The following is a 53623-nucleotide window of genomic DNA, read 5'->3' as shown; positions in this document are numbered from 1 at the left end:
CACGCCATAAAGGTTGGGGCCGGTCTTGCCGCCCTTCTGGATCTCGGTCCCGTCGGGCGCGATGATCGAATGGCAGGCCTTGCACTTCTTGAATTCGGCCTCGCCGGCGGCCGGATCGCCCGCCAGGGCGGGGGCCGCGGCAAGAGCGGCGAAGGTGGCGGCCAGGAAGGTGAACTTGGTCATGTCGTCCTCATCGTATGCGGTGCGGAACGCTCGGCACCTTGGCTGCAACATGGGGCAGGGGGCGGTTGATATGCAATAGCAAGCCCATAGCTTTGGCCTGTTATCTGGCGTCACATCCCGCAGGCGGGGGCGGAATCGAACGCGGCGGGGAAGGTTTTCAGCAAGGCGGCGTCCAGATCGGCCAGCGTCACGGGCAGGCCCAGATCGACCAGGCTGGTAACGCCATGGTCGCGGATTCCGCAGGGCACGATGCCCGAGAAATGCGACAGATCGGGTTCGACATTGATCGAAATGCCGTGGAAGCTGACCCAACGGCGGATCTTGATGCCGATGGCCGCGATCTTGTCTTCCGCCGGGCTGCAGTCGGGGTTGGCCGGGCGGTCGGGCCGCACCACCCAGACGCCGACACGGCCGGGGCGAATCTCGCCTGTCACATTGAACTCGGCCAGGGCGGCAATCACCCAGCGTTCCAGCGCCCGCACAAAGCAGCGCACATCGCCGCCACGGGCGCGCACGTCCAGCATTGTATAGACAATGCGCTGGCCCGGCCCGTGATAGGTGTACTGGCCGCCGCGTCCGGTGCGGATCACGGGAAACCGGCCCGGATCAACCAGATCGGCGTCGCGCGCCGAGGTGCCGGCGGTGTAAAGCGGCGGGTGTTCCAGCAGCCAGATCGCCTCATCCGCCTCGCCACGCGCGATGGCTTCGGCCCGCGCCTCCATGGCGGCAAGGGTGGGTTCATAGGGCGCCAGACCCGGAAGATGCGTCCATTCGACCAAAATCAGCGGTCCTTTTGCTGTGGCATCCGGGATTCCGGCCTTTTCAGATGCCCGCGTCATGCTAGCATCACAGGCAATTTCCCAGACCGCATTTGTTGGAGTGATGCAATGAAGACCAGGGCTTTTGCAACCAGTGCCGCAACCAGTTTTCTTGTCGCCTCATTGTCCTTCGCGCCGGTCTCGCCGCTGGTGGCGCCGGCGCGCGCCGATACCGGCGATGTTGTGGCCGGGCTGATCGTGGGCGGCATCATCGGCGCCGCCATCAATGAAGGGTCGAAGAAGAAGGCCGCGCCCGGCAGCAAGACCAAGGTGAAGGCGAAATCCACCAAGTCGGCCATTTCGCCGGAACAGAAGGCCGCCAATATCGAGGTGCAGCAGGCGCTGAACTTCTTTGGCTGGCCGGTCGGCACCGCCGACGGGGCGCTTGGCAAGAAAAGCCGCTCGGCCATCTCTGAATATCAGGCGTTTCTGGGCCACCCCGGCACAGGGGAGCTGACGCAAGAGGAACGCACGATCCTGGTGACCGCGCATGTGCGGGCCAATGCCGGCGGCGCGGCCATCACCGAGATCGTGTCGGGCAGCGTCTATGGGGTGCGCGGGGTGATTCTGGCGCAGCGCGACGACATGAAGGCCGCTGGCCCGGTTGTTGCCGCGATGCCAGGGGCAGGGGCTGCGGTTGGCGCGGCGGCGGCCGGGGCAATCGTGCCCGATGCGCCGGCCGTGGCGGCACCCGCGCCCGCAGCGCCGATCCAGGCCGCCGCTGAGCCGATACCCGCCGCGCCGGTTGAAGTAGCCCCGACCGCGCCGGCGCTGCCGTCGTTCATGGACCCGAATGGCGGCAAGGGCGCGTTGTCGGCTGTCTGCAATGCGGTCAGCCTCAGCACCGGGCAGAACGGCGGCTATGTCACCGCCGCCACCATGACCGATGCCCACGGCGCGCTGGCGGAACAGTTCTGCCTGACGCGCGCGGCGGCCATCAGCAATGGCGATGCGCTGGCCTCCAAAGTGGCGGGCTTCACGCCCGACCAGATTTCCCAGCAATGCGCCGGTTTCGGCCCGGTGCTGAAGGATCAGGTCGCCGCCCTGTCGCTGCGCCCGGCTGATGAGGTTCTGGCCGGGGTCGAGGCGTTCATCCTGAATTCCGGCATGTCGCCGGCGCAACTGTCGGGCACGGCCAAGGTCTGCCTTGGTGTGGGCTACAAGACCGACCAGATGGATGTGGCCATCGGCTCGGCGCTGATGCTGACCGCGATGGGCGAGACCGGCTATGCCGAATTGCTGGGCCACCATCTGGCGCAGGGGTTTGGCGCCACGCAGCGCCCCGATCTGGCGATGGGCTGGTATGAGGTGGCACTGGGCGCGATGGAGGGCGGGACGGATGTCTTTGCCCCCGGCATGGCCGGGCGCGAGGATCTGATCCGCAAGGCCTCTTACACGCTGGCCGGGCGCGCCTCGGATCTGGTCCCGCAGCCCAAGGTGGAAGAGGCCGCGCTTCCGGCATTTTCGGTAACGCCAGAGGTGGCGGAACCGGCGGCAACCGATGTGGCGGCCGAGGTTCCGCCTGCGGTGCCGGTGGCGGCCGCAGTTGCGGTGGCCCCGGTGGCCGACCCGGCCCCGGCTGCGGTGCCCGCGCCCGTGGCGGCGCCGGTGGTCGCGGAAGCTGCCCCCGTGCCCGCCGATCCGGCCGCGCCGGTGAACCCGAATCCGCAGGTGATGAAGGTTGGATCGGATGTGGTGATGGGCCTTGCCCGCGCGCCGATGATGATCTTCGCGGTGGGCTTCTGACCGGCGCGTGCTTGCCCGGAAGGGGCATGAAAATGCCCCTTTCCTTCCCGGGCAACTGCCGCTAAATACGCGCCACCTGTGCCAGGGCGGAGTGCGGATGTGGCGGAATTGGTAGACGCGCAGCGTTGAGGTCGCTGTTCCTTAACCGGAGTGAAAGTTCGAGTCTTTTCATCCGCACCACGCCCCGGCCAGGTGAACCCCCGAAGACCTGACGACAGGCAACCGGCCCGGACGGGCAACACCCTCCCAAATTGATGACAACCTGCAGGCCGCGCCGATTCGGCGCGAACGCCATTTTGCCGGCGCAACTTGCTGCGTCGCGGCATGTCCTGATCCGTGCAGCGTAAAGTTGTGTTTGGAATGGTTGTTTTGGGTGGCCGCCCCCGTTGCCGGCCTTGTCCAGAATACGACTGTTCTGCTTGCGGATTCGGCGTCGTTGCTGACCATTTGATCAACGATCAGGGCAGGGCCAGCCTAAGCGTTACTTCGGCGTTGCATATGGCCGGGCCATTTGCTTACGTTCAAAGCAACAAGAGCGCAGGGTCGCCTGCCGATGCATCAGGGAGACATGGGTGGCGGTAGAAACCCGGAGCGACGCCTATGTCGCATTCGAACACGTCCAGAAAAGCTATGACGGCGTGACGCTGGTCGTCAAAGACCTGAACCTGAATATCGCCAAGGGCGAGTTTCTGACAATGCTGGGGCCGTCGGGCAGTGGGAAAACCACCTGTCTGATGATGCTGGCCGGGTTCGAGACCGCAACGCATGGCGAGATCCGGCTGGACGGGGCGCCGATCAACTCGGTTCCGCCGCACAAGCGCGGGATCGGCATGGTGTTCCAGAACTATGCGCTGTTCCCGCATATGACGGTGGGGGAAAACCTTGCCTTCCCGCTTGAGGTGCGCGGGCTGGGCAAATCCGAGCGCGAGGCCAAGATCAAGCGGGCGCTGGACATGGTGCAGATGGGCGCCTTTGCCAACCGCCGTCCGGCGCAGCTTTCGGGCGGCCAGCAGCAGCGGATCGCACTGGCGCGCGCGCTGGTCTTCGACCCGGCGCTGGTGCTGATGGACGAACCGCTGGGGGCGCTGGACAAGCAGTTGCGCGAACACATGCAGTTCGAGATCAAGCACCTGCACGAAAGCCTTGGCATCACCGTGGTCTATGTCACCCACGACCAGGGCGAGGCGCTGACCATGTCGGACCGGGTGGCGGTGTTCAACGATGGCCGCATCCAGCAGCTTGCCCCGCCGGCCGATCTGTACGAACGCCCGGAAAACAGCTTCGTCGCCCAGTTCATCGGCGAAAACAACAAGCTGCCGGGCACCATCGAGGAACTGTCGGGCGACAAGGCGCTGGTGCGGCTGGCCACGGGTGAGCTGATCGACGCAACCCCCGTCAACATCAAGGAAAAGGGCCAGAAGACGCTGGTCTCGATCCGGCCCGAGCGGGTGGAGTTCAAGCCCGAGATGATGCCTGCCGGTGCCCATACGCTGGACGCCGAGGTGGTCGAGGTCATCTATATGGGCGACATCCTTCGCGCTGTCCTCAAGGTCGCCGGGACCGAGGATTTCGTGATGAAGATGCGCAACACGCTGGGGCAGACCCGACTGGTTCCCGGCCAGAAGATCAAGGTGGGCTGGCATCCGCAGGATGCCCGCGCCCTCGACCCTTGATGCCTGCCGCCGGTCATGGCGGCCAATACTGAACGAAAAATCGTTCCAAAACAGGGAGCTGACGCATGAAGAAAATCCTGATCCTGTCGACGGCACTGACCGGCCTGGCCTCTGCGGCCCATGCCGACCTGACGGTCATGTCCTGGGGCGGCGCCTATGGCGAAGCCCAGACCGAAGCCTTCGTGAAGCCGTTCATGGCCACGACCGGCATCAAGACCATCATGGTCGACAGCGACAACCCGGCCACCCCGGTCAAGGCCATGGTCGAATCGGGCAACGTCACGGTCGATGTCGCCAACATCGAATATGCCGACGCCATCCGCCTGTGCGACGAAGGCGTGCTGGAGCCGATCGACATTGCCACGCTGCCCGCCGGTGCCGATGGCACCCCTGCCGCCGACGACTTCCTGCCCGGCGCCGTGACCGAATGTGCCGTCTCGACCGACATCTGGTCGAACGTCTTTGCCTATGACACCACCAAGTTCGCGGAAGGCCCGACCAAGGTTGCCGATTTCTTTGATCTTGAGAAGTTCCCCGGCAAGCGCGGTCTGAAGAAGGGCGCCAAGGCGGTTCTGGAACTGGCGCTGATGGGCGACGGCGTTCCGGCTTCGGAAGTCTATGCCGTGCTCTCGACGCCGGAAGGCGTGGATCGCGCTTTCGCCAAGCTCGACACCATCAAGAAGGATGTCGTCTGGTGGGAAGCCGGGTCGCAGGCGCCGCAGCTTCTGGCCGATGGCGAAGTGGCGATGACCACCGCCTATAACGGGCGCATCTTCGCCGCGGCGATGAACGAAGGCAAACCGTTCCAGATCGTCTGGGATGGCCAGATCTATGAAAACGAAATGTTCGTCGTGCCGAAGGGGGCGCCGAACAAGGAAGACGCGATGAAGTTCATCGCCTTCTCCACCTCGACCGAAGGCCTGCGCGCCTCGGCTCAGCAGATCTCCTACGGTCCGGCGCGCAAATCGTCGATGGCCACCGAGATCATCTTCAAGGACGGCAAGACGGTGATGGCGCCGCACCTGCCGACCGCGCCGGAAAACATGACCAACGCGCTGGAAACCTCGTCCGAGTTCTGGGTCGACCATGACGCCGAACTGAACGAGCGCTTCCAGGCCTGGCTGTCGCAATAATCAGCGGCCGGGCGCGGGGTTTCCTGCGCCCGGCTTTCCTGCCACCGGACGACCCCGAGGATCGCATGGCCGAAGACGCCACGACGCTGCTGAAAACTGCCGACGGGCGTCCGCTCAAGGCCGCGCTGGCAACCGCGCAGGCCAGGTCGCGCCGCCGCGCCTTCCTGCTGGTGCTGCCGTTGCTGGCCTTCGTGCTGCTGACCTTCCTGATACCGATCGGCTATATGCTGAAACGGTCATTCGAACATGACGGCTTTTCCGCCAATGCGCCCGCGCTGGTGCAGTGGTTCGCCGAAAACCCCGGATTCGACCCCGCCAATCCGCCGGAGGCGGCCTTTGCCGCGCTGGTGCAGGATCTGGCGAAGATGCAGGCGGACAAGACCACCGGCATGGTGGGAACCCGCATCAACTATACCGTGCCCGGCACCATCAGCTTGTTCAAATCTGGCGCGCGGGCGGCCAAGGATCTGGCGCCCCCTTACAAGGAGGCGCTGCTGGCCGAGGATGCGAAATGGGGACAGCCGGCACTGTGGCGCGGGATGTATGACGCCTCCAGCACCTATACCGGCGATTTCTATCAGGTCGCGGTGGACCGCAAGCTGACCGATGACGGCTGGGCGCGCGGCGGCGACAAGGAACGGATCTACGTCTATCTTTTCGTCAAGACCTTCCTGGTCTCGGCGCTGATCACGGTGATCTGCCTGCTGCTGGCCTTTCCGGTGTCGCATCTGCTGGCCACGCTGCCGATGGCCAAATCCTCACTGCTGATGATCCTGGTGCTGCTGCCGTTCTGGACATCACTTCTGGTGCGGACGACAGCCTGGATCGCGCTTCTGCAAGAGCAGGGGGTTGTCAACAACATGCTGGTGGCGCTTGGCCTGGTCAGCGACGGCAACCGCCTGAGCATGATGTACAACATGACCGGCACCATCGTCGCCATGACACATGTGCTGCTGCCGTTCATGATCCTGCCGCTTTATTCCGTGATGCGGGTGATCCCGCCCAGCTATGCCCGTGCCGCCCGGTCTCTGGGCGCCACAAGCTGGACCACCTTCCGCCGGGTCTATCTGCCGCAGACGCTGCCCGGAATCGCCGCCGGCTCGCTGCTCGTCTTCATTCTGGCTGTGGGCTACTACATCACCCCCGCGCTGGTGGGTGGCGCTGATGGGCAACTGATTTCCAATCTGGTCAGCTTCCACATGACGAAATCAAACTGGTCGCTGGCGGCCGCGCTGGCGGCGCTGCTGCTGGTGGCGATCCTGGTCCTTTACTGGGTCTATGACCGGCTGGTCGGCATCGACCGGCTGAAGTTCGGCTGAGGAAAGGAACACACGCCATGGCCCTGCCAACCTATGCCTCGCCGCTGGAGCGCGTCTGGTACTACACCTACCTGACGATCTGCGTGCTGGTGTTCCTGTTCCTGATACTGCCGGTGCTGATCGTCATTCCGCTGTCGTTCAACCTCGAACCCTATTTCAGCTTCACCGAAAAGATGCTGGCGCTGGACCCGGACGGCTATTCGCTGCGCTGGTATGACACGCTGCTGACGCTGGGCCACCCCACGGCCGATGCGCCGCGCGACAATGCCTGGTGGTGGTCGGCCTGGGAAAACGCGACCTGGGTCAAGGCCGCGAAGAACTCGCTCTGGGTCGGGTTGTGGGCCACCGTGCTGGCCACCACGCTTGGCACCATCGCGGCCCTTGGCCTGTCACGCCCGGAAATGCCCTATCGCCGCCTGATCATGGCGATCCTGATCAGCCCGATGATCGTGCCGATCATCATCATCGCGGTCGGGATGAGCTTTTTCTACGCCAAGGCCTGCGTCGCCCCCGACAGCGCGGTTGGCATGATCACCGGCACCTTCCTGTCAACCAAGGGCTGCCTGGCAAATTCCTATCTGGGGGTGATCGTTGCCCATGCGGTGCTGGGGATTCCCTTCGTCATCATCACCGTGACGGCCACGCTGTCGGGCTTCGACCAGTCGCTGATCCGGGCAGCCCATTCGCTGGGGGCCAACCCGCGGGTGACCTTCTTCAAGGTGGTGGCGCCGCTGATCCTGCCCGGCGTGATTTCGGGGGCGCTGTTCGCCTTCGGCACCTCGTTCGACGAAGTGGTGGCGGTGCTGTTCATCGCCGGCCCCGAACAGCAGACGATTCCGCGCCAGATGTTCAACGGCATCCGCGAGGCGATCAGCCCGGCGATCCTGGCGGTGGCGACCATCCTCGTCATCTTCTCGGTGGCGCTGCTGACGGTGGTGGAACTGCTGCGGCGCCGGTCCGACCGACTGCGCGGGGTGACAGGGCGCTGATCTGCCACCCTAGGGCAGGATGTGCAGCCAGACCCAGATCGTCATGATCGAAGTGGCCGTGCCGATCAGCACCGCCGAGGCGTTCACGCGCCGCGCCCGGCCGTAAAGATCGGCAAAGAGATAGGCGTTGATGCCGGGCGCCATGGCCGCCGTCATCACGGCTGACCGAAGCTGGTTCACCGTAAGGTCGAAAACCTGCGTCCCCAGCAGCCAGACGATGCCCGGATGCACCAGCACCGACAGGCCGCAGACCATGGCGATGGTCTTCATGTCGCCCTCGGGGCGATAACGCAGCAGAACGCCCCCCAGACCGAACAGCGCCGCCGGCACCGCCGCACGCACCAGCATGTCCAGCGCATCGGCCAGAACGCCGGGCATCGGCAACCCGGTGACATTGACCACCAGCCCCGACAGCACGCCGATCACCAGCGGCTGGCGCAGCACCCCCTTGGCGATGTTCAGCAACAGCACGCCGAAATGCGCCGGCGGATGCCCGCGTGACCGGGCCAGCTCCATCGCGATCACGCCGAAGGTGTAGAACAGCGGTGAATGAAGCGCGATGATGGTGAAGTTGCCGGCCAGCGCCCCGGCGCCATAGGCGCGCTCGGTGATGGGCACGCCCAGCAGAAGCGAGTTCGAGAACAGGCAGGCAAAGCCGATGGCCACCGCGTCCTGCGCGTCGCGGCCAAAGATCAGCCGCGCCCCGGCGAAGCCCAGGAAAAAGCAGGTGAAGGCGCCGATGTAGAACGACAGGAACAGCCCCGGCGCCGCCTCGGTTCCCAGGTCGATCTGGCTGACCGCGCGGAACAACATGCAGGGCACGGCAAAACTTTGCGCAAAGCGCATCAGCCCGTCAACGGCGGCCGGGGCAAATCCCAGCCAGCGCGCGGCGGCATATCCGAACCCGATGACCAGAAAGACCGGCAGGATGACGTCAAGAAGGGCACTCACCCCGGCAACTCGTAGGTGACGGTCATGCCGTCATGCGCGGGCCTGATATGCGGCGGCAGTTCGTCCAGCAGTACGGCGTAGTCCATGTCGAGATGCATGTTGGTCAGCACGGCGCGGGCAGGCCGGGCGCGGGCGATCCAGTCCAGCGTCATCTCCAGATGGGCATGGGTCGGGTGGGGCTTGCGGCGCAGCGCATCAACCACCCAGCACTCCAGCCCTTCCAGCAGCAGCCAGCTTTCGTCGGGGATCGCCACCGCATCGGGCAGATAGGCCAGCGGCCCGATGCGGAAGCCAAGCGCATCCATGGCCCCATGCTCGGCGCGGAACGGATGCAGCGTCAGCGCACCACCGGCCCCTTCGATGGTGATCGGCCCGTCAATCGTGTTCAGTTCAAGGATCGGCGGGTAGGGGCTGTTTGCCGGTTGCACGAAGGCATAGCCAAAACGCGACAACAGCGCATCCTGGGTGGGGCCATCGGCCCAGACCGGCAGGCGACGACGGATGTTGAAGACGATCTGGCGCAGGTCGTCGATGCCATGGGTGTGGTCGGCATGGGAATGGGTGAACACCACCGCATCAAGCTCGCCCACACCGGCATCCAGCAACTGCTCGCGCATGTCGGGCGAGGTGTCGATCAGCACCCGTGTCACGCCCTGGGCAGTGATCCGTTCGACCAACATCGAGCAGCGGCGCCGGCGGTTCTTCGGGTTCGCCGGGTCGCAGGTGCCCCAGTCGCCCCCCAGCCGCGGCACCCCGCCGGACGAGCCGCAGCCCAGGATGGTGAAGCGCAACTCGCCCATGTCAGGCCGCATCGGCCAGGCGCGGGGCCTTGGCGAAGAGACGGTCGAAATTCGTCGTGGTGGCGGCGGCAAACTCGGCCTCGGTCAGACCGAAGACTGCGGCGCCGACACGGGCCGTATGCACGGTATAGGCCGGTTCGTTGCGCCGCCCGCGATGTGGCGGCGGGGCCAGATAGGGGCTGTCGGTTTCCACAAGGATGCGGTCCAGCGGCGCGCGGGCAAAGATGTCGCGGATGTCCTGGCTTTTCGGAAAGGCGGCGATGCCCGACATCGACAGGTAGAACCCCATCTCCAGCGCCGCCTCGGCCAGCCTTGGCCCCGAGGAAAAACAGTGCATCACGCAAGTATAGGGCGCACGGGCCAGCCCTTCGGCCAGGATCGCCTCCATATCCTCATCTGCCGCACGGGCGTGAATCACCAGCGGCAGGCCGGTTTCCTGTGCGGCCCGGATGTGCAGGCGCAGGCTGGCCTGCTGCAGGGCTGCGCTGTCGGGGGTATAGTGGTAATCCAGCCCCGTTTCGCCGATCGCCACCATCTTCGGGTGACGGGCGGCCTCAACCAGTTCCTTCACCGTGATCGGCGCTTCCTTTTCCACGCTCATCGGATGGATGCCGAAGGCGTAAGACAGGCCGTCATATTGCGCCACGATCTCCTGCACGCGGGACAGGCCGGCGCGGCGGGTGCAGATGGTCACCATGCGCCGCACCCCGGCCGCGCGGGCACGGGCGATGATGTCGTCAAGTTCGCCCTCGAAATCGGGGAAGTCGAGGTGGCAGTGGCTGTCCACGATGTCTGGAGGTTGCATCGCCTTACCTTGCGGCGAGCAGCCCCGCCGTTTCGTCGATCTTCAGGAGGGTATCCATGAGAAGCGCGGCAGGGTCAAGGTTCACCGCCTTGCCCCGGCGGGCGCGCAAGGACAGGGTTTGCGCCAGTTCAGCCCAGGGGCGGGCCGCGGCGGACTGCGGGGCAAGACGTGCGAAGAGCGCAGCTTCGCCGGGCGCGGCTTCGGGCGGGGTTTCGCGGGTGGCGGCGGCGCGGGCCAGCCGGGCAAGGAACAGGTCGATCAGGAACAGGATCAGATCGAAGGTCTCGCCTGCGCCCCGGGCGGCGGCGGTTTCGGCCAGCGCCAGCGCGCGCGCGCGGTCCAGCCGGGGCAGGGTGCCCAGCAGCGCCACAAGCCCGGCATAGGTTTCCAGCCCGTCCAGATTGGTCAGCCGGAACGCCTCGCCCACCGAGCCGCCGCCCAGTTCCGCCAGCGCGGCCTGCGCTTGCGGGTCCACCGCGCCGCCCGCCTGTGCCAGCGCTTGCGACAGCGCGTCTGGCGCCAGCGGGGCCAGCCGCAATTCGCGGCAGCGCGAGCGGATGGTGGGCAGCAGGCGCGCCGGCTGGTGCGAGATCAGCAGGAAGATGGCCCCGGCGGGCGGTTCCTCCAGCAGCTTCAGCAGGGCATTGGCGGCGGCCGTGTTCATTTCGTCCACCGAGTCGATGATCGCGACACGCGCCCCGCCATCGGCGGCTGACAGGGCGAAGAAGGATTTCATCTTCCGCACCTCATCAACCGTGATGAACTGCGACAGGGCGGTTTCCTTGTCGTTCGGGCCGCGGCGCAAAAGCCAGGCCCGTGGTTCGGCCAGCGCGCGCAGGCGGCGGGCGACCGGGTGGTCGTCGGGAATATCCAGCGTTTCGGGCGGGGGCGGGGCGCCGAACAGGCCGCCATCACCGGCCTCGGGCGTGGCCAGCACGAAACGCGCGATCCGCCAGGCCAGCGTGGCCTTGCCCACGCCGCGTGGTCCGGTCAGCATCCAGGCATGGTGCAGACGCCCCGTTGCATGGGCGTTCAGGAATTCCGCCTCGGCCGTCGCCTGTCCGAACAGGCGGGCGGTCTCGCGCGGGTGGGGGGCGCCGGGGATGCGGTCGGGTTCGGGAAGGTCTTCGGCCATACGCTACAGATTGCACGGCATGCGCGGCAAGGGAAAGGGGGCCTGACCTTGCGGCGCGCCCGCGAAGGTCGGGCGCATGGTCCTTGCCTCGTCGTCGCCGTTCCGGCTCCTCCTCAAAGACGGGGGCGCTGCCCCCGTGCCCCCGGGATATTTGAGGACAGAAAATGGAGGAGGTCCGACGGATTTTCCGTCCGCAATATCCCCGCCGGAGGCACCCCGAGCCGGTTGCGCGCTTGCGCGCAGAGGCGAGATGCAGGGCTTGCGGCCGCGTTTCGCGGCCGCTCCGCTCAGGTCAAGGCGTCAAGCACGGCGGCCCGCACGGCCCGGGCGACCGTTTCGGCATCCGGGGCGGCGTCGATGATGCGGAAGCGGTCCGGGTGTGCGCGGGCCAGATCCAGAAATCCGGCCCGGGCGCGGGTCTGGAACTCCAGGCCCATGTCCTCAAACCGCATCTCGTGGCCCCTGCGGGCGGTGGCCCGCGACAGGCCCTGTTCAGGGTCAAGATCGAACAGCAGCGTCAGGTCCGGCTCGACACCGATCATCAGCGCGTGCAGGCGGTTCACCGTCTCGCGCAGGTCACCGCGAGTGACGCCCTGAAAGATGCGGGTGCTGTCGGCAAAGCGGTCGCAGATCACCACCTCGCCCCGGGACAGGGCCGGGCGGATGGTCTTTTCCAGATGATCGCGCCGCGCGGCGGTGAACAACAGGATCTCGGTCTCGGCCGACCAGCGGTCGGGGTCGCCCTCCAGCACCAGCCGGCGGATTTCCTCGGCCCCCGCGCTGCCGCCGGGTTCGCGCGTCAGGGTTACTACATGGCCAAGGGCGCGCAGCGCCTCGGCCAGCAATCGGCCTTGCGTGCTTTTGCCCGACCCGTCGATACCTTCCAGCGAGAGGAACAGACCCGGCATCGGTTACGAGGCTGGCGCCCCGCCCTCCACATAAGTCTTCCACAGGAAGCCGGCGGCGGTGGTCAGCCGGCGGACAAAGCCGGCGCGGCCGACATCGGTTTCGGCCACGAGTTGCACGCGATGGTCGGGCAGGTCGGGAACATGGACAATAAGCTCGGCCACCGGGCTTCCGGCGGCAATCGGGGCGCTGAGCGGGCCCTTGTAGACGACCTCGGCCTCGACCTTGTCCTGCACCAGAGCAGGCACCAGAAGGCGCAGGTCTTCTGCCGGAACCAGACCGACGGTCGTGGCCTCGCCCATGTGGACCTCGGCTTCCGCGACGCGGACACCGGCCTTGGCCACGGTCTTTTCGGCGAACTGGCGGAAGGCCCAGGACACGATCCGCTCGGCCTCTTGCGCGCGGGCGCTGTCCGAGGGCAGGCCTGTGATGGCGAAGATCACCCGGCGGTCGCCCTGCTTGGCACTGCCGACCAGGCCATAGCCTGCCTCGGACGTATGGCCGGTCTTCAGCCCATCGGCGCCGATGCCCAGTTTCAGCAGCGGGTTGCGATTGAAGCGGTTGTCGGGCGAGCGGCCCTTGTAGCTGTATTCGGTCTCGGCAAAGATCGGGTAATACTCGGGGAATTCCTCGATCAGCCGCTGGGCAAGGATGCCCAGATCACGCATCGACATGCGGTGATCCGGCGACGGCCAGCCGCTGGCATTGGCAAAGGTCGAGGCGGTCATGCCAAGCGCCTGCGCGCGTTGCGTCATCTGCTGCGAGAAGGCCTCTTCCGTGCCGGCCAGACCCTCGGCCACAACCACGCAGGCATCGTTGCCCGAGTTGATGATCATGCCGTGGATCAGTTCCTCGACCGTCGGGCGGTCATCATGCTGAAGCATCATGGTCGAACCGCCGGCCTTGGTCATCTGCACGGCCTTGTCCGAGACGCCGAAGGTGGTGTCCATCTGCACCCGCCCGTCGCGCAGGGCTTCGAACAGCATGTTGATCGTCATCAGCTTCGACATCGAGGCCGGGGGGACCGGCTGGCTGGCATTCTTGTCCATCAGCACGGTATGGGTGGTCACGTCATAGACCCAGGCGGCAGTGGCCTGCGTGTCGAAGGCGTGGGCCGGCGCATGGCCCAAGACCAGGGCGAGACCGGCGAAGCGAAGCATCCGCAGCATGTGCTTCCTTTCTATTTGAGCAGGTAGGCGTCGGCGAAGCCGGCGGCCTTGATCTTTGCCAGAAGCGCCGCGTCGCCGCGGGCCACCACCGACCAATAGGGTTTGCCCTTGGTGCTTTCGGACCGCACCTCGGCGGCAATCCCGGCCTTGGCCAGCTTGTCCGCCGCCCGTTGGGCATTGGTTTCAACCGAGAAGAACCCGATCTGGATCGGCCGCCCGCCTGAGTAAGCGGCCGGCGCGGGCGCGGCAGGCTTGGCCGCAGTGGGTTTGGTTGCGGCTGCGTCCAGCGCGGCGGTCGCCACGGCGGCGGTTTCCGCTGCCTTCTTCGAGGCCTTTGTCTTGCCCTTCGTGGCAGGTTCGGCCCCGCCATCCAGCGGTTTCGTCTCGACCCCGCCAGCGTCGATTGCTCCGGCCGCGGCGGGGGCTGCCGCTGCTGTCGGGGCCTCGGCCACTTCCTTGCGGCGCAGGGCGGTGACCGAAATCTTGGCCGGTTGTCCCGCCAGAAGCCCCAGCGCATCGGCGGCATCGGACGAAATCTGCAACTTCGGCCCCGGGTTCTCGACCTCACGCTTGAACAGGGCGCCCACCACGAACTTGCCGTTCGCCGGGTTGCGCATGATCACCCGCTCGGGGTCTTTCGTATCGGGCGAGGCGACCCAGACACCGCCCAGCGAGGGCCGACCGTCCCAAAGCGCGGTATCGGTGATCTGGAACACCTCGGGTGCCTCAACATCGCCTCCGGCGCCCTTCGTGGCCCGTGCGGTGGAAGCGGCGGCCGCCTCGGTGCCTGCGGGGGGCTTGGCGGCAAAGGGGCCGGTGCCCGGTTCGCAGGCCTGCAGCGCCAACACCGCTGCGGATAGAACCAGAACCCGTGACACTGCCGCTGCTGCCATCTTGCCCTCATCCGCGCGGTCGTTGAAATGCCGCACTGTTTCTGTGTGCCGTGATCCGGCTTTCCTGCATCTTGGCACAAGCATACCGGGCGCAAGCCGGCATGGAAAGAGCAGAGGCCGGATGCCGTTTCACGATCTGTGGAAATCGCCGCTGCGGCGGTCTTTCAGAATCGCCCGTCACACCGTAAGTCGGCGGCACGGAAGTGTGGCCGAGTGGTTTAAGGCTCTAGTCTTGAAAACTAGCGTGGGGGGAACTCCACCGTGGGTTCGAATCCCACCGCTTCCGCCAATTCTCATTGTAACGCATTGTTATTGTTGGGTTATTTTCGAGAAGATCAGATCATTCCGCCATTGCTTCCCCCAATCAACGCCGGAACGGCGCGGCTGTCTGCGGAACATAGCCCCCGACCGTAGCCGGGGGCGAAGGCGATGTCCTAGCCGCGGCCTTCCCAGCGGAGCGCCTCGACCGGCCCAAGTAGCGGCACCAACAGAGAAACAGCAGCCAGTAGATGATCCGTTTTGCAATGGAAAAGGCCGAACATTGTTTGGCTGTCCACGTCAGAGTACGTTGCCATAATCTGGGTCTGAATGATGCTGATTGCGGCCGCAATGTTGTCGTGCGGGGTGCCAAGGTGCAGTTCGGTGAACTTGAATTTGTCGTCGCTCATGCTGCGCCCTCCGGAAGCGATACACAGTCGAGATTGATGCTGATGTTGCGCGCCAAGGTCAGCGCCTCGCCAATCAGGCGAGATACGGCGTCTGGTGCGATCTGCACGTCGTCAAGAAGGGAGGCGGCATGAAGCACGTTTGCGAGCTTGCAGGCGGTGTCTTGCTGCGCCTGAATGTGGTTCAGAAGCGCGCTCATGCTGCCTTCTCCTGATCAGTGGCTTCGCTGACCGCGTTCCATGCTTCGTCCAGCTTCTTGCCCATTGCTTCAAGCTCACCCTCGATTGCGTTGCAAAGAGTGGCGATAGCGTTGCCGTCGGGGTGGCTGTGATCCACCGCTTTGCCGAGCATCACTAGAGTGTAGAGGGCGGTCATGTAACCCTGCGCCTTGCCGAGGGCATAGCCAGCGTCTTGGTGCGCTTCGCGGTACTTGCTCGGGATCATGCCGCACCCCCTTTCCGCCGGGGCGTATAGCGTCTCAGTAGAGGTTCGCGCCGTTTCCATGAGGTCACCGGATCGAAGATCCAGTTCAGGTTGAGGTGCAGGCGCACCGCGATACGGACGATGTAAAAGATCATGCCGCCCCCCCGATCTGTTGCATGGCCTTGTGGGTGATCTTGATCGCGAGCCGCTGGTGCAGCACCGCGTTGTGCAGAAAGTCGGGGGTGAAGTCCTGCGGTCTCTCGCCCAGGGCATCCAGCGCCAGCGAGAGGAAGTCGTGCAACTCGTTCCACGTCTCTGCCGGCAGGACAGGGCGGCGGATTTGATCAGGCAAGCGGGGAGTGTTATGGCAATGTATAGCCATTCACTGATCCTCCATAGATCAGGGTTTCGGTTAGGGCCGGGCGAGAGCTCTCACCTTCTTGCTCGGCCTGTCCGATGTGGTATCATAAACCACATGAGCACTCAACAAGAAAATGATACCAAAAACCGTGGTGGCCGACCGGCTACCGGACAGGGCACACCAGTGATGGTCCGCTTGCAACCCGACCTTCTGGCGTGGGTTGATCAGGAACGGGCGAAGCTCGATCCGGAGCCGACGCGGCCAGAGTTCATCCGAGGACTGATCGAAGAGGGGAGAATCAGGAACAGCGCTATGGACAGGTAGCGGCTTGATGGCTATTTTTTGGGCCAACTTACAACTGGAAACTGCTTATGGCTTTCGTTCTCGCCGACATTGCTTCTGGGAAGCCACTTCGGTTTGATATTTTATCTAATGATAGAGAGCACTTAGCGCGACTTTTTATTGGATCAGACAAGGAGCGTGGGGCTGTCTACAGTGTCTTGGCTTCTTTGATGTCTCAGCCACACCTTCAGCCTGGTGTTATGGAATTCACGTTTGGAATAGTTGAGTCATTACAAAGTGTTGGCGAGCCGCAGATGATCTTGGATGGAGCGCAGACAAAGAGCTTTCTGACCGGCGACGCGAGGAAGGCTGTGCTGGATTGTGTTTGCACAGCGGCCGTTGAACTTGCTGAGCAGGTACGTCCCTCAGCAATCGTGTTTGTTACAGCAGTCGCATACCTGCCTGACAAGGCGTTGACGAAGTATGGGCACATATGCAAGGCATTAAGGACCGCAGGATATCATGGCTCGAGGACAGACCCATACCATGGTAGTAACATGTGGATGCTTAAGCGTAGAAATTCTGCCCCTTAACGCTTAGGTAAAGGTTATGGCCTATGCAGGCCGTATCAGGAGAACGTACATGACGATGCCACCCCTGACTCGCGATCAGCAAATTGAGCTGATGGTGAATGCTGCTGAGCGCCATGCCGCGCACGCTGCGCGGTGGATGAGCGACCGTCAGGTGCAAACGGTTGTCGCTGCTGTGCCTGAAGATAGGCAGTACACCCAAGACGAAAGCACCAGAGCGCTGGCAAAGTGTGCTTAGTATTGCTGAGCATTACGCGACCCCTGAAGCCCCGCAGAAGTGCGGGGCTTCTATGTTTTCCAGGTATTAGGTAGTCGGGTCGCCCCGGCTGATCCTCACTGCGCGAAAACGCAGTGACACCCGCGCTTCACCCGCCTGGCCTGCACTATCTGCAAACCGTTTGCAGATGCGCCGCCAACCCTGCTACCCGTCCAGCCTGATAAACGCCCTGTCGAACAGGGCCGGGGTGAGGTGAGCGCGCCACCGCCCCCTGATGCGCCTCTTGGCAGTCTCCGCCAACCTGCTTTTGGCCACACATGATCGGCCGCAATGCTTCGCTGTCCGGCTTGCGGTCGTGAACTCTGAGCCGCACTGGACACAGGTTCTCCTGTTTGTCGCCTTGCGACCAGCGTAATACCCCTTTTGCGTACATTCGATGCAGCAATATTTCGCATGTCCTCGCGTGGCCGGTTTCAGTGGCTTCCCGCACCAGGCGCAGATGCGGCCTTCCCGTTGCCTTGTGTAGCGCCGTTCAAGTGACGCCCGCCGCACTATCGCCGCGCCTGCCTTCGCACATTTCTCGCCGCAGAACTTTAGACGCCCCCGCTCAAGGATCGGGCCACCGCACCACTCGCACTCGGCGGCTACGTCATCACTCGAACCGCTATCCGCACCACCGCCGTTTCCGCGCCATCCTTCAAGCGGCTCAGTCGGCTGTGATACACGTTTGCGCAAGTTGTTCTGCAGAACTTGTGATGCCCCTCGGGCAATGGCTTCCCGCAATGAGCGCAGCGGGTCCGTTCGATCAGCGTTCCGGCCTCTACTGTCCATTCTCTTTGCCCCTCGTTCCAGCTTGGGCGGGTCGCGCGAACCGCCTTGAATGCCTCGTCCATCAACTCACGGGCCATCTGGTCGGCGTCGTGCCAGTGCCAGCCCTGCAAGCACAGATCGGCCCGGATGCCATGCCGCAGCGGCCCCTCAAGCCCGAACAGAGATCCTGTTGCCCCGGCCTCGAAAGCAAGCCGAATGACGCCCGCAAGTTCCCTCACAAGCTGATCAAAGCGACCGCGACCAAGCCGGCCGCGCCGCGCGTCCCGCTCGCGCCGTTCCAGCCGTCGCCGCTCTGCCAGGTTCGCCAAAATATCGCGATGCACCTTCATGGGAACATCGCATCAATGAGTTGCGGTGTGATGGCATGCCGTGACACGCGCGGCAGCACCTTTTCACCCCGCGTTGTCGTGGTGTCTGCCAGCGTGGCCGACAACCAGACCTGATCCATTCGGCGGATCGTCTCAACGTGGTGCGGTTCAAGGGGCAGGCCACGCATGGCACCCGCCTTGATCAGCGCCCGGACCTCGCGGGCGCGCTCCACGTCTTCCACCAGAAGCCGGCCTTTCACGGCCAAGCCTTCGGTGGTTTCGGTGATCTCTTCCCAAACACCCACGGCCTTCGCCTGGTCGTGCGTGTCCAGCATGGGCAGGGGCGGCAGGGCCTTGAACGCGCCGCGTTCGATCACGTCGCCAACCCGATCCGGCCCAAAGAAGGGCCAGGCAATGCCGGTGATCGCGCCCGCATCGTCAACGGAAAGCTGAGCCTTGAACTCAATCCGGTCCATCACGCTGCCCCCTTGGCAAAGGCGCGACGCGAACCGGCGAAGTCGTCAACCTGTTCCTGAACCCAGCGGCCAGCCCGAAGCAGTCGAAGCGCCCCCTCGAAGCTGAAAGGCACGGCCTTGCCGTCTTCGGTCGCGTCCCATGCCAGCACACAGCGGGCAAGGTTGCGCAGCCGGGCAGTCTCGCGATTTTCGGCGGAAACCCGGCCCTCATCATCCGCCATGTCGGCAAGTTCGTCTGCCAGCTTCAGGCGCGCGCGCGCCTGCACCATTGAATCCGGACCGGCGATCAGAAGCCGGATACCCACCGGCTTGCCGTCATAGGGGCTAAGAAGATCGAGCCAGCGGCCCCGATCCTGATCCTCAGCGATGTTGGAAACCTCAGACAGGTTCACGGGGCACCTCGTTTGCAGGCGGCTCGGCAGAAGGCGCCGCGCCGCTCGTGATGTTCGGATTCTCGAAGCTGTCGCCGCCGTCGCGGGGCGGCATGCCAAGCCAGCCACGCCCTTCGTTGGGGTTGATGGTCTTGGATGCGATCAGGCTGTTTATGACGGTCGCACGGGTTGCGAGATCGGCGCGGGTCAGGTCGTCGCGGTCGAAGCGAATTAAATAGCTAGGCCGCTCGTCGTCGCTAAAAAGCGCCCGTCGCAGCGCGCCTTCCAGTGCCCGAAGCCATGGTTCAAGCGTGTAAGACAGGAACTCACGGCCCTTCTGTTCGCTGTTCGACCAGGTTGCGCGTTCCAGATCGCCAATCATCGGCGCCGGAATGTTGAAGGCGCGGGCGATTTCGAGGATCTGGAAACGCCGGTTTTCGAGGAATTGCGCGTCGGTGCTGTTGAACGTGAACGGTTGGAACTCGGCACCGTCTGCCAAGATCGCCGTTCTTCCGGTGGCGTTTTCGCCCTCATGGGTTGCCCGCCAAACCGCAGCGATCTTCTTCACGGCGTCTTCGCTAAGACCCTTCGGAAATTTCAGGGCACCAACTGGGCGGGCACCACGGGAGAACAGCCGGGCAGCGTGACGCTCAAGGTCCACCGCAACCCCGATGGCTTCGCGGGCAAGGGTGAGCGGGGCCACGCCCAGCGGCGGAAGAAGGTGGATCACGTCTGACGCCGGCACAGGGCGCGCGTTGATCCTGTAGCGCCGTTCCCCCGTGGTCTGGTCAACATCAAAGGACAACACGCCCGGCTGGTACCTGATGATTTCAGCCACCCGCTCGTTCACGCGGTTTACCCAGGCCAAGCCGCCCGCATCCGAAGTAAGGGCATCGAAAACGATCTGGCGGAAGAACTCGAAGGCGCTTGTCCAGCCGTTCACCTCGTCCCGCAACAGCGGCAGAAGGCGGTGGCCCTCATCGTCAGCTTCTGTGCCGCCCTCAATCCGCTTAAGCTGAATGTCGAGGGTTGCGACCGCTTCGCTGATGATCTGCACCGCGTTGGAAACGGCGGGAACCTTGAGCGCATCGGCGGCGGTGACATAGATACCGGAGCTTGTCGGCGCGGTGCCCGTAATCAACTCCACCCACGAACCAGCCGTGGTGAGCGATTTCTGTTCAGGCTGCGAAGCCTTGCGGGTGAAGGGCCATCTGATCATTGGCCCATTGTGTCGGCTTCCGGGTCACGCCGTCAGATAGCAAAACCTTGCAAAACATAGGTTTACCTTGCACGGAGCCATGCCAGAAGCGCCCGCCGTTGCGCAAAATACCGGCCACCCGGCTTCGTGATCGGCGCGTCTGTGTGCCGATGCCAGCGACGCGCGGTGTCCTCACTCACCCCGGCAGCCCTTGCAATGGCTGGTAGCCCCCAGAGCATTCGGTCAGGTTCAAGCACCTCGTCAAGGCGCCAAGGATCAAGCGGCGGCCTGGTCGGCATCGTCATGCGAAAACTCCAATTTGCTCGTGTCTTGCGCGACAGTCCCCGCGCCAGTCCCCGATAGAGGTCCGAAGTTCGGAACCACCCCCGGTGACATGTCGGTCGATGCGGTGCCGATCTATCTGCGTTCCGTGCGCAGATACCCAGGTTATCGCGCGCCTGTGGTGCCGAGGCATCCCAAGCGGCAAATTTGCCGCTTGATCCGAAACGCTATCTTTGTGCTGCCTTGGTGCAGGGGCACATGTCATGCGGGGGTCAGTCACCACGCCCACCCGTGACCAAGCGCACCACAGGCGAGGCCCTGCCAGATGGTATATCTTTATATGTCCCGGTGGTGAGGACAGGCGAGGCATCGAAAGCGCCTGAAACGTCCTTGTTTTGAGGACAGGGGCGGGCGATCCTGTCCCGTGTGTTGACTGACTGTCCCTGTTTTGAGGACAGGGCCGTCCGTGTGGTGAGGACAGGCTTCTGTTTCTTGGCGACGGGGAAGTCGCGACCATCTGACCATTTTAGGAAATCCCTGTCAGCGCGGAAATGCGTTAGACGCCACGTTGTGGCCTTGCCTTGCCCCTCAATGCCAAGGTGCCCGATGCGTTCAGGCAATATGAATCCCTTTGCCTGCAAGTCATCGAAGGCACGGTTGGCCCTATCCTTACCAACCCCATGATCTTCAGCAGCGTTCCGCACCGAATAGAACACCTCGCCATTCTTCTCGCCCGCTACCCCGGCAAGGCGGTGCAGGTGCCAGTAGATGCACCGGGCGAGTGGTGGCAGTGCCTTATAGGCTGGGCAGTCGAGAATGTAGTGTGGCATAGCCGTGAACCGCCCTGAGAGGACTTTTGCCGCCTTGCGCTTTCGGCTCATGATGCCTTCCCAACAATGGGAATCGGAATGGCGCTATCTCGGGAATTCCCAAGATGATCTGGGCGCGATTGCACCACCGTGGTGTGTTCATTGTCATTAGATGACAGTGAACGGCGGGCGGCATAGGTCCGCGCCTCACTTGTGATCTGATCACATGTGACCGGCGCCCTTATGCTGGCCTCACTGGTAACGTTACCAGTGAGACTTGCCCGCAACTTGCCGACCATTTCCATATAGACGGCATGGAGGCGGTTTCTCTGGCTGAGTGTATAGACCACGATCAGACTCCCCGCGCGTGATGCTGGCGATGGTGACGGCGGCACAGCCATTGCACATCGCCGGGTCGGTCATAGTCAGGGTGGTGCGCCTCTGCCTTTTCGCCCCCACATACCTCGCAAGGCTGTGGTGTGATGAAGCCGAGGCGCTTGCCGGCCTGCACATAGAGGTGCGCAAGGTAGCGCCGGGGATTGTTCTGACGCCATCGCTGCTGCCGTGTCAGGGGCCGGGTCATTGGCCGGCCCCCTTAATCACTACATCACTCCATCCGGTTGATGCTCCTGCGATCAGATCAGGATCAAGCCGGATGCCATCGGGGCAGTAGTGCTTCACCATCCTGCGCATCAGGTCCAGTTGCAGCGGCGATGGCTCCCAGCCGGGGCGCTGCGCTTGCTGCATGATCCGGTCTGCAAAGTCCTGATCCTGGCCTGTTTCGCCAGACCGGATCAGGACTGTCGGCCAAAGCCACAGGCATTCTTCTGCTGTCCGCTCAGGGGCGAAGAGGGGGCGGGGTGCCATGTGCCCACCTCACGCAGCGACTTGCCGCGAGGCCAGCCATGCCTCCACTTCGTCTTCGAACCAGCCCACCGCTTTGCCGGTAAGCTTAACCTTGCGGGGAAAATCCCCACTGTTCATCAGATCGTAAAGCTTCGTCTTCTTGAGGCCCGTCATCTCTTCGAGCCGGGTAAGGCGGGCGATTTTCCGTGACATTTTGCATCCTTTCATCACTGGCCGTTACGGTTCGTGATGGAGGGTAGCGGCATCCTTCTGTGACAGATCAGGGGTTTGTCACATGTTTCTTCTTGTGGCGCTGCCAAATTGCACGGTTGGCACCGAGACTTGTCCCGATACCATTCTTTGCTGCCGTCCTCGCCGCCGCGGTGGCTGTCAACCCGCTCTCAGTAATCAGGCGGTTCATTTCTGACAATACACGTGGTGTATGATCTGCGACGGACCCACGGCGAGCTGCCGCGCCGACCTCCGACGCTCTCTGATATTTCTGCCCACTAAGAGCACTAGGCTCCCACTGCCATTTCATCAGCGCCGTTCTCCACAAATCCCCTGCCTTGAAAGCAAATTTAGCCGCTAATGCTGCATCCCCCTCCTGAACCGCCTTGTCTACAATATCCAAGAGAATTGTGATTTCCTGAGCAAACTGCTCTGGGGAGTCGATCTCAGAGCTATCTTCGGACTTGCCACCTATAATTTCACTACACACCGCCCGCGCGACCAAGCTGCTAGCCGGCCAAATTCCCATTTCTTTGATAGCATCCCCCATTGCACGGAGCGTCTGCATTGCCGCGCGCTGGTCACCAGGGGTCTTTCCAGTCATATCATAGGTAATGCGCTTCCGTTCGGTGATACCATTTCCGATGATTTCCTCCTTTGGCATCACCCAATCCTCCCCACAACCTTGGCCGGCTTCTCGGCCAGAAACGCCGCCCAGGCGCCCATCATCTTCCGCCGTTTCTCGAACAGATCAGACCGGGCATAGGCCCGCTCCACAGCATCCCCTGACAGGTGTGCCAGCGCCGCTTCTGCAACCTCTCGCGGGAAGTTCGTTCTTTCCTGTGCCAATGTGCGGAAGCTCGTCCGAAAGCCGTGAATGTCCACCTCAAAGCCGTTCTCGCGGATCAGCTTCAACAGCGTGGCATCTGACAGCGGCTTGCCCTTGATTGCGCCGGGGAACACCAGAATTTCATCCAGCCCTTCGGCCCGCCTCAACACCGCCAGCGCACGATCAGAAAGGGGAATGCGGTGCGGCCGGTCCATCTTTATCCGTTCTGCGGGGATGTCCCATACCTTGGCCTTGAGGTCGATTTCCGACCATCGCGCTTCCCGTGCCTCATTTGACCTGACACAGGTCAACACAAGAAACTCAAGACAGAGCTTCGTTGAAAGCCCGGCCTGAGAAGCGGCCATCGTGCGCAGGCATGTGGCAACCTGATCGTAGGGCAGGGACTTGCGATGCTCTACCTTGTCAGTCTGCCGGGGAAGCCCCTTGTCCACCGCATCAACGGGATTGTCGCGCCGCCACCCCTTGGCGATGGTCCACTTCATGACAGTGCTGATCCTCTGCTTCACCCGCCGTGCGGTTTCGGCTTTGGTGAGCCAGATCGGTTGCAGCGCCGTCAGCACATCGCTTGTCGTCACATCAGACACCCGCTTCGTTCCCAAAGTGGGGAAGGCATAGGTCGTCAGCGTGTTGATGAACTGTTCGCCGTGCTTGGGGTTCTTCCATGTCGGCATGTGGATTCGGTGAACCTCACGGGCGGCTTCCTCGAAATTCAGGATTGTCTTCTCCTGCCTTCGAGCGGCAAGGGGATCGCCGCCCTCGCGCGCCAGCTTGCGATTGCCGAAGGCGGCAAGGCGAGCATCGGCCAGCGTCACGAAGTCGAAGCTGCCAAGCCCCAACTCGCGCCGCTTTCCGTTGATGACGATACGCTGCACCCAGAACTTGCCGCCGGTCTTGTCCACCCGAAGGTAAAGCCCGTGGCCGTCAAAGTACTTGCCCGGTTCCGTGACGGTCTGCACCATGCGGGCATTCAGCGTTTTTTCCGGCTTTCGCAAAACAGGGATCCCAACCTTTCATTCCGCCATGCCTTCCCCCACTCGGCGCGGGATTGACGTGAACAATAGCGGAACACTGCGGAACATTGCAAGGGCATAAATCCTAATAAAATAAGGGAAAAAGTACTGTTACGGAACGTCTAGGAAGTGGCGGAGGAAGTCACCGCTTCCGCCAGATCTGCCTGTGCCATCTTTCCCGCATCTGTGTTCGGATCAGTTCGGTTCGGGCGGTCAAGATAGGCCTGCGGGGCGCAGCCGAACTGCTGGCGGAAAGCCGCGACGAAGGCGCTGACGCTGCGGTAGCCAAGGCCATAGGCGATCCGGGTCGAGGTTTCGCCCCGTTCCAGCTGCGCAACGGCCTGAAGCAGCCGCGCCCGGGACCGCCAGTCGCGAAAGCCAAGGCCGGTTTCGGCGCGAAACAGCCGTTCCAATGTGCGGGGGCTGGTCGCCGCTTCCGCGGCAAGCGCGGGCAGGGGACGCGGGTCACCCGGGTTGCGCGCAAGGCTGGTCGTGACGCGCCGCAGCCGCGCGTCCTGCCCGACAGGCAGGTTCAGCGGCGCGGGTTCAGCCGCCGAGATTTCATCGCAGGCCACCGCCCCCAGCCGGTTCAGCCGGTCAGGGTGGGTTTCGTCCAGCATTCGCTGGATCAGCAGGCGCAGAAGCGGGGAGACCGGCACCACTTCGCAGGTCTGCCCGGGTCGGACGGTGATGCTGGGATCGACATAGATATTCGCGGTGCGCGCGGCGGTCTCGATGGTGACCTCATGCACTGCACCGCCCGGAATCCAGACCCCGAACCCCGGCGGCACCAGCCAGATCGCACCGCCTGTCTTGATCCGCAACAACCCCTGCACCGCCTGCAGAAGCTGCGCGCGCGGATGGGCGTGGCGGGTGATGACCGATCCGGCGGCAAGGGCGCGGGAATGAACCAGAACGGGGCGCGACGGATCAAGCACATAGGCCGGCCCGGCCGGCGACAGGCGCAGCGCATCGAGGCCGGCGTCTGGAAATGGGATTGGCGGATTGGCGATATATGTTGTCATCCTGTCGATCTTCCGCATCTGCCATCCGGCACCTAATGTCGGGGTGCGCTGGCCGCAAGATGCGGTGCGCCCTGCAACAGCGCTTCGTTTACCAGACATGAGTCCCCCGATGCTCGCCAACATCCTTCGCACAACCGTCCTATCCGCTGCCGCGCTGCTGGCGCTGTGGCTGGCCGTTGGGCCACTCCCGCAACCGATGGGCGCCAGCGCCGGTGTGGTTCTGCTGACACTTGTCCTTTGGGCCACCGGGGCATTGCCGCCCTTTGTGACCGGGTTGATCTTCTTTGCCGCGGTGCTGATCCCCGGTCTTGCGAGGCCGGACCTGATCTTTGCGGGTTTCGGTTCGGCGGCGGTCTGGCTGATCGTTTCGGGGTTCGTGATCGGGGCGGCGATCCGTCGAACGGGCTTGGTCGCGCGTCTTGCAGCGGCGCTGGCGCCGCTGGCTGCCGGCAGTTACGCACGCCTTGTAACGGTGATGACCATTACCGCCATGGCGCTTGGCTTCGTGATGCCGTCATCGGTCGGGCGCGCGGTGGTGCTGGTGCCGGTGGGCATGGCCTTGGCCGACCATCTGGGGCTGGTTGCCGGCACGAAGGGGCGGGCAGGGCTGGCCGTTGCACTGGCGCTGGCCTGCAACATGCCAAGTTTCGCGATCCTGCCGTCGAATATCCCGAACATGATCCTAGCCGGCGCGGCCGAGACGCAATATGGCGTCGGGTTTTCCTACATGTCCTATCTGGCGCTGCATTACCCCTTGCTGGGCGTTGCAAAATCGGCGGTGGCCGTGCTGCTGGTGATCTGGCTGTTCCCTGACCGTGCCCGTGAAACGGCCGTGGCGCCAACCAACCCGCCGGACGCGGTGCCCGGCACGGCGGCGGAAGCCCGGGTTGCAGTCATCCTGGGGCTGACGCTGCTTTTGTGGATGACCGACGCCTGGCACGGCGTGAACCCGGCCTGGATCGGCATCGCCTCTGCCGTTTTGTTGCTGCTGCCCGGCATCGGTGCGGTTCCGGCCAAGGAGTTCAACGCCGCCGTCGATTTCGGCATGATCGTCTTCGTCGCGGCCGCGCTTGGTCTGGGGGCGCTGGTCAATGCCTCGGGCATCGGGGCAGCTGTGGGCGGCGCGGTGCTGTCCGTGCTGCCGCTTGAGGCCGGGCAGAGCTTCGTCAACTTCCTGTCGCTTTCGCTGCTGTCGGCGGTGACCGGGTTGGTGACCACCATTCCGGGTGTGCCGGCCGTGCTGACGCCCATGGCGCAGGATATGGCGCAAACCACGGGCCTGTCGTTGCAGACCGTGCTGATGACGCAGGTGATCGGGTTCTCGACGGTGGTCTTCCCCTATCAGGTTGGCCCGCTGATCCTGGCGATGCAACTGTCCGGCGAAAGGCTGGGGCACCTGGTCCGCGTGACCCTGCCGCTTACGGCGGTGACGCTTGTTCTGCTTCTGCCGCTGGACTGGTTGTGGTGGCGCTTGCTGGGCTGGCTGTAACGTTTCGCAATGGCCGAAATGAAAGCGGCGCCCGAAAGAACCGGGCGCCGCTTGGTCAGTGGTCAGGATCGGGCGATCAGAAGCCCGACTTGATCAGTTCGAACTCTTCCACCAGCTTGTCGCGCAGGGCCGGGTCCATCGGGGTTTGCAGGAACAGCGTGGTGTCGATCTTGTCGACGAAAGACGCCTTCTGCTGCTCTTCCGGGATCGTTGCCATGGCATCGGGGTTGACGTTGGCGTAACCGATTGCCTCAACGATGGGGGCCGCGCTGGACGGCGCATACATCGAATTCACCCAGTCATAGACCTTGTCTTCCTTGCCGGGGCCGTCCTTCATGTTGACGAAGCCACAGAAGAACGAGGTCGAGCCTTCCTTGGGCGCGCGGTTGAAGCCGACCGGGAAGCCTTCCGACATCAGGATGGCGACGGGATCGTTCCACGACCAGGCGACCAGGATTTCGCCCGAGGCCATCATCTGCGCCAGTTCCGACGGATCGGACCAGTAAGAGCGGACGTTCGGATGGATCTTGCGCAGCCAGGCGGCGGCAGCAGCGACCTGTTCATCCGTCACGTTTTCCCACGAGGTGACGCCGGTCGCCAGAAATGCCAGTGCCCAGACATCGTCCGAGTTGTCCGAGATCGAGATGCGGCCAGCGTATTTCGGATCGGCGAACACTTCGAGCGACTGAACGTCGGCCTCGGGCACTTCCTTGGTGTTGTAGGCGATGGCGGTGTAGGCAAAGTCGAAGGGCAGGAACCAGACGCCGCCATCATCCTTGATGAAATGCGAGTCGAAGAGCTTGGGGTCAATCTTCGAGAAGGCTTCGACCTTGGATGTATCCCAGGGTTCGATCAGACCGGCATCGCGGTAGCGCGGCACGGCGCCGGGGCAGGGGTGCACCACATCGGCCTTGAAGCCCGACGAGACCTTCTGGAACGCTTCGTCATCGTCGGCGAAGAAGGCATAGGTCGGCTTGTCGCCGTGCTTTGCAACATAGGGCGCAAGCGCGCCGTCGATTTCCCAACCGGCCCAGTCAAGAATGGTCAGATCGGGGTCGGCGGCCTGGGCTGCGGTGGAAAGCGCAAGTGCCGTGGCAGCGGTGGCCAAAAGGCGGATGGATTGTTTCATGGTGCTCCTCTGTCGTTGGCGGCCGTCTTCCCCTTGCGGCCATTCCGGGTGGCTTTCGGACGCTATGACAGCCCCCATGGCATCACAAGCGTGAATATGAAGTCGACATCGGTTGGCTGTCACGCAAGGGGGAAAGCGCCGGAAATCACGTCAGGACGACAGGATAGCAGACGATTGCCTGCCGTGCGGGCAGAGGGCAGTCTGTGCCTTCATGGATTCGGCAGGGAGAGGCGGATGTTTCGGGCAGTGCTGGTGGAGAAGGGCGAAGACGGGGCCGCGGTCGCACGTCTGGCCGATCTGGACGAGACGGCGCTGCCGCCCGGCGAGGTGACGGTGGCGGTCGAATATTCGACCGTGAACTACAAGGACGGGCTGTGCCTGTCGGCCAGCGGTGGTGGCCTGGTGCGCACCTGGCCGCATGTGCCCGGCATTGATTTCGCCGGCGTGGTCGAGGCTTCGGACGATCCGCGCTGGCGCCCCGGCGACCGGGTGATCCTGACCGGCTGGCGCGTGGGCGAGGCGCAGTGGGGCGGATACGCCCAGAAGGCGCGCGTCCGCGCCGACTGGCTGGTGGCCGTGCCGCAGGGGCTGACCACGCGCACGGCGATGGCAGTGGGCACGGCGGGCTTCACGGCGATGCAGGCGCTGATGGCGCTGGAAGACCACGGCCTGACGCCCGATCAGGGCGAGGTGCTGGTGACCGGTGCTGCGGGTGGTGTCGGTTCGGTCGCGGTCGCGCTGATGGCGCGGCTGGGTTACCAAGTGGCGGCTGTGACCGGGCGGCCCGAGACCGCCGACTATCTGCGTCATCTGGGCGCGGCGCGGATCGTGCCGCGCGATGATCTGGCCGAGACGGTGAAGAAACCGCTCGAGGCCGAGACCTGGGCCGGCTGCATCGACGCCGTGGGCGGCACCATGCTGGCGCGGCTTCTGGGGCAGATGAAATCTGGCGCCAGCGTCGCGGCGGTGGGCAATGCGGGCGGGCTGACGGTGCCGGCCAACATCATTCCCTTCCTGCTGCGGGGGGTGAACCTGCTGGGCATCAATTCGGTGACAGTGCCGCAGGCGCGGCGAGTGGCGATCTGGGATCGCATCGCCCGTGATCTGGACCTTGGGCTGTTGGAAGGCATGATCCGGCCCGCGCGGCTGGACGAGGTGCCGGCGCTGGGTGCCGCAATCCTGAAAGGCGCGGTGCAGGGGCGTGTGGTGGTGGATGTGAACGCCTGACGGGCGCAGGCTTGCGGTGATCCGGCAGGTAGCGGGGGCCAGCCCCCGCACCCCCGGGATATTTTCGGACAGATGAGTGGCCGGCGGGGTTGCCCGGGGTTTGCGGGGGCATTACTGTTTTTGCCGACGCCGGGGATTTTCCGGCGTCTGGCCTGAGGGAGAGACATCCTTCGGGTCTGGCTGGAAGACCTGCCGCGGACCGGGGTTTCCCGCCTCTGCGGGCGGCCCGGCCCCGCGGCCCAGATGCAAAAGGAGCCGCCTCGTGGCGCTTGATCTTGATTTCGTTCGTTCGCAGTTCCCGGCGTTTTCCTCGCCCGTGCTGTCCAGCCATGCGTTCTTCGAAAATGCCGGGGGAAGCTATCCCTGTGCGCAGGTGGTGAACCGGCTGACCCGGTTCTACACCGACCGCAAGGTGCAGCCCTATGCGCCCTATCCCGGCGCGCAGGCCGGTGGCGCCGAGATGGACGAGGCGCGGACCAGGCTGGCGGCCATGATGGGCGTGAAGCGCGAGGAAGTGTCCTTCGGCCCGTCGACCAGCGCCAATACCTATGTGCTGGCGCAGGCGGTGCGGCAATGGCTGCGCGGCACGGATGGCGCCATCGTTGTCACCAATCAGGACCATGAGGCGAATTCCGGCGTGTGGCGGCGGCTGGCCGACGAGGGGATCGAGGTCCGCGAATGGGCACTTGACCCGGCCACCGGGTCGCTGGACCCGGCCGCGCTTTCGAAGCTGCTGGCCGATGGCAAGGTGCGGCTGGTGTGCTTCCCGCATTGCTCGAACGTCATCGCGGAAGTGAATGATGTGGCAGCGATTTCCGCGCTTGCGGCGGCGGCTGGCGCGCGCACGGTGGTGGATGGCGTCAGCTATGCGCCGCACGGCTTCCCCGACATTCCGGCGCTGGGCTGCGACGTCTATCTGTTTTCGGCCTACAAGACCTTCGGCCCGCATCAGGGCATCATGGTGCTGCGTGAAGCCTTTGGTTTCGAACTGCCGGGGCAGGCGCATTTCTTCAACCATGGCACGCTGTACAAGCGGCACACGCCCGCCGGGCCGGACCATGCGCAGGTGGCAGCCTGTGCCGGCATGGCCGATTACATCGACGCGCTGGCGGCGCATCATGGCGTGTCGGGCGATCCGGCGGCGCGGAATCGCGGCGTGCATGATCTGATGCGCGCGCAAGAGGCGGCGGTGATCCAGCCGCTGCTGGACTATCTCTCGGCGCGCAATGACCTGCGCCTGATCGGGCCGCGCGATGCGGCGCTGCGCGCGCCGACAGTGGCGGTGGAACTGGCCGGCGCGGCCGAGCCGGTGTCGGAAGAACTGGGCCGTCGGGGCATTGCCTGCTGGGCCGGCGACTTTTACGCCGTGCGCCCGTTGCAGGCCTTGGGCATTGACCTGGACAAGGGCGTGCTGCGGATGTCGGCGGTGCATTACACCAGCCCCGATGATGTGGCGCGGCTGATCACGGCGCTGGACGCGGTGCTGTAGCCAAACGCATCTGTTCGCGCGATATTTCTGCGTCCGCAGGGCCCGTGGCGGTGATCCGCCCGCGGCGCTGCGGCGTAGGATAAGGCGTGACAGTGCAGGCAGGGCATGACCGAAACACCGTTGATCCTTTGGTTCCGCCGCGACCTGCGGCTGGGCGACCAGCCAATGTTGGCGGCGGCGGTGGCTACCGGCCGACCGCTGTTGCCGGTTTTCGTGCTGGACCCCGAGACCGAAGCTCTGGGCGCGGCCCCGAAATGGCGGCTGGGTCTGGGCATTGACCATTTCGCGGACCGGCTGGCCGGGGTCGGGTCGCGGTTGACCCTGCGGCGCGGCCCGGCGCTGGCGGTCTTGCGGGCGCTGGTGGCGGAAACCGGCGCGGGCGGCGTGTGGTGGTCGCGGCTTTACGACCCCGTGTCGGTGGCGCGGGACAGCGCAGTGAAGGCCGCGCTCAAGGCCGAGGGGCTTGAGGCGCGATCCTTTGCCGGGCATCTGCTGCATGAACCGTGGGAGATTGAAACCGGGCAGGGCGGTTTCTACCGCGTGTTCACCCCGTTCTGGACGGCGCTGCGCGGCCGGCCGGTGCCGGCGCCGCAGCCTGCTCCGGTGGCGCTGCGCGGCCCTTCGGCCTGGCCTGCATCGGACCGGCTGGCGGATTGGCGGCTGGGCGCGGCGATGAACCGGGGGGCGGCGGTTGTTGGCGCGCATGTCCGGGTGGGCGAAGACCGCGCCCGCGCCCGGCTGGGCGATTTTCTGGACCGGATCGCCCCGGATTATGCCGAGACGCGCGATTTCCCGGCCATCGACGGCACATCGCGCCTGTCCGAACCCCTGACCTATGGCGAGATCGGCATCCGCGAGGTCTGGCACGCCGGGTTTCGGGCCATGGAGATGGGCGCGCGGGGCGCGGGGGCCTTCCTCCGCGAACTGGCCTGGCGCGAGTTCAGCTATCACCTGCTGCACCACACGCCCCAGATCACCTCGGCCAACTGGCGGCCCGAGTGGGACCGTTTCCCCTGGGCTGGCGACAGCCCCGAGGTTGACCGCTGGCGGCGCGGCCAGACTGGCGAGCCTTTCGTCGATGCCGCCATGCGCGAGATGTATGTGACCGGCACCATGCACAACCGCGCCCGGATGATCGTGGCCAGCTACCTGACCAAGCACCTGCTGACGCATTGGCGCCTGGGGCAGGACTGGTTCGCCGACTGCCTGACCGACTGGGATCCCGCCGCCAATGCGATGGGCTGGCAATGGGTGGCCGGTTCCGGCCCGGATGCCGCCCCCTATTTCCGCATCTTCAACCCCGCCACGCAGGCCCAGAAGTTTGACCCCGAGGGGCGCTATCGCCGCCGCTATCTTGACAAGGCATCGCCCGAGGCGCGGTCGTTCTTTGATGCGGTGCCGCGATCCTGGGGCTTGCGGCCCGATCAGCCCGCACCGCCGCCGCTGGTCGATCTGGCCCGGGGCCGGGCGCTTGCCCTTGCGGCCTATGCCGATGCAAGGGCCTGACCTGGTGCGACAATCCTGAAACCATGATATCAACAGCAAGATCCGCAGGGAGCGACATGGAGATCCTGACTTCGGCCGAGGGCCAGCCCGGACTGCCGCGCTATTTCAAACAGGTGTTCCGCCTTGCCAGCCGTCTGGGCGAGGGGCGGCTGGATTTTGCCCTGCCGGACGGGCGGCGCTTTCGCATCGAAGGGGCAAAGCCCGGCCCGGTGGCCGAGATCGACATCCAGTCGCCCGACCTGTTCGCCCGGCTGATCCGTGAGGGCGAGTTGGGCTTTTGCGATGCCTATCTGGATGGCGACTGGACGACGCCCGACCTTCAGGCCTTTCTGGACCTGATCCAGTCGCCGGCCAACAATGTGGTGAACGATGCCTTTCCCGGCATGGGTTTGGTGCGCGCCTTTGAAAAGCTGCGTTTCTGGCTGCAATCGAACAGCCGCCGGCAGGCGAAGCGCAACATCGCGGCGCATTACGATCTGGGCAATGATTTCTACCGGCTGTGGCTGGATGACAGCATGACCTATTCCAGCGCGCTGTTCCGTACCGGGCAGGAAAGCCTGGAGCGCGCGCAAGAGGCGAAATACGAAAGCATGGTCGATCTGATCGGGGCGAAGCCCGGCGATCACGTGCTGGAAATCGGCTGCGGCTGGGGCGGTTTTGCCGAATATGCCGCCGCCCGCCGCGGCCTGCGGGTGACCGGGCTGACCATCAGCCAGGCCCAGCATGACTATGCGGTGGACCGCATCCGCAAGGCGGGCCTTTCCGACCGGGTCGAGATCAAGTTGCAGGACTATCGCGACGAGCGCGGCGCCTATGACGGCATCGCCTCGATCGAGATGTTCGAGGCGGTGGGCGAGAAATACTGGCCGGTCTATTTCCGCACGCTTTATGACCGGCTGAAACCCGGGCGCAACGCCACGCTGCAGATCATCACCGTGCCCGATGCCCGCTGGCACAGCTACCGCCGGGGGGTGGACTTTATCCAGAAATACATCTTCCCCGGCGGCATGTTGCCCTGCCCCTCGGCCTTGCGGGCCGAAGCCGGACGCGCGGGCCTGACGGTGGCCGGGTCGATGGAGTTCGGCTCCAGCTATGACCAGACGCTGCGGCGCTGGCACGAGACCTTCGACGCCCGCTGGTCCGAGGTTCGGAAGCTGGGGTTTGACGAGCGGTTCAAGCGGATGTGGGACTTCTACCTCACCTCTTGCGCTGGCGCTTTCCGCGGTGGAAACTGCGATGTGACGCAGATCACGCTCAGGCGACCGGATACCCCCTGACCATGCCAACCGCTGCCAAGCTTGTCGCCGCCTTGTGGTTTGCCCTTGTGGGCTGGCTGGCAGCAAATGCACATGTGCCCACGCTTGGCCAAGGCGCTTCGGTCGGGCTGTTCCGGGAACTGACCGCGCTTCTGGGGCTGGTGATCGGCTGGCGGGTGATGGGGCGGCTGGTCGGGCAGGGCTATGCCCAAGGCGTGGGGTCGGGCTTGCGCACCTCGGTCACGCTGGCGTTCTTTGCGCTGTTGCTGTTCAGCATCTACCTGATGATCAAAAGCTCTTTCGTGGTGAACGGCTATGACGGCCCGATGGATGCCGTGTTGGGCGCGTTCGAGATCATGCTGGAACAGGGGCGCAAGATGCTGACCATCGGCGTTCTGGGGGTGCTGATCCTGGGCGGCATGATCGGTGGCCTGGTTGCCGAGGCCGCAGCGAGGCGCTGGCGGTGACATCCGAACCGGGCGAAGGGGACGACGCGCGCCTGTCGGACGCGCAGCTTCGGGCGCTGATTTTGGGCAGGGATGGTCAGGGGGCCGCGCGGTTGGCGTTCTGGCAGGCCGCGACAGGTGGGCTGGCCGCGCCGGATGCCGCGCTGGAACGGCAGCTTGCCACGGACATTCTGGCCACGATGGGGCAGGTTCCCCCCGAGCGGTTGCGCGCGCGGCGCGGGCCTATGCTGGCGCGGGCGGCCTCAGCCCTGCGGGCATCGGCGGCCTTGTCTCCGGCCGGCCTGCGCCATGCGGCGGCCCCCGGCGATGTGGCGATCAGCCACCTGTCCCATGATTTCAACGGTTTCTTCGCCGTCGAAAGCCTGACACTGGACCACCGGCGCTTTGACGGTGCCACCTTGGGCCCGGTCCGCCGCGAGGTGTTTGTCGCCTGCGATGCGGTCACCGTGCTGCCCTGGGATCCGGTCCGCGACCGGGTGTTGCTGGTTGAACAGATGCGCGTCGGGCCGCTGGCGCGCGGTGCGGCCAATCCCTGGCAGCTTGAGGCGGTGGCAGGCCGTGTCGATGCCGGCGAAACGCCCGAACAGGCCGCCCGCCGCGAGGCGCGGGAAGAGGCGGGGCTGACGCTGGGCCGACTGGTTCAGGTGGCAGCCTATTATCCATCGCCCGGTGCGGTGTCGGAATTCCTCTGGTCCTATGTTGCGCCGGTTGACCTGCCGGATGGCCGCGCCGGCATTCATGGTCTGGCCGAGGAAGCCGAGGACATTCGCGGCCATCTGCTGCCCTTTGACAAGGCGCTGGAACTGGTTGCCAGCGGCGAGATCGCCAATGCCCCGCTGATCCTGACGCTGTTCTGGCTGGCGGGGCAGCGCGACACGCTGCGCGCCGCCCTGATTTGATCACATCTTGATTGTGCCGCCCGCCGCGCCATAAAGGGCACGAAGCGCGAGGAGACTGCATGGACGACGCCGACCGCAAGATCCCGACCCATGAAATCACCTACGCCCGGCTGCGTGACATGATCCTTTATGGCCATCTTGCGCCCGGCCAGCCCGTGACCATTCAGGGCCTGATCGCCGGTCTGGGCGCCGGGATGACCCCGGTGCGCGAGGCGATTCGCCGGCTGACGGCGGAAGGGGCGCTCTTGCCGCAGGGCAACCGCCGCGTCGCTGTGCCGCCGATGACGGCGGACATGCTGGATCAGGTGGCCTTCGTCCGCCTCGCGGTCGAACCGGAACTTGCCCGCCGCGCCGCTGCCCATGTGACCCCGGCGCTGATCGCCCGGCTGGCCGCCATCGACGACCGGGTGACCGATGCCGTCGAGGCCGGACAGTTGCCCGATTACCTGGCCGCGAACCACGCCTTCCATTTCACGCTTTACCAAGCCGCCAATGCGCCTGTCCTGCTGGATCTTGCCCGCTCGCTTTGGTTGCGGGCCGGGCCCAGCCTGCGGGCGGTGATTGGCCGCTATGGCCGCTCGGCGCTGCCCGACCGCCACCACGAGGCGCTGGCCGCAATGCGCGCCGGGGATGCAGAGGCCCTGGCCGCCGCCATCGCCCGCGACATCCAGCAGGGCATCGACCATGTCCGTCAGGCCCTGACCGAAGGCGGTCTCTGATCGCGACCTAAGCGGAGCGCCCGCGCAAGCGCGGACGCACACCTTTTGTCTCGCCTCTGGTCCGCGCGGGGCGCGCGAACCAACCGGCTCGGGCGTGCCTCCGGCGGGGATATTTTCGGACAGATGAAATGCAGGGCCTGCTCCTGCCCATTCATCTGTCCCCATATATTCCAGTGTGCAGGGGAAGCGCCCCCGCTCTTTCTTAATTTGATCAAATTTCTTGAAGCCCCTCCGGTTTGACCTTAAGCTGGTCCAAAGCGGGGCATTCGGCCCCGGACGATTCCGTCAGGAGGCCCCGATGAACATGATCACCAACCATCTGCCCACGGCCGAGCTGCAGAAGCTGGACGCGGCGCACCACTTCCATCCCTTCACCGACAAGGCCGGGCTGGCCGCCAAGGGCGCGCGGGTGATCCTGCGGGGCGAGGGGGTCTGGCTGACCGACAGCGAAGGCCATCGCATCATCGACGGCATGGCCGGCCTGTGGTGCGTGAACATCGGCTATGGCCGCAAGGAACTGGCGCAGGTCGCCGCGCGTCAGATGGACGAGCTGCCCTATTACAACACCTTCTTCCAGACCACCCATGTGCCCGCCATCGCACTGGCCGCCAAGATCGCCGAACTGGCGCCGGGCGATCTTAATCACGTCTTCTTTGCGTCTTCCGGGTCGGAAGCGAATGATACCAACATCCGCCTTGTCCGCCGCTACTGGGACGTGAAGGGGATGCCCTGGCGCAAGACCATCATCGCGCGCTGGAACGGCTATCACGGCTCCACCATGGGCGGGGGCAGCCTTGGCGGGATGAAGCCGATCCACGCCCATGGCGGCAAGATCGACGGCATCGAGCACATCGACCAACCCTACTGGTGGGCCGAGGGCGGCGACATGAGCGAGGACGAGTTCGGCCTGGCCCGGGCACGTCAGCTTGAAGAGAAGATCCTGCAGGTCGGGCCGGACAATGTGGCGGCCTTCATCGGCGAGCCGGTGCAGGGCGCGGGCGGCGTGATCATTCCGCCCCGGACCTATTGGCCGGAAATCCAGCGCATCTGCCAGAAATACGGTATCCTGCTGATCGCGGACGAGGTGATCACCGGGTTCGGCCGCACTGGGCAATGGTTCGGCAGCCAGACCTTCGGCATCAAGCCGCATATCATGACCATCGCCAAGGGCCTGTCCTCGGGCTACCAGCCGATCGGCGGCAGCATCGTCTGTGATGAGGTGGCCGAGGTTGTGGGCGGCGCGGGCGAGTTCTTCCATGGCTACACCTACAGCGGCCATCCGGTGGCGGCGGCGGTGGCGCTGGAAAACCTGCGCATCATGCAGGACGAGAAGGTGGTCGAGCATGTCCGCGACGTGGCGCACCCCTACCTCAAGGAGCGCTGGGACGCGCTGGCCGAGCATCCGCTGGTGGGGGAGGCCAAGCTGGTGGGGCTGATGGGGTCGATCGCGCTGACGCCGGACAAGGCCAAGCGCGCCAAGTTCGCCGGGGAAGAGGGGACGGTGGGCTATCGCTGCCGCGAGCGCTGCTTTGCCAATGACCTGATCATGCGCGCCGTGGGCGACCGGATGATCATCGCGCCGCCGCTGGTCATCACCCCGTCCGAGATCGACATCCTGGTTGATCGTGCGAAGAAGAGCCTGGACGAATGCTATGCCGGTCTGAAGAAAGACGGGCTGCTGGTCGCCCGGGAAGGCTGACCGGACGCGCGCGCCCCGGCTTTGGGGCGCGCATCGTCTGACATCGGAATGCGCCACTGCCATTGCTCCGGTGCCCGAAAGGGCCCGGGGCCTTTGTGCAAAAGGCGGCATCCGCCCCCTTGTGCCGGATGGAGGCGTGGTTCTCAGGCCGCCAGAAGCGCTGCGGCCTGATAGCCGCGCAGGCACAGCCGTGCTGCGCGGGGGCTGTTGGCCGCGCGATAGGGGCCAGGGCGCGGCATGGCTTCGGCACCATCGACCTGGATCAGCTCGTCCTCGATGCCGGGCAGGTAGCTTTCGGTCGGCGCCCCTTCCGAGAACAGGATTTCGTGCCGGTCCAGCAGCAGATGGAAATAGGTCACTTCCGGTTGCGGGATCTGCACGGCCAGGCCCGACCTGACAAGGTGAATGGCCGACACAAGAACCTCAGCTTCGCCGAACAGCAGTTCAGCCCGTGGACCACGGATCAGAACGCGGTGCTGCGGCGACAGCCACAGGTCGCGGCGGTTGCCGAACCTGCCGGCGGGCACCTTCACCGGGGCATGATACCCGTCTGCGGCAACCGTCGTTTGCAACAGGCGCCGCAACGGTTGCAGGCCGTTGTCCAGCGTGACCAGCATCTGCCCCGCCTTCAGCGTTTCCACGGCAACTTCGCCCTGATCGGTCAGGATGCGGGTGCCTTCGGCAAAACAGGCAAGGTTAGCGTAGTTGATCGGCGCCGAGTTCGACGTGACCGATCTGTTGAAGGTATAGGGTTGGCCCGGCACAAGCGGTTCGGTGGAAACAAGCCCGTGAACGGGGCCGGAAAAATAACCGTCGCCGCCGAAATGCACCGTGATCACCCGCAGGGAACTGCTGGTGCTGTAAAGATCATAAGCCGAGTTGATGGTGGTTCCGGCCGGGCGGGTGATGCCGTTTATCGTGACCGCTTCAGCCAGTTTCTGACTTGGGTCCACTTCCTGAAACTGGTCGTTGCTGTCGTTGACCAGAACCCGTGTCGGTTTTGCCCCGGGCTTGAGCGTCAGCGTGTAGGGAAGGGTTCCGCTGAAATTTCCGCTTCCGTTCTCGGCCGGGATCGCGGTGGTGAAGTCAGACGGACTGTACACATAAATATAGTGACTGGGCATGATCGGCTTTCACTGGGCACGGTCAAAAGAAGTGCGAGGATTGGCAATGTCAACCTTCTGAAATGACGCTGCGACGTTTCGCGTGGGGGCTGAAGGTGGCGTGATGGCGCTGCCTGTCTGGCAACAGCCGCCCCCGCGCCATGAGGTTTCCCGGACCCTTGCCTTCCGCGCAGGCGCATCCCTTGGCCATGATGGGCGGCCTTTGTGGCGGCCGATCCCGCCCGGTTGAAGTGCGCAAGACAGGCGGGAAGAACCTGCACCCGGGCGATGTCTCCGGGCGGGCCCGGCGATGAAGACCCGCCGCGACAGTCAGGCCTTCTCTTGCCGGGGGCAAAAAGGGAAGGGCGTTGCTGGTCCGGGTGGGTCCGCGTGACTTGAGTTTGCCGCGAGGCTTGCCTACACGTTTAGGAAAGCAGGAAGGACACCGCCCGTATGCGTATTCACAGCGATCTGGCCGACACCATCGGCAACACGCCGCTTCTGAAACTGCGGCGCGCCAGCGAGATGACCGGCTGCACGATCCTGGGCAAGTGCGAGTTCATGAACCCCGGGCAGTCGGTCAAGGACCGCGCCGCGCTTTACATCATCCGCGATGCCATCGCGAAGGGGCAGCTCAAGCCCGGCGGCACGATTGTCGAGGGCACGGCGGGCAACACCGGGATCGGGCTGGCGCTGGTCGGGGCCAGCATGGGCTTCCGCACCGTGATCGTGATCCCCGAGACGCAGAGCCAGGAAAAGAAGGACATGCTGCGGCTTGCTGGGGCCGAGCTGGTGCAGGTGCCGGCTGCCCCCTACAAGAACCCCAACAACTATGTCCGCTATTCCGGCCGTCTGGCCGAGGCGCTGGCCCGGACCGAGCCGAACGGCGCCATCTGGGCCAACCAGTTTGACAACGTGGCCAACCGTCAGGCGCATATCGAGACCACCGGGCCGGAAATCTGGGAACAGACCGGCGGCAAGGTGGATGGCTTCGTGGCGGCGGTGGGCTCGGGCGGCACGCTGGCCGGCGTTGGTCTGGCCTTGCAGCCCAAGGGGGTGAAGATCGGTCTGGCAGACCCGGAAGGGGCGGCGCTGCACGCCTTCTATTCGACCGGCAAGCTGGAATCGCCCGGAAGCTCGATCACCGAAGGGATCGGGCAGGGGCGCATCACCGCGAACCTGGAAGGGTTCACCCCCGATTTCAGTTGGCGCATCCCCGATGCCGAGGCACTGCCGCTGATCTTCGATCTGCTCACGGACGAAGGTCTGTGCATGGGCGGCTCGACCGGGATCAATATCGCCGGCGCCATCCGCATGGCGCGCGAGATGGGGCCGGGCCATACCATCGTGACCATTCTTTGCGACTATGGCAGCCGCTACCAATCTAAGATCTACAATCCTGTTTTCCTGCGGGAAAAGGGTCTGCCGGTTCCCGAATGGCTGGCCCGCGGGGCGCGTCCGCTGCCGTCGGTCTATGAAGACGTGTGACCGCCTGCGCGGCCTGCGCGCGCTGATCCCGGCCGTTCTGGTGCTGGTTGTCGGGCTGGGTCTTGTGGCCGGGCCGGTCGCAGCGCCTGCATGGGCGGACGAAGCGGCCGCGCCCGCCGAACCGACCGTAGACTATGCCGAGTGGGAAAAGGCGGCGAGTGCCGCCGAAGACCAGCTTGAGAACCGCAACATCAGCGACGAGCGGCTGGATGAACTGCGCGACCAGTTGGCCAAGTGGCGGGCAACGCTGCTGAATGCGCAGAACGTGAACTCGACCCGGATCGCCACGGTCAAGGAACAGATCGCGGCGCTGGGGCCCGCCCCCGAGGAAGGCAAGACCGAGGCGCCCGAGATCGCCAGCCGCCGGTCGGATCTGGCGGATCTGCTGGGCAAGTTGCAGGCGCCGGGGATCACGGCGGAAGAGGCCTATCGCCGGGCCGACGGGCTGATCCGCGAGATCGACCGCACCCAGCGGGAACGTCAGGCCAATGAGCTGTTGCAGCTTTGGCCGGCGCCGGTGAACCCGGCCAACTGGCCCGAGGCGGCGGTCGGCATCTCGGACACGCTGATGCGGATTGTGGATGAGGCGCGCGAGGGCTGGCAGAACAAGGATGCCCGGGGGGTATTCCTCAGCAATCTGCCATTGATCCTTGGGCTTCTGGTGCTGTGGGCCGGGCTGACCTTCTATGCCCGGCGCTGGATCGAGAACTTTGTCGACCGGATGCAGGCCGGCGGGTCCGAGGCGCGGCGGCGTGTGCTGTCGGTTCTGGCCTCGCTGGGGCAGGTGGTGGTGCCGACGGCCGGCACCGTTGCGCTGACTGTTGCGCTGCTGAACAGCGGTTTGCTGGGCGAGGTCACGCGCCGGATCGCGGTGTCGCTGCCGTTCCTGGGCTTTACGGTCTTTGTCGCGGCCTGGCTGGGCGGGCGTGCCTTCCCGCGCCAGCAGGGCGAGGATGCGGCTTTGCCGCTGCCGCCCGAGAGCCGCATCGAAGGCCGCTTCATGGCGCAGATGATGGGCCTGGTGATCGCGGCAGAGTTCCTGCGCAGCATCACCATGGACCCGCAGTCCTATTCCGAAGCGGTGACGGCCGTGGCCTCGTTCCCGATCCTGGTTGCGGGCGGGCTGGTGCTGATCCGCATCGGCCGGGTGTTGCGCCTTGCGCGCGAGGCCGGCTCGCAAAGCTATGTGCTGCGGCTGCTGTCGATCCTGGCCAAGGTGGTGACGGTGATCGGCTTTGTCGGCCCGGCGCTGGCTGCCTTCGGCTATGTGGCGGCGGCGCGGGCGATGATCTTCCCGGCCATCGTCACGCTGGGGCTCATCACGCTGCTTCTGGTGTTGCAGCGCCTGCTGGCGGACATCTGGGCGATGGTCTCGCCCAGCGACGATGCCGCTTCGGATCGCGACGGTCTTGTGCCGGTGCTGATCGGCTTTGCCCTGACCCTGCTGGCGGTGCCGGTCTTCGTGCTGATCTGGGGCGCGCGTCTGGCAGACCTGACCGAAATCTGGACCCGGTTCCGCGAAGGGTTCCAGATGGGCGAGACGCGGATCTCGCCCACCGACTTCCTGCTGTTCGCGGTGATCTTCGCCATCGGCTACATGCTGACGCGGATGTTCCAGGGGGCGCTGAAGACCTCGATCCTGCCCCGCACACGCATGGATCGCGGCGGGCAGACGGCGCTGGTCTCGGGCACGGGCTACGTTGGCATCTTCCTGTCGGCGCTGGTGGCCATCAATGCCACTGGAATCGACCTGTCCGGTCTGGCCATCGTGGCCGGGGCACTGTCCGTGGGCATCGGTTTCGGCCTGCAGAACATCGTGTCGAACTTCGTCTCGGGGATCATCCTGCTGATCGAGCGCCCGGTGTCCGAAGGTGACTGGATCGAGGTTGGCGGGGTGCAGGGGATCGTCAAGTCGATCTCGGTGCGGTCAACCCGGGTGCAGACCTTCGACCGAACCATGGTGATCGTGCCGAACGCCGATCTGGTCAGCCAGCAGGTGAAGAACTGGACGCGCTTCGGCCTTGCGGGCCGGTTGATCGTGCCGGTGGGCGTGGCCTTCGGGTCTGACACCCGCAAGGTCGAGGCCGTCCTGCGCGAGATTGCCGAGGCGCAGCCGCTTGTGGTGCTGAACCCGCCGCCGGTGGTGGTGCTACAGGGCTTTGGCGCCGATGCGATGATGTTCGAGATCCGGGTGATCCTGCGCGACGTGAACTTCAGCCTGTCGGTGAAGAACGAGATCAATCACCAGATCGTCAAACGGTTCGAGGAAGAGGGGATCGAGATTCCCTTCGCCCAGTCGGATGTCACCCTGCGCAATGCCGACGAGATCGTCGCCGCGCTGGCGGCGCTGCGGATGCCTGCGCCCGAAACGCCGATCCCGCCCGTCGCGCCCGTTGTGGCCGAGGAACCGAAAGGAGGGCGCGCAGGCGCTGCCGACCCCGCATGACGACCGAACCGCTGTTCCGCGCCGACCCGTATCTGCAAGAAGCCACCGCCCACGTCCTGGCCCATACCGCCGAAGGCGGAATCGTGATGGACGCTTCGGTCTTTTACCCGACGGGCGGCGGCCAGCCCGGCGACAGTGGCTGGCTGGTCTGGGACGGCGGTCGCCTGCCCGTCGCCACCACGGTCAAGGGCGAGGGCGGGGCCATTGTGCTGGTGCCCGCCGCGCCTATGCAGATGTCCCCCGTGGGGGCCGAGGTCCGGCAGGTGCTGGACTGGTCCCGCCGCCACCGCCACATGCGGGTGCATACCGCGCTGCATCTCTTGTCGGTTGTGATCCCGCTGCCGGTGACCGGCGGCCAGATCGGCGCCGACCGGGGCCGGCTGGATTTCGACATGCCAGACCCGCCCGCGGACACGGCCGCGCTGGAGGCCGCCCTGAACGCGCTGATCGAGCGTGACCTGAAGGTGACCGAAACCTGGATCACCGATGCCGAACTGGAGGCAAATCCCGGCCTGGTGAAAACCATGTCCGTCCGGCCGCCAGCAGGGCAGGGCAGGGTGCGGCTGGTCCGCATCGGCGAAGGGGCTGGGCAAGTCGATCTGCAACCCTGCGGAGGCACCCATGTCGCCCGCACCGGCGAAATCGGCCATGTGACCATCGACAAGGTGGAAAAGAAGGGCCGGATGAACCGCCGCGTCTCGATCACCCTGGCGGAGTGATCTGCGGGTTCTGCGCGAAAGCCCCCGCCACACCCCTTGCCGCCCCGCGCCCGAACCGCTAAGACCGCCGCCACGGACAGTTGGCCGAGTGGTCGAAGGCGCACGCCTGGAAAGTGTGTAGGCGGGGAACCGTCTCGAGGGTTCGAATCCCTCACTGTCCGCCATACCTATATGATAACATATTTATTTTCTGGACAATTTGACCGAAAGGCCAAGTCGTCCACATATTATACACAGTTTGGTTTCTTAGGTTTCCTCTGCGATGAGACCGGAAATCAGTTTGTAAAGTTCGGCCGCAGCCAGTTCGGCGCTCTCGACCGTGAGTCCTCGCATGGCCATGACCTTGGCGGAGATGTGGTAGGTTGCCCCTTTGGTCTTGTGCCGATGAAAAATCTCCATCGCTCTATCCATTATCTCCCTCTCCCGTTGCTCAAAAATGCGATCAAGGGATTTGTCGAAGGAAATGAAATCGAACTCGACATCGGCTTTCGTGCGGCGGCGGCGGCACAGCACATACGGCTGTTGGCTCTTTTTGCAGGCATCAAAGTGCGCGTCGATCAGGTCACGGCGATCTGCTTTCACGGACAGGTAAGACACGATCCCTCGCTTGAAATTTGAGCCTAAGAAAAGCTTACCCCGAAGTGTATGTGCGGCGTATGGGTTCCTGTCCATAGCGTTCCACCGCCAATGCCGCAGGAGGCCCCTACAGGCCCTTTGTGGCGCGGGCCTATGGGGCATGACATTCGCGGCTGCTGGGCGGTGTCTGATGTATCTGCCGGGGCCTTCCAGTTGCCTGCGGGAGGGGGGCTTGAAGGCGCCACAGCGCGCGGCAAGTCTGGTCGGAATGGCAGGGCCGGGGTCTGTCTTGGCCTGCCGCCGCTGTTGAGGGACATGAATATCTGCAGGAAGCCGGAAGACGGTGGGTGATGCCGGAAGAGGGCGGAAAAGCCTTGTAAACAAGGCCGAAATGGCCTTGCGGGCGCGGGGAAGCCGCGCGAGGGCGATGTCTTGCAGACGGGCTTGAAAGGGCCTTCAACGGGGCGGTGAAGGGCCGAGGGCGGCGCCTGGGACAACCCCGCAGCGCGAGCGCTTAACCCTTTGTCAAATCGACGAATTCAAACCGATTCCGCGCCGTGGCACGGTGAGGAGGCATGCGCGTAACATGCAAATCGCGCCGCGAGTTTGTTTCAGGCTTGCATGTTCCGGCTAACACATTGTGACCAAATGAGTTTTGTCGTTAGCCTACGCCAGCGGCGGCACCGTGAACATGCAAGAGATTTTTGAGCTACTGGGCCGGCCGAACAGCGGAGAAGTCAAAGACGAACTCGGGCTGGTCCATAGATCCTGAGAGGCTCAGGCTTTTTTCATCGAAGCAGTCGCCGTCGGTTGGGTCTTTGAAGAAGCTCCCGGAGAAGACAACCTGTTGCCCTTCCTGCAACTCGGCCAGGGCCGCGAACAGCTCGCTCGAAGGATCAATAAGGGTGTTGGACCCGGCATCAGAAAAGGCGTTGTTCCAAGTGGAAAGCCAGATGTCGCCTTCCATCTCCACACTGAAAACGCCCCAGCCATCGCCGTTGGTCGTAAGCTCGTAGACCGTGCCGATCCAATCCTTTACCGCACGGGACGGCACTGCCTCGCAGATTGCCTTTCCACGCTTCGGGCGTGTCCCGCCTTTGGCAAGGTCGTTTGCCGCGCTCTCAAAAGCCTCTCTTGCCGTGACAATCGCATCGCGAAATGCGGCCTGCTGTGGGGGCAACTCCTGAGCAAGGACTGGAATCGCGAAAAAGGCCAAGCCAGCGGCTAAAATGATCCTGTTCATTCTATTCCCTGTTCGTATGGCCCCACCACATGACCTTGCCGATTACGTCAAGCTCCATGGCGCGATGGCCGGTTAAAAGTTCTGGGCTGCAGCTCGGGTTGTCCGAGACGAGCATGGTGATGTCCTCGGACGGTCGTTCGATCCGTTTAACCCGCGCCAGGCCGTCCACCAGGATAGCGTAGATCGGGGCTGGCCGTTTGTCATTCGGTGCCCGAGGCCGCACCGGAACCGCCGCTCTTGAACGGTCAATCAAGACGATGTCGCCCGACTGTATCGAAGGCGCCATGCTGTCGCCCTGGACCCGGGCCAGCACGGCCGAGCCAGCGGACACCCCGATGCGCTTTAACCAGGACCGCCGGAAGGCGAGGTGGTCGATGATTTCGACTGCGCCGTTCTGGCTGCCATCCCCTGCTGCGAGAGACGCTTCATGCAGAGGAATATGGGCATAGTCTTCATCGTCGGCGGTGATCGTCGTGACCGGGCCGTCGTCGCGCTTGGGGCCGATGTAGAGTTCCAACCCAAGAGCCGCGCAGATCTCCTGCGCACGACTTAGCGTCGGGCCGGATTTCTTTTCGCTCCTGATGACGTTGCGAATGGCGTCTGGGGGTAAACCTGATGCGGTCTCAACAGCAAAAGCGTTTGTTTCCAGCGCCTTGAGGCGCTGAGCGATGATCTCGCCAAACTGTTGTCCAAGCTTGTCCACGAATCGGGATTATTACCGAAAACATGCCGCTTGACCATCGGTAACGTTCCCGTCTATTTTATCGGTATCGTTACCGGAGGCTACATGAGCACCGAAGCAATCATCAGAATTGCGGAAACCTTCGCCAGACACCTTGGTCTGACGCTTTCGACGGTTTCGACCTATGCGGCGAACGATGGAAAGTGGCTGAGCGGTCTGAAGACCGGGTCGAGCTGCACGCTGCGCAAGGCGGCGGTCGTCACCTGCTGGTTTTCGGAGAACTGGCCTGCGGACCTTGAGTGGCCGCGGGACGTTCCGCGCCCTGCCATCCAGAAGAAGGAGAAGGCGGCATGAGCGGCCGGAGCCTTGGCCTGTTTGGCTTTATTGTAGATCGCGCGGCCTGGTGGCTATTGCATCGACATCCACAGCTTCGAGAAGGACTTTCATCCGCTGGAAGAGTGCTTGTGCTGCTCCCGCTGCCATGTGGAACCCCATGCGAACGGTCTGATCGCTTCCAAGCTGTGCCGTTCCGACAACCACGAGTTCTGATCGTTCGGAATTCCATATCACGTCAATCGGCGGAAACAGGGTCATCCCCGTCGGCGCCGGGTTCTGGTCAGACATCACAATCCCTCCATCCGGTTGTTGGCGCTTCCGATGGTAGGGGCCACCCCGCCAAGACCAAAGGGAAATCCGGCGGGCGGGGTGGTGCTTTTCGCCGCTGGCTGGCGTCGCTGACCGCCGCCGATGTGATCGGCGTGATCGTGCTGTTCGCGTCGCCGATCCTGATCCTGATGCTCAACGAAGGAGGTGTCCGGTGATGGACAATGCCCGCCCCGCCCTGACCTGGCATGATCATGCCCCGATGGCCGGCCCTGATGGCGCGGTCGCAGAGGGTGGCGAACTGCCCACCTCCATCGTTGCCGTTGAACGGGCGCTGGAGAACCTGAGCCGCCAGATCCGCGAGGCGCAGCCCTGGGATGTCCGGCCCGCCGCGCTGCGCCGGTTCCGCTGGTTGCTGAAGGCGGTTCGCATCCAGCGCAATGCCTGCTCGCTGGCTGCTGCGCTGCAAGACCGTGCGGACGACCTGCCTGACGATGCTGCCCGGCCGCTGTTGATCGAGGCCGACCGCCTTTGGGAGCTGACCGATCCGCTGACCAGCCTGATCAACGAACTGGTGACCGGCGCGGACGCCCATGCCGAGATGGCCGAGGCCGAACGCTTGCTGATCGAGGCGCAATGATGGGCAAGGATTGCAACCTTCCGAAGCCCTCGACCCAATTCCGGGTCGATCACGTTCCGGGCCGCGGGTTCTTCGTGCTGGACCCCGGTGGCGAGAAGTGCGCCGGGCCGTTCAAGGACGAGAACAAGGCCCTGATGAGCCGGGATGCAAAGCAGGCCGCTGCGGATGCAAAGGCCAAGCGCGGCCCGAGGGCCTGCATGGCCTGCGGGCACAGCTTCCCGAGCGAGGGCATCCACAACCGCCTGTGCAATGACTGCAAGTACCGGGGCAGTGCGCCCGATCCGCTGCATCCGTCGACGCGCCAGCGGCGGGCCGCCTGATGGGCCGGCAGCTTGGCCATATCAAGGCGGCCCGGCTGGACGCCCCGCGCCTGCAGAAGGTGCTGGCCCTGCTGGCGGACGGCAAACCGCACACGACGCGGGACATCGTCCGCAAGGCCCGCGTGATGGCGGTCAACGCCTGCATTGCCGAGCTGCGCCAGCACGGCGCCGAAATCACCTGTGTGCGCCAGGCCGCCCCGAACGGCGACGGCTGGCGCTGGTACTACACCCTGACGAAGGCCCCCTGACATGAACCTGCTGCCTGCGATCACCGACCTGCCTGTTGCCGATATCATCGTCGGCCCGCGTCTGCGCCCCTTCTCAGAAGCCGAGGTGGCGGCGCTGGTGGGGCTGATCGAGGAGTTCGGCCAGACGACGCCGATCCTTGTGCGCAAGACCCTGCACGGCTTTGAACTGGTCGATGGCCTGCACCGGCTGGAAGCCACCCGGCGGGCCGGTCTGCCGACCATTCCCGTCCGCGCCTATGCGACGATGTCAGATGCGGATGCGCGCCTGCTGGAGGCATCTCAGAACCTGACGGGCGGGCTGTCGCCGCTGGACGATGCGGTCTTCCTTGCGGCCTGGAAGCGCGAACATCTGAAGAAACACCCCGAAACGGCCCAGGGCAAGGCCGGTGCGCTGGCCCGGCATGGTCTGCAAGGGAACTCGAGTTCCTTTGCTGAAATCGTCGCCTCGAAGCGGGCAATCACCGTCAGGCAGGTCCGCAAGATCATCGCCGCCGGAGAGGCCCTGCGCCCCGCCGACCTGGCGCTTTTGCGGACGGCCACCGCGCCGGTCACGCTGAAGGATGTCGAGGCGCTGGGCAAGGTGGCGGATGACGGCGAACGCAGCCGCATCGCCAGCCTGCTGTCGTGCGGGAATGCAAAGTCGGTCGCGGCCGCGCGCCGCCAGATCGTGGCCGAAGACCCTAGCGCGGTCGAGGTCGAGACCGACCCGTCGGACAAGCAGTACCTTGCGCTGAAGACCGCCTGGTCGCGCGCCGGGGCGGCGGCGCGGCGTCGGTGGCTGGCCGAGGTGGGGGCCGATCTGGCCGACCTGATGCCCCGCCCGGAGGTCGCGGCCGAATGAAACGCCTGACCCCCGACAAGGAATGGTGGACGGCCAGCGAACTGGCGGCCAGCGGCCTGCCGGATGTGCCCGGCACACGGCAAGGTGTTGATGATGTTGCCGCCCGGTCTGACTGGCGCGCGCATCCTAAGCTGTGCCGTCGCCGGCAAGGCCGGGGTGGCGGCTGGGAATATCACTGGCGCCTGCTGCCGGTGCGCGCACAGGCCGCGCTTCTGAAGGCGGCGGCGCCGCTGGCCCCGGAAGAGCCCGGCCGGATGGACCGGGGCGAGGCCTGGGCATGGTTCGACGGGCTGCCGGAAAAGGTGAAGGCGGAGGCCCGCGCCCGGTTGACGGTGCTGCAGCGTGTCGAGGCGATGACGGCACCGATGGGCCGCTATCTGGCGGTCATCACCGTGGCCGAGGCCGAGACCGCCGAGGGGCGCCCGGTTTCGCCGCGGACGATCTGGGGCTGGTCTTCGATGATCGAGGGGGTCGATCCGGCTGACTACCTGCCCTACCTCGCCCCCCGTCACCGGGCCGCGCCTGCCAAGCGCCGCCGGGCCGAATGCAGCCGCGAGTTTCTTGACTGGTTGAAGGCCGATTATCTGCGCCTTGGCGAGCCCAGCTTTGCAAGCTGCTGGAACCGGGTGGTCAAGCTTTGCGAAAGCCGGGGGCTGGCCACGCTGACCCTGAAGACCGCGCAACGCTGGATGGACGAAAACGTGCCGCGTGTGACGCAGGTCTTCGCCCGTCAGGGCGAACGCGGCCTGTCCAAGTGCTTCCCGCCGCAGATCCGTGATCGGTCGATGCTGACCGCCATGGAAGCGGTCAACGCGGACTGCCACAAGATCGACGTCTTCGTGCAGTGGCCGGGCATCGAGAAGCCGGTTCGGCCCCAGATCGTGGCGTTTCAGGATCTGTTCTCGGGCAAGGTCCTGAGCTGGCGCGTTGACCTTGACCCCAACAAGGTTGCGGTGATGTCCGCCTTCGGCGAGTTGATCGAGACGTGGGGCATCCCGCGGCACTGCCTGTTCGACAACGGCCATGAGTTCGCGAACAAATGGCTGACCGGCGGCACCCCGACCCGGTTCCGGTTCAAGGTGCGCGAGGATGATCCGCTGGGCGTGTTGCCCATGATGGGTATCCAGGTGCACTGGGCCACCCCGGCCCACGGCCAGGCCAAGCCGATCGAACGCGGGTTCCGCGATTTCGCGGATCACATCGCTTTGCATCCGGCCTTTGCAGGGGCTTATGTCGGCAATCGCCCGGACGCGAAGCCCGAAGATTACGGCAGCCGCGCGGTGCCCCTGGACACCTTCCTGACGGTGCTGGCCGAGAGCATCCGTGACCATAACGCCCGGCTTGGCCGTTTGTCGCCCAACTGCAAGGGCCGGTCCTTCGACCAGACCTTTGCGGACAGCTATGAGCGCGCGCCGATCCGCAAGGCCACGGCCGAGCAGCACCGGCTGTGGCTGATGGGGCAGGAAGTCAGGAAGTTGCATGCCACCCACGGCCAACTGACGCTGCATGACAACAAGTACCATGCCGACTGGATGTCCGAATACGCGGGCCAGAAGGTGGTGGCGCGGTTCGACCCGGAAGACCTCCATGCGGGCCTGTATCTCTACAGTCTGCAGGGCGAGTTCCTGGGCGAGGCCCCGTGCCGCGAGAAGGTCGGGTTCTTCGACCTGGTCGGCGCCCGGCTTCATGCCAGGCAGAAGGCCCAGCGGCGGCGGATCGAGAAGCAGCTTCTGGCAGCCCATCGCCCGGTTTCGGTCACCGAACTGGCGGCGGAACTGGCGGCGATGCCCCCGACACTGCCCGACCAACTGGAAGCCAAGGTTGTCCAGATCGTGCCGATGCAGGCCCGCCGCCCGCTGATCGACCGGCAGGTGCCGCAGCCGGATACCTCGCGCGACGCTGAGTTGCGGGTTCTGCAGGTCGATTTCGCGGCGCCCCGGCCTGCGGTCGAACCGGAGGAGACCGATATCACCCGGTTCTGGCGGGTCATCGATATCGAGAGCCGGTCAGAGGCCGGCGAACCGATCTCGGCCGAGGATGCCGAGTTCTATCAGCGCATGCAGCGCCATCCGGTCTACCGCGCCCAGAGGGCAATGTTCGACCGGGATGGTGCGGTGGCGATCGGATGAAGATTGCCGCCGGGGGCGGGCAAGGCCCCACGGCGGCTTGGACGGTGAGGAGAGAGCATGTTGGACGGAATGGAAAAGAACAAGACCATCTCGAATGTGGCGCCCCTGCGAAACGTCATGCTGCTGGGCGCGGCCATTCAGCAGTTGCGCGAACGCGACCCCGATCTGCCTGGCATGGGTTGTTTCCACGGCTTCTCGGGTTACGGGAAGTCCAGCGCCGCAACCTATAACGCGCAGGTCTATGACGCCTGCTGGGTTGAGGTGAAGTCGGTCTGGTCCCGCAAGGTGCTGGTCACGAAGATCGTCCAGGCGCTGGGCATGACCCCGCAGGGCATGATCAGCGACATGGTCGAGCAGATCGGCGAGGAGCTGGCAAAGTCCGGCCGCCCTCTGCTGCTAGATGAAGCGCACCAACTTTGCCGCGATGACATGATGGGTGTGATCCACGACATCTATGTCAGCTCGCATGGCAGCGCGATGGTGCTGATCGGCGAGGAAATGCTGCCGCAGCGCCTGCGGCGGTGGGAGCGCATCCACAACCGGATCGGCGCCTGGGCCGGTGCGCAACCGGCCGACCTGCGCGAGACCAAGGTGCTGGCACAACTGAAGCAGCCGCATCTGACGCTGCCGGATGACGTGCTGCAGGTGGTGCTGGAGAAGTCGGCCGCGAACTTCCGTCGGATCGTGGCCAACCTGAACCAGATCAACCTTTACGCGCTGACCTCGGGCCGGGCGGAGATCACCCTGGCCGATGTGCCGAGGATCGAGTTCTTCCTGGGCGAGGCCCCGGCCCCGCGGAGGGTCGTGGCATGACGGCACCGACCAAGATCGGACGGCTGCCGGTCGATCAGGCTGGCGCGGGGCGTCAGGAAATCTGGCTGGCGATCAAGGCGGTGAATGGCCCCTTCAAGGTCAGCGACATCGCCGCCGCGACCGGCGTGAACCGCGCGCCTGTGATGCGCTATCTGAAGGCGCTGACGGCTGCCGGGTATCTGGAAAGCATTGCGACACTGCCCGGTCAGGCCAGCCATTGGATGTTGGTCCAGGACGTTGGCCACCATGCGCCCCGCATCCGGTCGGACGGCACAAGGGTCACGCAAGGAGAGATCACCGGCCAGATCTGGCGGGCGATGTACATGCTGAAGGATTTCAGCTTCCTTGACCTGATCCACAACGCCTCGGTCGAGGTGGCCGAGGCTACGGCGAAGGACTATTGCAAGCGGCTGTTGGCCGCCGGCTATCTGAAGGTTCTGGTCAAGGCTGATCCCCACGCCGCCCGGCCGGCCCGCTATCGGCTGATCCGGCACAGCGGACCCAAGGCACCGCAGGTGCAGAGGGTGCGGCAGGTCTACGATCCGAACACGGGCTCCGTCTACATGGCGGAGGGCCAGCCGTGAGCGATCCGATCACCATCGCACGCGATGCCTGGGGGGAGGCCCTGCCGGACTGGGTGCTGCGCCTGGCCGAAGAATGCGCCGCCAGCAGTCAGAACAAGGTCGCTGGTCAGATGAACCGATCGGCATCGCTCGTCTCGGCTGTGCTGCGGGCCAAGTACCTTGGCGACATGCAGGCGGTCGAAGAGATCGTTCGTGGCCTGTTCTTCGCGACAACGATCCGCTGCCCCGCTTTGGGCGAGATCAGCACGGCCACCTGTCGCGACTGGATGCGCGCGGCCGCGAGCTTTTCCAACGTCAACAGTGAACGGGTGCGGATGTACCGCGCCTGTCGCACCTGTCCCCGCATGAAAAAGGAGGCCTCGGCATGATGCCCGCCACAGCAACGGCCCCCGCCGCGCCCGGGTTCATGGCGCCTGCCGATGTTCTGGCATCGTTCTGTGCCATCGCCGCGGTGCCCATGCATGAACTGTGCGGGCCGGGCCAGACCCGGGGCGTCAGCCGCCTGCGGCATGAGTGCATGTGGCTGATGCGCGATCTGACCGCCGCCGCATCCACGCAGATCGGCGATCTGCTGGGCGGCCGCCACCAGGCCACGGTTGACGAGGCCGCGGCCAAGATCGCCGACAGGTTGGCCACCGATCCCGAGTATCGCGACCGTCTTCGCCAGTTGCGGGCCGAGATCATCGCCTGGGTCGGCGCGGCGCCCGGCCTGCCCAGCCCTCTCCGCATCACGGCGGCCGTCGGGGTGCTGCAGGACGCCAGCCTTGCCGATGCCGACGCCCGTGCTGCCGCGCTGACGCTGCTGGGAGGTTCCAGCCATGGCGCGTGACCCTGTCCCCTTTGCCAGCACCCGCCAGATGCTGGAGCTGGCCGCCCGCGCCCTGGGCCGCATCGACCGTGACGGCGTCCGCGCCTCGACCAGCCTGTCGACCGACGAGATCGAGGCGATGGCCGGGGCGCTGATCCATCTGGGGCTGATGCCCATCGCACCGGGCGCAACGGCGCCGGAAACCCTGATCAACAAGAAGGAGGCCTGAAATGGTTCCCAAGTCGACCTTTGAACCGCACCCGGTGCCGAATGGCATCATTGAAGCCAATGGCAACCAGTACATGGCCGACGGCAAGGGTGGTCTGCGGGCGCTGGAGAACATTCCGGCGATGAAGAAGCTGCAGGACGAGCAGGTCCGCAAGATCTTCGGCTTTGCCTTTGCTTTGGCAGCCCAGATCGGGCGCTTCAAAGGCCATGTCTACGAAGACCTTGGTTCGCTCGACGCCCTGATGATGCAGGAATACGGCCTGACCGTCGGAGGGCCGAAGGGCAACCGCACCTACGCCACCTTCGACGGGCTGATGAAGATCGAGGTCCGCATTCAGGACCGGATCGTCTACGGGCCGGAAATGCAGGTGGCAAAGGCCCTGTTCGACAAGGTGCTGACCGAACGCGCGGCGGGGTCTGACCCGCTGATCCGGTCGATCATCACCAGTGCCTTCGACACCGACAAGGAAGGCCAGATCAACCGGGCAAACGTGTTCGTCCTGTTGAACGTCAAGGACGATGATCCCGAGTTCAAGCGCGGGCAGGAAGCGATCCGCGACGCCATGCATGTCATCGGTTCGAAAAGCTACCTGCGCTTCCAGCACCGGGATGCCTTCGATGCGCCCTGGCAGACCCTGACCATCGATCTGGCGAGCGCGTGATCATGATCCTGCGCCCGTGGTTCATCCCGCTGTCGCATCGCCCCCGGCCGGCGCCCGCGCAGGTCGAGGTCGACCCGGCCGTGCTGGCCGCGGCCTATGAAGCCGAGGTTGCGGCCCGTCGCCGCCACTGGCTGATCGGCGTGCCCACCCCTGCGGACCTGGCCGCCACCCGCAAGGCTGTCGCCGGGCGCTACCGCGTGCCCGTGGAAGCGGTCGTCAACGCCCTTTCAAGGGAGGAATGAAATGGCTGTCGAAAGCATCAAGCAGAAGATCGCGGCCCTGTTGCGAATGACAAAGGCCGCGGGTTGCAGCGA

The 53623-nt window shown here is 64.7% G+C and carries 62 protein-coding genes and 3 tRNA genes (2 of these 65 running past the window's edge); 35 read left to right on the top strand and 30 right to left on the bottom strand.

The genetic code is table 11. From position 1 onward, the window contains the following. Both C5F44_RS02940 and lipB read right to left on the bottom strand, forming a co-directional pair. Nucleotides 1–183, bottom strand: the beginning of a protein-coding gene (locus tag C5F44_RS02940; RefSeq protein ID WP_107672015.1) for a c-type cytochrome. The gene continues 231 nt to the left of window position 1, outside the view; only the first 183 of its 414 coding nucleotides appear in the window; it begins with the start codon at nt 181–183; the stop codon falls past the left edge of the window. Between the two features lie 110 nt (nt 184–293). Next, the gene (gene lipB / locus C5F44_RS02935; protein ID WP_107672170.1) at nt 294–968 is read right to left on the bottom strand and encodes a lipoyl(octanoyl) transferase LipB; all 675 of its coding nucleotides are present in this window, start codon (nt 966–968) and stop codon (nt 294–296) included. Between the two features lie 102 nt (nt 969–1070). Here lipB and C5F44_RS02930 point away from each other — a divergent pair, with 102 nt between their 5' ends. The 6 genes from C5F44_RS02930 (at nt 1071) to C5F44_RS02905 (ending at nt 7861) form a co-directional block, all read left to right on the top strand. Next, nucleotides 1071–2747: a peptidoglycan-binding domain-containing protein gene (locus C5F44_RS02930; protein WP_181318167.1), complete on the top strand. Its 1677-nt coding sequence runs from the start codon at nt 1071–1073 to the stop codon at nt 2745–2747. A 93-nt stretch (nt 2748–2840) separates the two neighbouring features. Then, nucleotides 2841–2927, top strand: a tRNA-Leu gene (locus C5F44_RS02925). 392 nt (nt 2928–3319) lie between these two features. Next, on the top strand, nt 3320–4420 hold the full coding sequence (locus C5F44_RS02920) for an ABC transporter ATP-binding protein (protein WP_107672013.1): 1101 nt from the start codon (nt 3320–3322) through the stop codon (nt 4418–4420). A gap of 65 nt (nt 4421–4485) precedes the next feature. Then, nucleotides 4486–5553, top strand: coding sequence for an ABC transporter substrate-binding protein (locus C5F44_RS02915; RefSeq protein ID WP_107672012.1), 1068 nt, complete (start codon nt 4486–4488; stop codon nt 5551–5553). 65 nt (nt 5554–5618) lie between these two features. Beyond that, nucleotides 5619–6872 carry an ABC transporter permease gene (locus C5F44_RS02910; RefSeq protein WP_107672011.1) on the top strand — a complete coding sequence of 418 codons (1254 nt, stop codon included), beginning with the start codon at nt 5619–5621 and terminating at the stop codon, nt 6870–6872. 17 nt (nt 6873–6889) lie between these two features. Beyond that, nucleotides 6890–7861 (top strand): ABC transporter permease, encoded by a 972-nt coding sequence (locus C5F44_RS02905; RefSeq protein ID WP_107672010.1) that lies wholly within the window; start codon nt 6890–6892, stop codon nt 7859–7861. A gap of 9 nt (nt 7862–7870) precedes the next feature. Here C5F44_RS02905 and C5F44_RS02900 read toward each other — a convergent pair whose 3' ends face one another. The 7 genes from C5F44_RS02900 to C5F44_RS02870 form a co-directional block, all read right to left on the bottom strand. Continuing rightward, the gene (locus C5F44_RS02900; protein ID WP_107672009.1) at nt 7871–8812 is read right to left on the bottom strand and encodes an AEC family transporter; all 942 of its coding nucleotides are present in this window, start codon (nt 8810–8812) and stop codon (nt 7871–7873) included. Then, nucleotides 8809–9612, bottom strand: coding sequence for an MBL fold metallo-hydrolase (locus C5F44_RS02895; RefSeq protein ID WP_107672169.1), 804 nt, complete (start codon nt 9610–9612; stop codon nt 8809–8811). The genes C5F44_RS02900 and C5F44_RS02895 overlap by 4 nt, the downstream gene beginning before the upstream one ends. 1 nt (nt 9613) lies before the next feature. Next, the gene (locus C5F44_RS02890) at nt 9614–10417 is read right to left on the bottom strand and encodes a TatD family hydrolase (protein WP_107672008.1); all 804 of its coding nucleotides are present in this window, start codon (nt 10415–10417) and stop codon (nt 9614–9616) included. A gap of 4 nt (nt 10418–10421) precedes the next feature. Next, a complete protein-coding gene (locus C5F44_RS02885; protein ID WP_107672007.1) occupies nt 10422–11552 on the bottom strand; it encodes a DNA polymerase III subunit delta' in 1131 nt (376 codons plus the stop codon). A gap of 287 nt (nt 11553–11839) precedes the next feature. Further along, entirely contained in the window at nt 11840–12460 is a 621-nt protein-coding gene (gene tmk / locus C5F44_RS02880) for a dTMP kinase (protein ID WP_107672006.1), read from the bottom strand. 3 nt (nt 12461–12463) lie between these two features. After that, entirely contained in the window at nt 12464–13627 is a 1164-nt protein-coding gene (locus tag C5F44_RS02875) for a D-alanyl-D-alanine carboxypeptidase family protein (protein WP_107672005.1), read from the bottom strand. A gap of 11 nt (nt 13628–13638) precedes the next feature. Continuing rightward, the gene (locus tag C5F44_RS02870; protein WP_107672168.1) at nt 13639–14520 is read right to left on the bottom strand and encodes an SPOR domain-containing protein; all 882 of its coding nucleotides are present in this window, start codon (nt 14518–14520) and stop codon (nt 13639–13641) included. Nucleotides 14521–14719: 199 nt separating this feature from the next. On the opposite strand from C5F44_RS02870, the gene C5F44_RS02865 reads away from it, so the two are divergent. Then, nucleotides 14720–14809, top strand: a tRNA-Ser gene (locus tag C5F44_RS02865). 145 nt (nt 14810–14954) lie between these two features. On the opposite strand, the gene C5F44_RS02860 is transcribed toward C5F44_RS02865, so the two are convergent. From C5F44_RS02860 to C5F44_RS02845, 5 genes are read right to left on the bottom strand one after another with little or no spacing between them, the layout of a single operon-like run. Beyond that, complete coding sequence (locus tag C5F44_RS02860; RefSeq protein ID WP_107672004.1) at nt 14955–15188, bottom strand: hypothetical protein; 234 nt, start codon at nt 15186–15188, stop codon at nt 14955–14957. After that, nucleotides 15185–15385, bottom strand: a complete 201-nt coding sequence (locus C5F44_RS02855; RefSeq protein WP_107672003.1) for a hypothetical protein — start codon at nt 15383–15385, stop codon at nt 15185–15187. Before C5F44_RS02855 ends, C5F44_RS02860 begins: the two co-directional genes overlap by 4 nt. Next, nucleotides 15382–15630: a hypothetical protein gene (locus tag C5F44_RS02850; protein WP_146161899.1), complete on the bottom strand. Its 249-nt coding sequence runs from the start codon at nt 15628–15630 to the stop codon at nt 15382–15384. The genes C5F44_RS02855 and C5F44_RS02850 overlap by 4 nt, the downstream gene beginning before the upstream one ends. Next, the gene (locus tag C5F44_RS17915; RefSeq protein ID WP_181318166.1) at nt 15627–15764 is read right to left on the bottom strand and encodes a hypothetical protein; all 138 of its coding nucleotides are present in this window, start codon (nt 15762–15764) and stop codon (nt 15627–15629) included. The genes C5F44_RS02850 and C5F44_RS17915 overlap by 4 nt, the downstream gene beginning before the upstream one ends. Beyond that, nucleotides 15761–15961: a hypothetical protein gene (locus C5F44_RS02845; protein ID WP_107672001.1), complete on the bottom strand. Its 201-nt coding sequence runs from the start codon at nt 15959–15961 to the stop codon at nt 15761–15763. Before C5F44_RS02845 ends, C5F44_RS17915 begins: the two co-directional genes overlap by 4 nt. Nucleotides 15962–16894: 933 nt before the next feature. On the opposite strand from C5F44_RS02845, the gene C5F44_RS17910 reads away from it, so the two are divergent. Further along, complete coding sequence (locus C5F44_RS17910; RefSeq protein ID WP_181318165.1) at nt 16895–17080, top strand: hypothetical protein; 186 nt, start codon at nt 16895–16897, stop codon at nt 17078–17080. A gap of 623 nt (nt 17081–17703) precedes the next feature. Here the strand turns inward: C5F44_RS17910 and C5F44_RS02835 are convergent. The 10 genes from C5F44_RS02835 to C5F44_RS02795 all read right to left on the bottom strand — a co-directional run bounded on the left by C5F44_RS02835 (nt 17704) and on the right by C5F44_RS02795 (nt 25296). Continuing rightward, a complete protein-coding gene (locus C5F44_RS02835; protein ID WP_107671999.1) occupies nt 17704–18219 on the bottom strand; it encodes a hypothetical protein in 516 nt (171 codons plus the stop codon). Continuing rightward, on the bottom strand, nt 18216–18674 hold the full coding sequence (locus C5F44_RS02830) for an HK97 family phage prohead protease (RefSeq protein ID WP_235822485.1): 459 nt from the start codon (nt 18672–18674) through the stop codon (nt 18216–18218). Before C5F44_RS02830 ends, C5F44_RS02835 begins: the two co-directional genes overlap by 4 nt. Then, complete coding sequence (locus tag C5F44_RS02825; protein ID WP_107671997.1) at nt 18674–19066, bottom strand: hypothetical protein; 393 nt, start codon at nt 19064–19066, stop codon at nt 18674–18676. Before C5F44_RS02825 ends, C5F44_RS02830 begins: the two co-directional genes overlap by 1 nt. Beyond that, on the bottom strand, nt 19053–20264 hold the full coding sequence (locus C5F44_RS02820; RefSeq protein WP_107671996.1) for a phage portal protein: 1212 nt from the start codon (nt 20262–20264) through the stop codon (nt 19053–19055). Before C5F44_RS02820 ends, C5F44_RS02825 begins: the two co-directional genes overlap by 14 nt. Nucleotides 20265–20797: 533 nt before the next feature. Continuing rightward, nucleotides 20798–21406, bottom strand: a complete 609-nt coding sequence (locus C5F44_RS17905; RefSeq protein ID WP_181318164.1) for a helix-turn-helix domain-containing protein — start codon at nt 21404–21406, stop codon at nt 20798–20800. Nucleotides 21407–21913: 507 nt separating this feature from the next. Beyond that, a complete protein-coding gene (locus C5F44_RS17765; protein ID WP_146161897.1) occupies nt 21914–22201 on the bottom strand; it encodes a hypothetical protein in 288 nt (95 codons plus the stop codon). A 9-nt stretch (nt 22202–22210) separates the two neighbouring features. Continuing rightward, nucleotides 22211–22393 (bottom strand): helix-turn-helix transcriptional regulator, encoded by a 183-nt coding sequence (locus C5F44_RS02805; RefSeq protein WP_107672167.1) that lies wholly within the window; start codon nt 22391–22393, stop codon nt 22211–22213. 67 nt (nt 22394–22460) lie between these two features. Further along, nucleotides 22461–23075, bottom strand: coding sequence for a hypothetical protein (locus tag C5F44_RS17760; protein WP_146161896.1), 615 nt, complete (start codon nt 23073–23075; stop codon nt 22461–22463). Next, entirely contained in the window at nt 23075–24220 is a 1146-nt protein-coding gene (locus tag C5F44_RS02800) for a tyrosine-type recombinase/integrase (protein WP_107671993.1), read from the bottom strand. Before C5F44_RS02800 ends, C5F44_RS17760 begins: the two co-directional genes overlap by 1 nt. 173 nt (nt 24221–24393) lie before the next feature. After that, a complete protein-coding gene (locus C5F44_RS02795) occupies nt 24394–25296 on the bottom strand; it encodes an AraC family transcriptional regulator (protein WP_107672166.1) in 903 nt (300 codons plus the stop codon). Nucleotides 25297–25405: 109 nt separating this feature from the next. Here C5F44_RS02795 and C5F44_RS02790 point away from each other — a divergent pair, with 109 nt between their 5' ends. Then, nucleotides 25406–26785 carry an SLC13 family permease gene (locus C5F44_RS02790; protein WP_107671992.1) on the top strand — a complete coding sequence of 460 codons (1380 nt, stop codon included), beginning with the start codon at nt 25406–25408 and terminating at the stop codon, nt 26783–26785. A gap of 76 nt (nt 26786–26861) precedes the next feature. Here the strand turns inward: C5F44_RS02790 and C5F44_RS02785 are convergent, their stop codons facing one another. Beyond that, nucleotides 26862–27914 carry an extracellular solute-binding protein gene (locus C5F44_RS02785; protein ID WP_107671991.1) on the bottom strand — a complete coding sequence of 351 codons (1053 nt, stop codon included), beginning with the start codon at nt 27912–27914 and terminating at the stop codon, nt 26862–26864. Nucleotides 27915–28148: 234 nt separating this feature from the next. On the opposite strand from C5F44_RS02785, the gene C5F44_RS02780 reads away from it, so the two are divergent. From C5F44_RS02780 to C5F44_RS02745, 8 genes are all read left to right on the top strand, one after another. Continuing rightward, nucleotides 28149–29141: an MDR family oxidoreductase gene (locus C5F44_RS02780; protein WP_107671990.1), complete on the top strand. Its 993-nt coding sequence runs from the start codon at nt 28149–28151 to the stop codon at nt 29139–29141. 262 nt (nt 29142–29403) lie between these two features. After that, a complete protein-coding gene (locus tag C5F44_RS02775; RefSeq protein ID WP_107671989.1) occupies nt 29404–30630 on the top strand; it encodes an aminotransferase class V-fold PLP-dependent enzyme in 1227 nt (408 codons plus the stop codon). 105 nt (nt 30631–30735) lie between these two features. Continuing rightward, nucleotides 30736–32136 (top strand): cryptochrome/photolyase family protein, encoded by a 1401-nt coding sequence (locus tag C5F44_RS02770; RefSeq protein WP_107671988.1) that lies wholly within the window; start codon nt 30736–30738, stop codon nt 32134–32136. 56 nt (nt 32137–32192) lie between these two features. Beyond that, entirely contained in the window at nt 32193–33413 is a 1221-nt protein-coding gene (locus C5F44_RS02765) for an SAM-dependent methyltransferase (RefSeq protein WP_107671987.1), read from the top strand. A gap of 32 nt (nt 33414–33445) precedes the next feature. Continuing rightward, nucleotides 33446–33859, top strand: coding sequence for a TrgA family protein (locus tag C5F44_RS02760; protein ID WP_181318163.1), 414 nt, complete (start codon nt 33446–33448; stop codon nt 33857–33859). Next, nucleotides 33856–34758, top strand: coding sequence for an NUDIX domain-containing protein (locus tag C5F44_RS02755; RefSeq protein ID WP_107671985.1), 903 nt, complete (start codon nt 33856–33858; stop codon nt 34756–34758). Before C5F44_RS02760 ends, C5F44_RS02755 begins: the two co-directional genes overlap by 4 nt. 59 nt (nt 34759–34817) lie before the next feature. After that, nucleotides 34818–35477: a GntR family transcriptional regulator gene (locus C5F44_RS02750; protein WP_107671984.1), complete on the top strand. Its 660-nt coding sequence runs from the start codon at nt 34818–34820 to the stop codon at nt 35475–35477. A gap of 298 nt (nt 35478–35775) precedes the next feature. After that, the gene (locus C5F44_RS02745; protein WP_107671983.1) at nt 35776–37176 is read left to right on the top strand and encodes an aspartate aminotransferase family protein; all 1401 of its coding nucleotides are present in this window, start codon (nt 35776–35778) and stop codon (nt 37174–37176) included. Between the two features lie 143 nt (nt 37177–37319). Here the strand turns inward: C5F44_RS02745 and C5F44_RS02740 are convergent, their stop codons facing one another. Continuing rightward, entirely contained in the window at nt 37320–38300 is a 981-nt protein-coding gene (locus C5F44_RS02740) for a Hint domain-containing protein (RefSeq protein WP_107671982.1), read from the bottom strand. Nucleotides 38301–38732: 432 nt separating this feature from the next. On the opposite strand from C5F44_RS02740, the gene C5F44_RS02735 reads away from it, so the two are divergent. The 4 genes from C5F44_RS02735 to C5F44_RS02720 all read left to right on the top strand — a co-directional run bounded on the left by C5F44_RS02735 (nt 38733) and on the right by C5F44_RS02720 (nt 43096). Next, nucleotides 38733–39767 (top strand): cysteine synthase A, encoded by a 1035-nt coding sequence (locus C5F44_RS02735; protein ID WP_107671981.1) that lies wholly within the window; start codon nt 38733–38735, stop codon nt 39765–39767. Then, entirely contained in the window at nt 39754–42213 is a 2460-nt protein-coding gene (locus C5F44_RS02730) for a DUF3772 domain-containing protein (protein ID WP_107671980.1), read from the top strand. Before C5F44_RS02735 ends, C5F44_RS02730 begins: the two co-directional genes overlap by 14 nt. Then, a complete protein-coding gene (locus tag C5F44_RS02725) occupies nt 42210–42932 on the top strand; it encodes an alanyl-tRNA editing protein (RefSeq protein WP_107671979.1) in 723 nt (240 codons plus the stop codon). The genes C5F44_RS02730 and C5F44_RS02725 overlap by 4 nt, the downstream gene beginning before the upstream one ends. A 74-nt stretch (nt 42933–43006) precedes the next feature. After that, nucleotides 43007–43096, top strand: a tRNA-Ser gene (locus C5F44_RS02720). An 82-nt stretch (nt 43097–43178) separates the two neighbouring features. Here the strand turns inward: C5F44_RS02720 and C5F44_RS02715 are convergent. The 3 genes from C5F44_RS02715 to C5F44_RS02705 all read right to left on the bottom strand — a co-directional run bounded on the left by C5F44_RS02715 (nt 43179) and on the right by C5F44_RS02705 (nt 45454). Continuing rightward, nucleotides 43179–43529: a hypothetical protein gene (locus C5F44_RS02715; RefSeq protein WP_107671978.1), complete on the bottom strand. Its 351-nt coding sequence runs from the start codon at nt 43527–43529 to the stop codon at nt 43179–43181. Between the two features lie 688 nt (nt 43530–44217). Continuing rightward, nucleotides 44218–44751 carry a hypothetical protein gene (locus tag C5F44_RS02710; RefSeq protein WP_107671977.1) on the bottom strand — a complete coding sequence of 178 codons (534 nt, stop codon included), beginning with the start codon at nt 44749–44751 and terminating at the stop codon, nt 44218–44220. Nucleotide 44752: 1 nt separating this feature from the next. Next, nucleotides 44753–45454 carry a S24 family peptidase gene (locus C5F44_RS02705; RefSeq protein WP_107671976.1) on the bottom strand — a complete coding sequence of 234 codons (702 nt, stop codon included), beginning with the start codon at nt 45452–45454 and terminating at the stop codon, nt 44753–44755. 84 nt (nt 45455–45538) lie between these two features. Here C5F44_RS02705 and C5F44_RS02700 point away from each other — a divergent pair, with 84 nt between their 5' ends. After that, nucleotides 45539–45787: a hypothetical protein gene (locus tag C5F44_RS02700; protein ID WP_107671975.1), complete on the top strand. Its 249-nt coding sequence runs from the start codon at nt 45539–45541 to the stop codon at nt 45785–45787. Between the two features lie 27 nt (nt 45788–45814). On the opposite strand, the gene C5F44_RS17755 is transcribed toward C5F44_RS02700, so the two are convergent. Continuing rightward, nucleotides 45815–46057: a hypothetical protein gene (locus C5F44_RS17755; protein WP_146161893.1), complete on the bottom strand. Its 243-nt coding sequence runs from the start codon at nt 46055–46057 to the stop codon at nt 45815–45817. A gap of 196 nt (nt 46058–46253) precedes the next feature. Between C5F44_RS17755 and C5F44_RS02695 the strand changes: the two genes are divergently transcribed. The 13 genes in view from C5F44_RS02695 to C5F44_RS02635 are tightly spaced (at most 57 nt apart) and all read left to right on the top strand, a layout consistent with a single transcriptional unit that may run on beyond the window. Beyond that, on the top strand, nt 46254–46676 hold the full coding sequence (locus tag C5F44_RS02695) for a hypothetical protein (protein ID WP_107671974.1): 423 nt from the start codon (nt 46254–46256) through the stop codon (nt 46674–46676). Continuing rightward, nucleotides 46673–46996: a hypothetical protein gene (locus C5F44_RS02690; RefSeq protein ID WP_107671973.1), complete on the top strand. Its 324-nt coding sequence runs from the start codon at nt 46673–46675 to the stop codon at nt 46994–46996. Before C5F44_RS02695 ends, C5F44_RS02690 begins: the two co-directional genes overlap by 4 nt. Continuing rightward, nucleotides 46996–47244, top strand: coding sequence for a hypothetical protein (locus tag C5F44_RS02685; protein WP_107671972.1), 249 nt, complete (start codon nt 46996–46998; stop codon nt 47242–47244). Before C5F44_RS02690 ends, C5F44_RS02685 begins: the two co-directional genes overlap by 1 nt. A gap of 1 nt (nt 47245) precedes the next feature. Then, on the top strand, nt 47246–48085 hold the full coding sequence (locus C5F44_RS02680) for a ParB/RepB/Spo0J family partition protein (protein ID WP_107671971.1): 840 nt from the start codon (nt 47246–47248) through the stop codon (nt 48083–48085). Next, nucleotides 48082–50214 carry a transposase domain-containing protein gene (locus C5F44_RS02675; RefSeq protein ID WP_107671970.1) on the top strand — a complete coding sequence of 711 codons (2133 nt, stop codon included), beginning with the start codon at nt 48082–48084 and terminating at the stop codon, nt 50212–50214. The genes C5F44_RS02680 and C5F44_RS02675 overlap by 4 nt, the downstream gene beginning before the upstream one ends. A 57-nt stretch (nt 50215–50271) precedes the next feature. Further along, nucleotides 50272–51027, top strand: coding sequence for an AAA family ATPase (locus tag C5F44_RS02670; RefSeq protein ID WP_107671969.1), 756 nt, complete (start codon nt 50272–50274; stop codon nt 51025–51027). After that, a complete protein-coding gene (locus tag C5F44_RS02665) occupies nt 51024–51611 on the top strand; it encodes a helix-turn-helix domain-containing protein (RefSeq protein ID WP_107671968.1) in 588 nt (195 codons plus the stop codon). Before C5F44_RS02670 ends, C5F44_RS02665 begins: the two co-directional genes overlap by 4 nt. Continuing rightward, nucleotides 51608–51979, top strand: coding sequence for a hypothetical protein (locus C5F44_RS02660; protein ID WP_181318162.1), 372 nt, complete (start codon nt 51608–51610; stop codon nt 51977–51979). Before C5F44_RS02665 ends, C5F44_RS02660 begins: the two co-directional genes overlap by 4 nt. Beyond that, complete coding sequence (locus C5F44_RS02655; protein WP_107671967.1) at nt 51976–52440, top strand: helix-turn-helix domain-containing protein; 465 nt, start codon at nt 51976–51978, stop codon at nt 52438–52440. The genes C5F44_RS02660 and C5F44_RS02655 overlap by 4 nt, the downstream gene beginning before the upstream one ends. Continuing rightward, nucleotides 52430–52648, top strand: coding sequence for a hypothetical protein (locus C5F44_RS02650; RefSeq protein ID WP_107671966.1), 219 nt, complete (start codon nt 52430–52432; stop codon nt 52646–52648). Before C5F44_RS02655 ends, C5F44_RS02650 begins: the two co-directional genes overlap by 11 nt. Before the next feature lies 1 nt (nt 52649). Further along, a complete protein-coding gene (locus C5F44_RS02645; protein WP_107671965.1) occupies nt 52650–53309 on the top strand; it encodes a DUF3164 family protein in 660 nt (219 codons plus the stop codon). A gap of 2 nt (nt 53310–53311) precedes the next feature. After that, nucleotides 53312–53551 carry a hypothetical protein gene (locus C5F44_RS02640; RefSeq protein ID WP_107671964.1) on the top strand — a complete coding sequence of 80 codons (240 nt, stop codon included), beginning with the start codon at nt 53312–53314 and terminating at the stop codon, nt 53549–53551. Between the two features lies 1 nt (nt 53552). Further along, on the top strand, nt 53553–53623 hold the beginning of the coding sequence (locus C5F44_RS02635; RefSeq protein WP_107671963.1) for a DUF7168 domain-containing protein. It continues 625 nt past the right edge of the window; 71 of the gene's 696 nt are visible here — the first part of the coding sequence; its start codon is at nt 53553–53555; its stop codon lies beyond the right edge, outside the window.

Origin of the sequence: Fuscovulum blasticum DSM 2131 (assembly GCF_003034965.1) — a bacterium.
Classification (GTDB): domain Bacteria; phylum Pseudomonadota; class Alphaproteobacteria; order Rhodobacterales; family Rhodobacteraceae; genus Pseudogemmobacter; species Pseudogemmobacter blasticus.
This window is presented reverse-complemented; position numbering and strand designations above follow the sequence as displayed.

Bases quoted from the DNA above. Each gene is read 5' to 3' on its own strand.
- C5F44_RS02930 (WP_181318167.1), top strand. From the start codon at position 1,071: ATGAAGACCAGGGCTTTTGCAACCAGTGCCGCAACCAGTTTTCTTGTC.
- C5F44_RS02915 (WP_107672012.1), top strand. From the start codon at position 4,486: ATGAAGAAAATCCTGATCCTGTCGACGGCACTGACCGGCCTGGCCTCT.
- C5F44_RS02910 (WP_107672011.1), top strand. From the start codon at position 5,619: ATGGCCGAAGACGCCACGACGCTGCTGAAAACTGCCGACGGGCGTCCG.
- C5F44_RS02905 (WP_107672010.1), top strand. From the start codon at position 6,890: ATGGCCCTGCCAACCTATGCCTCGCCGCTGGAGCGCGTCTGGTACTAC.
- C5F44_RS02895 (WP_107672169.1), bottom strand. From the start codon at position 9,612: ATGGGCGAGTTGCGCTTCACCATCCTGGGCTGCGGCTCGTCCGGCGGG.
- C5F44_RS02890 (WP_107672008.1), bottom strand. From the start codon at position 10,417: ATGCAACCTCCAGACATCGTGGACAGCCACTGCCACCTCGACTTCCCC.
- C5F44_RS02885 (WP_107672007.1), bottom strand. From the start codon at position 11,552: ATGGCCGAAGACCTTCCCGAACCCGACCGCATCCCCGGCGCCCCCCAC.
- tmk (WP_107672006.1), bottom strand. From the start codon at position 12,460: ATGCCGGGTCTGTTCCTCTCGCTGGAAGGTATCGACGGGTCGGGCAAA.
- C5F44_RS02875 (WP_107672005.1), bottom strand. From the start codon at position 13,627: ATGCTGCGGATGCTTCGCTTCGCCGGTCTCGCCCTGGTCTTGGGCCAT.
- C5F44_RS02870 (WP_107672168.1), bottom strand. From the start codon at position 14,520: ATGGCAGCAGCGGCAGTGTCACGGGTTCTGGTTCTATCCGCAGCGGTG.
- C5F44_RS02860 (WP_107672004.1), bottom strand. From the start codon at position 15,188: ATGAGCGACGACAAATTCAAGTTCACCGAACTGCACCTTGGCACCCCG.
- C5F44_RS02855 (WP_107672003.1), bottom strand. From the start codon at position 15,385: ATGAGCGCGCTTCTGAACCACATTCAGGCGCAGCAAGACACCGCCTGC.
- C5F44_RS02850 (WP_146161899.1), bottom strand. From the start codon at position 15,630: ATGATCCCGAGCAAGTACCGCGAAGCGCACCAAGACGCTGGCTATGCC.
- C5F44_RS17915 (WP_181318166.1), bottom strand. From the start codon at position 15,764: ATGATCTTTTACATCGTCCGTATCGCGGTGCGCCTGCACCTCAACCTG.
- C5F44_RS17910 (WP_181318165.1), top strand. From the start codon at position 16,895: ATGACGATGCCACCCCTGACTCGCGATCAGCAAATTGAGCTGATGGTG.
- C5F44_RS02835 (WP_107671999.1), bottom strand. From the start codon at position 18,219: ATGAAGGTGCATCGCGATATTTTGGCGAACCTGGCAGAGCGGCGACGG.
- C5F44_RS02830 (WP_235822485.1), bottom strand. From the start codon at position 18,674: ATGGACCGGATTGAGTTCAAGGCTCAGCTTTCCGTTGACGATGCGGGC.
- C5F44_RS02820 (WP_107671996.1), bottom strand. From the start codon at position 20,264: ATGATCAGATGGCCCTTCACCCGCAAGGCTTCGCAGCCTGAACAGAAA.
- C5F44_RS17905 (WP_181318164.1), bottom strand. From the start codon at position 21,406: ATGAGCCGAAAGCGCAAGGCGGCAAAAGTCCTCTCAGGGCGGTTCACG.
- C5F44_RS17765 (WP_146161897.1), bottom strand. From the start codon at position 22,201: ATGGCACCCCGCCCCCTCTTCGCCCCTGAGCGGACAGCAGAAGAATGC.
- C5F44_RS02805 (WP_107672167.1), bottom strand. From the start codon at position 22,393: ATGTCACGGAAAATCGCCCGCCTTACCCGGCTCGAAGAGATGACGGGC.
- C5F44_RS17760 (WP_146161896.1), bottom strand. From the start codon at position 23,075: ATGCCAAAGGAGGAAATCATCGGAAATGGTATCACCGAACGGAAGCGC.
- C5F44_RS02800 (WP_107671993.1), bottom strand. From the start codon at position 24,220: ATGGTGCAGACCGTCACGGAACCGGGCAAGTACTTTGACGGCCACGGG.
- C5F44_RS02795 (WP_107672166.1), bottom strand. From the start codon at position 25,296: ATGACAACATATATCGCCAATCCGCCAATCCCATTTCCAGACGCCGGC.
- C5F44_RS02790 (WP_107671992.1), top strand. From the start codon at position 25,406: ATGCTCGCCAACATCCTTCGCACAACCGTCCTATCCGCTGCCGCGCTG.
- C5F44_RS02785 (WP_107671991.1), bottom strand. From the start codon at position 27,914: ATGAAACAATCCATCCGCCTTTTGGCCACCGCTGCCACGGCACTTGCG.
- C5F44_RS02780 (WP_107671990.1), top strand. From the start codon at position 28,149: ATGTTTCGGGCAGTGCTGGTGGAGAAGGGCGAAGACGGGGCCGCGGTC.
- C5F44_RS02770 (WP_107671988.1), top strand. From the start codon at position 30,736: ATGACCGAAACACCGTTGATCCTTTGGTTCCGCCGCGACCTGCGGCTG.
- C5F44_RS02765 (WP_107671987.1), top strand. From the start codon at position 32,193: ATGGAGATCCTGACTTCGGCCGAGGGCCAGCCCGGACTGCCGCGCTAT.
- C5F44_RS02750 (WP_107671984.1), top strand. From the start codon at position 34,818: ATGGACGACGCCGACCGCAAGATCCCGACCCATGAAATCACCTACGCC.
- C5F44_RS02745 (WP_107671983.1), top strand. From the start codon at position 35,776: ATGAACATGATCACCAACCATCTGCCCACGGCCGAGCTGCAGAAGCTG.
- C5F44_RS02740 (WP_107671982.1), bottom strand. From the start codon at position 38,300: ATGCCCAGTCACTATATTTATGTGTACAGTCCGTCTGACTTCACCACC.
- C5F44_RS02735 (WP_107671981.1), top strand. From the start codon at position 38,733: ATGCGTATTCACAGCGATCTGGCCGACACCATCGGCAACACGCCGCTT.
- C5F44_RS02730 (WP_107671980.1), top strand. From the start codon at position 39,754: ATGAAGACGTGTGACCGCCTGCGCGGCCTGCGCGCGCTGATCCCGGCC.
- C5F44_RS02725 (WP_107671979.1), top strand. From the start codon at position 42,210: ATGACGACCGAACCGCTGTTCCGCGCCGACCCGTATCTGCAAGAAGCC.
- C5F44_RS02710 (WP_107671977.1), bottom strand. From the start codon at position 44,751: ATGAACAGGATCATTTTAGCCGCTGGCTTGGCCTTTTTCGCGATTCCA.
- C5F44_RS02700 (WP_107671975.1), top strand. From the start codon at position 45,539: ATGAGCACCGAAGCAATCATCAGAATTGCGGAAACCTTCGCCAGACAC.
- C5F44_RS17755 (WP_146161893.1), bottom strand. From the start codon at position 46,057: ATGTCTGACCAGAACCCGGCGCCGACGGGGATGACCCTGTTTCCGCCG.
- C5F44_RS02695 (WP_107671974.1), top strand. From the start codon at position 46,254: ATGGACAATGCCCGCCCCGCCCTGACCTGGCATGATCATGCCCCGATG.
- C5F44_RS02690 (WP_107671973.1), top strand. From the start codon at position 46,673: ATGATGGGCAAGGATTGCAACCTTCCGAAGCCCTCGACCCAATTCCGG.
- C5F44_RS02685 (WP_107671972.1), top strand. From the start codon at position 46,996: ATGGGCCGGCAGCTTGGCCATATCAAGGCGGCCCGGCTGGACGCCCCG.
- C5F44_RS02680 (WP_107671971.1), top strand. From the start codon at position 47,246: ATGAACCTGCTGCCTGCGATCACCGACCTGCCTGTTGCCGATATCATC.
- C5F44_RS02675 (WP_107671970.1), top strand. From the start codon at position 48,082: ATGAAACGCCTGACCCCCGACAAGGAATGGTGGACGGCCAGCGAACTG.
- C5F44_RS02670 (WP_107671969.1), top strand. From the start codon at position 50,272: ATGTTGGACGGAATGGAAAAGAACAAGACCATCTCGAATGTGGCGCCC.
- C5F44_RS02665 (WP_107671968.1), top strand. From the start codon at position 51,024: ATGACGGCACCGACCAAGATCGGACGGCTGCCGGTCGATCAGGCTGGC.
- C5F44_RS02655 (WP_107671967.1), top strand. From the start codon at position 51,976: ATGATGCCCGCCACAGCAACGGCCCCCGCCGCGCCCGGGTTCATGGCG.
- C5F44_RS02650 (WP_107671966.1), top strand. From the start codon at position 52,430: ATGGCGCGTGACCCTGTCCCCTTTGCCAGCACCCGCCAGATGCTGGAG.
- C5F44_RS02645 (WP_107671965.1), top strand. From the start codon at position 52,650: ATGGTTCCCAAGTCGACCTTTGAACCGCACCCGGTGCCGAATGGCATC.
- C5F44_RS02640 (WP_107671964.1), top strand. From the start codon at position 53,312: ATGATCCTGCGCCCGTGGTTCATCCCGCTGTCGCATCGCCCCCGGCCG.